The following is a 47579-nucleotide window of genomic DNA, read 5'->3' on the forward strand; positions in this document are numbered from 1 at the left end:
CGGCAGGACTCCGGGGACGGCCACGGTGGCGCAGCCCGCCGCCTCCGCCGCCGCGACGCCGTTCGGGGAGTCCTCCAGAACCACGCAGCGGCCCGGGACGGCGCCGAGGCGCGCGGCGGCGGTCAGGTACGGCTCGGGGTCGGGCTTGGTCCGCGTCACCTCGTCGCCGGCGACGCTCAGCGCGAAGTGCTCGCGGCCGACGGCGTCCAGCACCGGCTCGATCAGCCGCCGGTGGCTGGAGGACACCAGCGCCGCCGGAACTCCGGCGGCGCGGATCTCGGCGAGCAGTTCCTTGGCGCCCGGCATCATCGGGACGCAGGCGGTGAGCCGCCCGGCCATGCCGTCCAGCATCCGCCGCCCGACCTCGGCGGGGTCGGCGGCGGCGCCGGTCAACTCCAGCATGTAGGCGACGGCGACATCGAGGGACCCGCCGACGAGCCGTTCCTGGTGGGCGGCGCTCCACTCGCCGCCGAGCCACGCCATGACCTCCGACTCGACCTCCAGCCAGATGCGCTCGGAGTCGATGAGCAGGCCGTCCATGTCGAAGAGCACGGCCTGCGGGCCGCCACGGGGCACGGTGCCCACGGTGGGGATGGGGCTGGGGGTGGGGGTGGGGGTGCTCATGTAACCCCACCATAACCGTGAGATCGCGAGCCGCTCACGGCTGCCGGGATGGCGGGACACGGCCGGCGGCGGTCCTCTTGGACGGGGTGTGCAAAGAGACGGTGACGGATGGGTCACCGGACCGATACCGTGCCCCCAGAGACTACCAACGGGTAAGGAACGGCATGAGCGCGTACCGCATCATCCTCGTCGGCACCGACGGCTCGGACTCCTCGTTCCGCGCGGTGGACCGTGCCGCGCAGCTGGCCGCCGCGACCGGCGCCACCCTGCTGCTGGCCTCCGCCTACAGCCCCATGCCCGCGCGCGAACGCGCCAGCGCCGCGGACCGGCTCGGGGACCTGGCCTACAAGGTGCAGGGGTCGACGCCCGCCGACGACGCGCTGCGGGCGGCGCGGGAGCGGGCGGTGGCGGCCGGCGCCACCGACATCGACCAGGTCGCGGCGGAGGGCGACGCCGTCGACGTCATCGCCGGGCTGGCCAAGGAGCGCGGCGCGGATCTGGTCGTGATCGGCAACCGGGGGCTCAACAGCCTCGCCGGGCGCCTCCTCGGGTCCGTCCCGGCCAACCTGTCGCACCGGTCCCCCTGCGACGTGCTGATCGTGCACACCACCGACGGGAAGTGACCTGGTCGTGACCCACCGTCCCCCGGTCCCCGCCCGAACGACGAACCCCGTTCGGCGTTCCGCCGCGGGCGTACAGCGCGGGGGTCTGGCCCGCGGAGGGGTGGGGTAGGTCACTGTCAGGACGTAGGCTGACAGCCACCGATCATGAGCGGGGCCCTCGACCCGGGAATGACGGCCCCCGTCGGTGACGCTGTACCTGAGCGTCGGAAGGAGGCAGCGCGTGATCGAGCTCGAAAGCGTGCCGGAACTCGTCGATCCGGTGCTCGTGGCCGCCTTTGAGGGGTGGAACGACGCCGGTGAGGCCGCCAGCGGGGTGATCGCACATCTGGAGTCGGCCTGGGACGCGGTGCCGATCGCCGAGCTCGATCCGGACGACTACTACGACTTCCAGGTCACCCGCCCGATCGTGGAGATGACCGACGGGGAGACCCGCGGCATCACCTGGCCGACGACGCGCGTGTCGTGGGCGCGGCTGCCGTCCGGCAAGGACGTCGTCCTGCTGCACGGGATCGAGCCGAACATGCGGTGGCGGTCGTTCTGCCGGGAGCTGGTCGGGCTGATGCTGGAGCTGAACATCCGCAACGTGGTGCTGCTGGGCGCGCTGCTGGCCGACGCGCCGCACACCCGCCCGGTGCCGGTGACCGGGGCCGCGTCGGAGGCCGGGCTGGTCAGCACCCTGCACCTGGAGCCGGCGCGGTACGAGGGGCCGACCGGCATCCTCGGGGTGCTGCAGGACGCGTGCGCCAAGGCCGACCTCGACACGGTGTCGCTGTGGGCGGCGGTCCCCCATTACGTCGCCCAGCCGCCGTCCCCGAAGGCGACGCTCGCGCTGCTGCGCCGCGTCGAGGACCTGCTGGACGTCACCGTCCCGCTGGGAGAGCTGCCCGAGGAGGCGCGGGCCTGGGAGCACGGCGTCAACGAGCTCGCCGAGGAGGACTCCGAGGTCGCCGAGTACGTCCGGACGCTGGAGGAGCAGAAGGACGCGACGGAGCTGCCCGAGGCGAGCGGCGACGCCATCGCCCGCGAGTTCGAACGCTATCTGCGCCGCCGCGACCCGGGCCGCGGGCAGACCTGACGGCTAGACTTGATCGCGTTTCGTCTCCGGTGATGGCCCGCGCACGCCGCAAAGTGCGCCGATCATGATGTCTGCTCCTCTGGAGGGCGGTGGCGCCCCGAGCCGGTGAGCGCCCGGTCCGCGGGTCCGGCGATCAGGGTCCGGCCCCCGCGTGAACTGCGCCACCAGCGCCGCCGGCGTGCCCATTCCTGCTGGGACCATCTCGTCGCCGCGCTTTTGTGGCCGATGCACGGCGCCAATCTCGGGACGCTGCTGCGCACGTGCGACGCCGTCGGCGCCTGCATGGCGGTCCCCCGGTTCTCGTGGGTGCCGCAGGCCCTGGAACGCGGTAACACGCTGCGCCGTCCCGCCTGCGTCCACTGGGTGAACGACCCGCTCGGCTGGCTGGCGCGCCAGCGGGACGGCGGGACCCGGGTCGTCGGCGTGGAACTGGCGGACGAGGCTGTACGGCTCGCCGACCTGCCCGCGGCACGCGTGCGGACGGTCGCCGTGCTGGGCCATGAGCAGACCGGCATCCCGGCGGAGGCGCTCGACCTGCTCGACCTCGCCGTCGAGATTCCCATGGTCGGCGGCGGCGCCAGCCTGAACGTCGCGGTCGCCGGGTCGCTGGTCCTCTACAAGCTGGCGGGCCTGCTGTAGCGGCGGCCGGTCAGAGGGCGACGCCGAGGAGGGCGTCGGTGAGGGCCCTGACCCGCGCCGGGGCCTGCTCGTCGGCGCCGCCCGCGGCGGCCCAGGCGTCGATGGCCGCGAGGGCCGCCGGGGTGTCCAGGTCGCCGGCCAGGCGGCCGCGGACGGCGGCGGCCAGCGGGGCGGCGGGCGGCCCGGACGGGCGGGCGGCGGCGGCGCGCCAGCGGGCGAGGCGGCCGGCCGCCTCGTCCAGCGAGTCCTGCGTCCACTCCCAGTCGGAGCGGTAGTGGTGGGCCAGCAGCGCCAGCCGGATCGCCATCGGGTCGGCGCCGGCCTTCCGCAGCTTCGACACGAACACGAGGTTGCCGCGCGACTTCGACATCTTCTCGCCGTGCAGGCCGACCATGCCCGCGTGGACGTAGGCGCGGGCGTGCGGGCGCTCGCCGGTGGCGACCTGCGCGTGCGAGGCGCTCATCTCGTGGTGCGGGAACGCCAGGTCCGAGCCGCCGCCCTCGACGTCGAAGGCCATGCCGAGGTACTCGATGGAGATCGCCGAGCACTCCACGTGCCAGCCGGGGCGGCCCGCGCCGAACGGGGAGTCCCAGCCGGGCTCGCCGGGGCGCTGCGCCAGCCACAGCAGGGGGTCCAGGGGGTCGTGTTTGCCGGGCCGGCCGGGGTCGCCGCCGCGCTCGGCGAACAGCGGCGCCATCTCGTCCCTGCCCAGCCGGCTGACCTGCCCGAAGGACGGGTCGGACGCGACCGGGAAGTAGACGTCGCCGCCCAGTTCGTAGGCGGCGTCGCGGCCGCGCAGCTTCTCGATCATCTCCACGACCAGCGGGATCGCCTCGACGGCGCCGATGTACTGGTCGGGCGGCAGGACCCGCAGCGCGGTCATGTCCTCGCGGAACAGCTGGATCTCCCGGTCGGCGAGCTCGCGCCAGTCCTGGCCGGTGTCGCGGGCGCGCTCCAGCAGCGGGTCGTCGACGTCGGTGGCGTTCTGCACGTAGTGGACGCGGTGGCCGAGGTCGCGCCACACGCGGTTGACGAGGTCGAACGCCAGGTAGGTGTTGGCGTGGCCGAGGTGGGTCGCGTCATAGGGGGTGATGCCGCACACGTACATGCGGGCGGTGGCGCCGGGGGCGGTGGGACGCACCGTGCCCGTCCCGCTGTCGTGGAGGCGCAGCGGCCGGTCGGCGGCGGGCAGGCCCGCATCGGGCAGGCTGGGGACTTCGGGGGCGGGCCACGATCGCATACCGAAAGCTTATCCATGCCCAGCTTGCGGCTTTACTCCGAGATCATGGCAACCGTCCCGCGCTGCCCGGCGGGCGCGGTCGGTGAGGCGGACGAGCGGGTCCGGGCCCGGCTCTTTCCGCCCGGTTCTTTCCGAGGGCGTACCGCCGTTCTACCGGACCCGGCTCCATGCGTCGCCCTCGCCCGGCGCGGCGGAGAAGTCGTAGCGGACGCCGCCGCTGCCGAGCGCGATGAGGCTCACCGAGGTCGTGCCCCACACCCGCCCGTCGCCGAGGTCCAGCAGCGGAAGCAGCGCCCGGTGGTCGGCGCGGGGCAGCCCGTCCCCGTTCAGCAGCGGCAGCCAGGCGCCCCACGCCCGCTCCACCGGCTCGTCCGGGCCGGGCTCGGGCCGCGGCACGGCGGCGAACCGCGGCCGGAAGTACGCCAGCCGCGCCGCCATGTAGGCGTCCTCGGTCTCCCCCTCCTGCTGCCCCTCGCCTTCGAGCCCGCTGTTGACGATCATGTGCAGGCCCGCCCGCAGCTCGCGTTCGGTGAGCGTCTCCCCGTCCCAGCTCCACAGCCGCACCCGGTCGGGTTCCGCGCCGACGAGGTGGAACGGGTCGAAGACCGCGAGATCCAGCGCGCCGAGCTTGCCGTCGGCCGCCACCCGCAGCGGCAGTTCCCCGCGCGACGCCCGCGCCGCCTCCGGCGCCATCCGGCCGCGTCCGTTCAGCACCACCGCGACCCGCGGCGCGTCCGGTTCCACCGCCAGCCACGTTCCGCCCGCCCGCAGGTCGCGCCCTCCGACGAGAGTGGGCCGCTCCGGCCAGTGCCGCCCCGGCCCCGTCCACTCCCGCGCCACGAACTCGTCCCGCACCCCCACCACGACCACGGGCACCGGGGAGGAGGGCTCAACACTGATGATCGCCGTGCACATGCCCCAATTGCAGCACTCCGCCTCGTTCGCCCGGCGGCTGGGGGCGGGCTAGAGCGGCGGCCAGGGGATGGCCGGCCAGTCCTCCGGGGGGTAGGGGTGGATGCGGTGTTTGAGCATCAGTTCCACGCGGCGGCGGGTGGCCTCGACCTCGTCGGGGGTGAGGAGTTCGGCGAGGCGGGTGCCGAGGGCGCCGCCGCGCAGGCCGGCGGCCACCCGGTCGAGTGCCTCCAGGGCCTCGGGGGTGAGGGGTTTGCCGCGCCACTGCCACAGGACGGTGCGGAGCTTGTACTCGGCGGAGAAGCAGACGCCGTGGTCGCAGCCGTAGACATGGCCGTCGCCGGGCGGCAGCAGGTGGCCGATCTTGCGGTCGGCGTTGTTGATGACGGCGTCGAAGACGGCCATCCGGCGGACGGCCTCGTCGTCGGAGCGGGACAGGGCGACGAGGTCGATGTCGGGGTCGGGTTCGACCCACAGCTGGACCATGCCGGGGCCGTAGGGGCCGTCGCGGTGCACGGTGGGCGGGACGGTGCCCCAGCCCATCGTCTTGGAGACCTCGTAGGCGGCGACCTCACGCTCGGCGAGGGTGCCGTCGGGGAAGTCCCACAGGGGACGTTCGCCGGCGACGGGCTTGTAGACGCAGTTGGCGGCCCCGCCGTCGTGTTCGATCGAGCAGTACAGGGTGGCGTTGGACGCCTGGACGAGGCGGCCCTCCACGCCGAGGCGCCCGGCGGACAGCAGCCGCTCGGCGGCGGCGACGTCGCGAGGGGACACCGGGCGGCCGGGCGTGGCCCGGCCGGTGCCGCCGGCGGGTGCCCGGTCCCGGGAGGACTGCGTCATGCGTTCATTCTCCCGGCGTCGCCGCCCGTGATCCAGCACGGCGGATCTTTTTCGTCCGCGCCGGGGCGGGTGGCGCGGCGGCACCCGCGCGGCCGGACGGGAAGGGTTCGGGGATCATGTCAGCCGAGGTATCCGTTCTGGCGGGGGCAGACATGGCCGTCGGTGTCGAGCGGCAGGCCGCACAGCGGGCACGGCGGGCGCCCGGCGGCGACGACCTTCAGGGCGCGCTCGGCGAACGCGCGGGCCTGCGCGGCACTGATCCGGACGCGCAGCACCGCGATGGCGGGATCGTCCTCGCCGACCTCGGGCTCCTCGTCGGACTCGGTGACCTCCTGCGCCTCGATGACGACCTGCTCGTCGTCGGGGTCCCACGCGAGCGCCATCGTGCCGACCTTGAACTCCTCCTCCACCGGCTGGTCCAGGGGGGCGTCGTCCTGCAGTTCGGAGGGGGTGACGGCGGGTACCGGGGCCTCCCCGCCGCTGCGCCGCAGCACCTCGTCCAGCAGTTCCTCCAGGCGCTCGGCCAGCAGCGTCACCTGGAACTTCTCCAGGCCGACGCTGGTGACGCGGCGACCGGAGCGGGCCTGCAGGTAGAAGGCGCGGTCGCCGGGCCGCCCGACGGCGCCGGCAACGAAACGCTCCGGCAGGTCGTAGGAGATGACGGGCATGACTCCGACCCTACGCGCCGCCGCCCACGGGCGCGTCCCCCGACGCGAATCCCTCTTTCCCGGAACCTTCCCGCGGCGGCCGGGGAACCAGGGCGGCGACGTCGCCTCCGGTGTCGTTGAGCCGGACGACGAACGGGCGTGTTTCGGTGTAGCGGATCACGGTGAGGGACGCCGGGTCGGCCTGGATCCGCTGGAACTGGTCCAGGTGGAGGCCGAGCGCGTCGGCGACGATGGACTTGATGATGTCGCCGTGGCTGCACACCGCGTACAGGGCGTCGGGGCCGTGGTCGGCGGCGACGCGTTCGTTCCAGTCGCGGACGGCGGTGACGGCGCGGTGCTGCGCGGCGGCGAGGGCCTCACCGTCCTCGCCGGGGAACCGGGCGGCGCTCGGATGCGCCTGGACGACCCGCCACAGCGGCTCCTCGGCGAGTTCCTTGAGGGGGCGGCCCGTCCAGTCGCCGTAGCGGACCTCGCCGAACCGCTCGTCCGTCTCGATCTTCTCGATGGGCGGGGCGTGCCCGGCGGCGAGCGCCTCGGCGGTCTCGGCGCAGCGTTCGAGGGGGCTGGACACGACGGCGGCGAGCGGCAGCGGCGCCAGCCGGGCGGCGAGGGCGGCGACCTGGGCGCGGCCGCGGTCGTCGAGGCGCACCCCGGGCGTCCAGCCGGCCAGCACCGGGCCGGTCATCGCGGTCAGTCCATGCCTTACCAGGAGAAGGGTCGTCACGGCGGCCACTCTAGGAGATGCTCGGCATAAGGGCGGCGGACGGCACGGTTGCGGGAGGATACGTGCTGTGATCGTGGACAAGGCCATCTACGCGGGCGGGACGCGCCGCGACATCGACGGTGACATCAGCGACGCGTTCGACCTCGCCCGCCAGGACGGCGACTGCTTCCTGTGGATCGGCCTGTTCGAACCCGACGAGGCGGAGTTCGAGCTGGTCAAGGACGAGCTGAACCTGCATCCCCTCGCCGCCGAGGACGCCGTGTCCGCGCACCAGCGGCCCAAGATGGAGCGCTACGACGACACCCTGTTCGTGGTGCTGAAGACGCTCTCCTACATCGACAGGACGTCCGACATCGAGGTCGGCGAGATCATGATCTTCCTCGGCCGGGACTTCGTCATCACCGTCCGGCACGGTGCCGGCAACCCGCTCGGTCCCGTCCGCAGGCGGCTGGAGGAGTCGCCGGAGCTGATCAAGCACGGCGCGACCGCCGTCCTGTACGCGGTGTGCGACGAGGTCGTCGACCGGTACGGGCTCGTCGCCCACGAGGTGGAGGTCGACATCATCGGGCTGGAGAAGGCCGTGTTCGATCCGGGCGCGCGGGACGTCACCGCCGACATCTACTCCCTCAAGCGGGAGGTGCTGGAGTTCCGCGGCGCCGAGGACCCGCTCGTCCCGGTGCTGCAGGAGATCGCCAAGGGCCGGGTCGCCGAGTGCGGCTCGACCCGCGAGTACTTCCGCGACGTCCTGGACCACCTGCTGCGCGTGGACGAGCAGGTCGACGCGCACAACGAGCTGCTCAACAGCGTGCTGACCGCGCATCTGGCGCTGCTCGGCAAGCAGCAGAACGAGGACATGCGCAAGATCTCCGCGTGGGCCGCGATCATCGCGGTGCCGACCGCGATCGCCGGGATCTACGGCATGAACTTCGAGCACATGCCCGAACTGCACTCGATCCTCGGATATCCGCTGGTCCTGGCGGTGATGGCCGTCGCCTGCGTGCTGCTGTTCCGCAGGCTCCGCAAGAGCGGCTGGCTGTGAGCCGGGCGCCGGGCGCCCCTCTCGGCGATCATGCTTCAGCGCCGGAGGGCACATTCAGGGCACTCGGGGCACCGGCCGCCTCCGCGGCCTTCATGAAGTCGTCCACCGCGCGGCGCCCCCGGTCGGCGACGTCGGGGATGAAGTGCCCGTACTTGCGCAGGGTGAAGCCGGGGTCCTCATGCCCGAGCCACAGTGCCAGTTTCAGAACGTCCACCAGAGCGGCGAGCTGCACCGAGGCGTAGGTGTGCCGCAGGACGTGCATCCCGTTCTCGGGGGTGGCCTCGGCCCCGGCGGCGTCGCGCGCCTCGTGCCAGATGTACCCGAAGCCCTGCCGGTGGTAGGGCAGGCCGGACCTGCGCACGAACAGCAGCTCGACGGTGAGGGTCCTGCGGTTGTCGGTGGCCTCCCACGGCAGGGTCACCTTCACCGGAGGGCTGGCCTCGATCTGCTGGGACAGCCGCTGCGACAGGGAGTCCGACAGCGGCGCCTCGCGCTCCTTGTTGCCCTTGGGCGGGGCGAACACCAGGCCGGAGGGCCGGCCGTCCCCCTCCTTCATCCACTTCACCTGGCGCCGGACGCGGATCTTGCGGTCGCGGCCGAGGAACTGGATGTCCTCCTTGGCGATCCCGAAGATCTCCCCCTGCCTCAGCCCGGCGCCGACGCCGAGGTCCGCCATGCCCCCGATGCCGCGCTCGGCGAGCTGCTCGCGCGCGGCGGTCACCATGGGCGCCGTCCAGGGGACGATGGTCCGCCTGGGCGGGGTGGGAAGCCGGATCGACTTGGCCCGGACCGGGTTGCGCGTGGCCACCCCGTTGTCGATCGCGGCGATGAAGATGCTCGACAGGATGTCGACGATCTGCCCGATGTAGGTCGGGCTGAGCCCTTTGCGCTCCAGGGACTTGACCCACTGCTGGATCGAGCTGGGCCGCTTGGCCAGGCTCGACATCGGCACGCCCGCGATACGGGAGTCCTCACCCCAGATGTGAGCGAGGCGCCGGTCGTAGTTGTCCAGGCTGGAAGCGTTGGCCGCGATGCCCGAGCGCCATTCCCTGGCGAACTCGACCAGCGTTTTCTTGCCGAGTTTCGGGTCGGTGTAGTCGTCGGTGTTCAGCTCGTTCTCGATCTTGGCGTCGAGGGCCTCGGCGTAGACGTCGGGGTCGGACTCGTCGCGCTTGCCGCCCTTCTTCGGCCGGTTGAGCTTGCACTGCTTGCCGGCCTCGTCGCGCCAGCGGACCTGCCAGCGGTCGCCCTTGCCGTGCTCGGCGCTGGGATAGGGCTCGGCGGCGGTGCCGCACCTGCGGCACGCCTTGACCGGCTCGCCGGTCTTCGGATCGGTGCGGGGCCTGCGGGTGTGCCATCGGTCGTAGACGGACACGACGAGTCCTCCTGGCGTGCCGGGCGCGGCCCGGGGAGATGTGACGGGCCGGACGGCCCGAAGAGGGGCGGCTCCGCCCGCGGTCCGGGTCAGCCGGAGCGGCGGCGCGTGCGCAGTTCGTCGTCGAGGATGTCGGCGACGGTGTGGGCGATCCGTTGCTGGCGGTGGCCGATCTGCTCCTGGCGGCGGCGCAGGTTCTCGACGTCGGCGGCCAGATCGCCGGCGCGGCGGACGTGCCGCTCCAGGCATGCGTCGATGGAGTCCAGGCGCGCGAGGATCTCCCGCTCCATGGCCGTGGTGATCTCGGCCCGGGTCTCGTCGGCGTGCGCGGTGTGCGCCAGCTCCCGCAGCGCCATGCGGGCGGCGCCGAGGTATCCGGCGTAGCAGCCGGCCAGGCCGGCGGCGATGAGGCCGGCCAGGCCGAGCGTCCACAGGTGGATCACGCCCACGGCCAGGGAGCTCAGCAGCGATCCGATGCCGAGGACGGTGAGGGTGGCCGCACAGGCCGAGGCCATGGTGCGGCGCATCCCCATCACCGCGAGCGGGTCGTCTCCGTACACGATGTCCTGATCCACATTGATCGTCACCGCGAGACCCCTTTCGCAAAACAGATTTCCGGGGGGGGGCTCTCGTTGAGTCTTTTGGGAGCGCGTGGTGTGTGAGACCTCCGCGAGTCCCCGGTTCAGTTGTGCCGCGCCCGTTTCGGACATTCGGACGGGGTCCCCAGATTGTGCGTCCGATTGTCCGAGAATCTCAATACCTGAGGTTAAGTTTCAATGACCGGATGTGTTTACACAGGTCAGAGCGCCATGTTGGCCGGGGTAGGACACCATGATCTGTAAATTTAGGGCCGCCCGCAAATGATTGACGCCAACCATATTCAGCCGGTATCTCTTTCCCCCCACGATTCGAGGATCGTGCGCAGTGCCGGGCCGCGCTCGGGGTCTCGCTTCCACTGCTCGTAAAGGCGATCCATGCGCGCGAACTCGTCCTCCTCCTCGGCGGCTTCGTCGCCGGCCCGCTCGGCCGCCAGCAGGCGCAACTCCCGGGCGGCGTCGCCGCGGCCGACGCTCTCCAGTTGTTCGGGGGTTACACCGACCGCGTCGGCGATGCGGGCGACCGTATCGGCGGGACCGCGCACGGGGGCGTAGGCGCCGGCGCCGACGCTCTGGTAGCCGTGCACGATCGCACGGAGCCGGTTCTCGCTGATCGAGGCCAGGGCGGCGGCCTGACGCTGTGACATGCGGGAGCGCTTGAGGGCTGCCGCGATCAGGGCACCCTCGGGGCGCTGTTCTGGTCGCTCATCCATGGCCCACATCGTCGCACACCGTCGCACCCCGGAGGGGATGGCATCCGGGTTAGCTGCATCTTTCTGAAAACTTGTGCGATGTTGTGCGACGTATATTGACCGTCGCAATACATCGCACTAGTGTTGTCTTCATGCAGCACCCCACCCGCAAGCGGCCGAAGGATCCCCTCGACCACGAACCCGCGGCCGTCGAGTACGCCCGCCGGCAGGCCGGCCTCTCCAAGCAGCAGCTCGCCGACATGTGCGGAGTGAGCCGGAGTCTGATCAGTGAGATCGAACTCGGGACCCGCAACGCCACACCCGCGATGATCCGCAAGTTGGCGGTCGCACTGAACTGCCCGCGCGTCATCTTGGAGCGCAAGCACGCCCCGGCGGGCGACAGCGAGGTGGCCTGATGTCCCCCACGCCCAAGCGGCAGCCCATGGTCCGGTGCCCGCACTGCAACGCCCCCAACGACCCGGCGCGCGGCAGCAAGTTCTGCCGCAATTGCAACCTGCCGCTGGACGGGTGATCGCGATGGCCGCCCGCGCCGACTCCCCCGCCGCCCTGCCCGCGCTCGCCACCCCCGCCGAGGTGGCCGCCTACATCCGCAAGTCGCCCAAGACGCTCGCCAACTGGAGGAGCCGCGGCCTCGGCCCGCGCTGGCGCAAGGCCGGCCACTCCGTGCTCTACCGCCGCGCCGACGTCGAGCGGTGGCTCGACCAGACCTGAGCAGCAGAAGGCCCGGCCGCTGCTACCCGACCGGGCCGAGGTGCTGGAGAGGACCTCCCGCACTTCTGATCGTAAACGAGAGGACCCCCATGGACCTGGTCCTGGAAACGAAGACGCAGCAGGACGAGACCGTCCACGTTGGGCCGGCGATGTTGACCCCGGCCATCGACGAGGACTACTGGCTCTACCGCGTGAAGGTGAGCGAGCGCCAAGCGGTCGTCGGCTTCCCGAAGTTCATGACGATCGGCATCGGCTTCGCGGCCGAGGAGGACTGGAACACCAACCTCCCCTACACGTGCGGCACGGAGGAGATCTACGAGCACATCGCCCACAACAAGGGTGACGACTCGATCTCCCGCGAGGACTGCCTGACCGCGATCCGGATGATCCAGGACGCGGCGGCCGAGGCGAAGGGCAGCCGCTCGTGAGCGCGGCCACCGCCCTGCCGTCCGAGATCTTCGCCGGGGTGACACGCCGCATCACCGAGGCGCACGAGACCTGGGACTCCCCGCACCGCTTCGTCACGCTGCACTGGGACGGCGAGCGGCTCGACTTCGGCACGGTCGCGCTGATCACGGCCGACGTCCACCCGGGCAACTACCCCAACCTCATGCTCAAGACCGCCCGCGAGGCGATGACCGGCGACCGCGCCTCCACCCTGTGCGGCTACGCCCTCCAGATCGAGGGCCACAGCGTCGTCGAACCCGGCCCGGAGGCGAGCGCCCAGGAGTGGGCGCGCTTCCAGGCCGACCGCATCGGCCGCCGCTTCCACACCCGGCCCGACGCCGTCGAGTCCGCGCTGACCTACTGCGCCGACATCCACGGGCGCGTCTGGGGAGCGATCAAGCGGCGCGGCGTGGACGGCATCGACGAGGTCTTCTACGCACCGGGTGAGCGCGCCTCGCACGGCCAGATGGTGGACGCCCTGCTGTCCGTCGCGATCGTCACCCGCACCACGGTGCACGGCCTGTCCACGATCAACCCGTTCGGAGGCCGGTCATGAGGACCTGGTTCAACCGCGTCTGGGGCCTGCGCGTCGGCTGGCTCGACATCGACCCGGTCGCCCACCTCGGCGACGCCGACGAGACCCCCGCCCCGCCCGCCGCCTCCGCGCCGATGATGAGCGGCGACCACGAGTCCGACCCGGACGGCCCGCCCATCGAGACGGCCGAGGACGAGCCCGCGGTGATCGAGCGGCTGGACGTGCCGCCGGAGCGGCGGCCGTGGGACACCGCCCGGCCCACCATCCCGCCGACCGGGGCCTCCGAGCCGCCGCACCAGCCGCACTGCAGCGGCCGGCACGCGATCGAGGAGGGGCTGGCGCGCTGCGAGTGGTGCGAGGTCCTGACCGATGTGATCACGCTCGTGCGCCGCCTGGAGCGCGAGGTCGCCGAACTGCGTGCCGAGGGGTCCGAATCATGAGCGCCCCCAAGCTGCCGCCCGCCGTCGCCGCAAAGGTCCGAGAGGGGCACACCCTCGAAGACGACCCGACGCACGGCCTGTCGTCCGTCCGCCGCTGGACGTGCACGACGTGCGGTGACTCCGTCCTGGACTCCGGCCCCGTCATCTACGGCGGTGTCACCGAGCGGACCTGCGAGGAGTCCCGCGAGTTCTGGGCGAGGCGGTCATGACCGAGCACCTCGACGCCTTCGAGCGCGACCAGCTCCGCCACGCCGAGCGCACCATCCGCCGGGACCTGAAGGCGTTCGTCCGGTGCGGCGAGGCGCTGCTGACCATCCGCGACAGCCGGCTCCACCGGGAGACGCACGCGACCTTCGAGGACTACTGCCGCGATCGCTGGCAGATCTCCAAGACCCACGCGAACCGGCTCGTGCAGGCCGCCGCCGTCATGCGCGAGCTGCCCGCCGAGTCCGCGCCGACCTCCGAGCGGCAGGCCCGCGAGCTGGCACCGCTGCTGACCTCCCCCGGCGTGATGCGCCGGGCGTGGGCGACCGTCGTGCACCGCACCGGTGGCAAGCCGACCGCGAGGGACGTGCGCGACGTCGTGCGCGAGACCATCCCCCAGACCCCCGCCTCCCCGGACGCGAGCGCAGACGCGCCGGGAGCGGCGGGTGCGGGTGCCCCGGCCGGCCTCTTGCGAGGGGGGTCGGCCGGGGACACCCGGTCCACCGAGCCGCCCGCGAGTCACCGCGCGGGCGCAGGAGGCGGACCCGCCGCCGGGCCGCTGGGGGGCGCCCCCGGCCGCCGGTCCGCCCCGGGTGCCCCGGACACGTCACCCCTTGCACCGTCCGGGGCACCCGCCGATCCCCTGTCCGACCCGCAGCCGGCCAGCCCCTCCGGGGGGCCGGAGTCCGGCGGGCAGGCCGCACCCTCCGCTCGCTCCCAGGCGGAGGGCGCGGACGGCGCCCCACCCTCGGCTGGCCCCGTGGCCGAGGGCGGGGACGCCTTCACCGAACCGGTCCTGACCGCCTCCGAGACCCACGCCGCGCTCACCGATGAGACGTGCCCGCTGTACCTGCCGGACTTCGGGTGCCGCCTGGCACTGGTGCACCTGGAGGACGGCGCGGCCATGGACCGCGCGGTCGTCGCCGCCTACCGGCAGTCGCTGGCGGGGGACGCGCTATGAGCGCCGCCCACGCGGTCGGGTGGATCGCCTTCGCGGTCGGGCTGCCCGTCTACTACTTCGTCACCGTCGCCGTCCTGCGCGGATCGGCCGAGGCGTTGCGTCGCGCCTTCGGGTACGGCGCCGCGTCCAACTGGATCGGCTTCGTGGCCGGCGTCCTGGACGGCGACCGGGCGTCGATCATCTGCGGCCTGCTGGCCGTGTGGTTCACCTGGGAATGGTGGCGCCGCCGCCGGGGCGGCCGGGGCCGCGAGGTCCTGCGCGAGCTGGGAGCCAAGTCCCGCGCCCGGATCGAGGCCATGGTCCGGCAGATGTCCCCCTCTCCGATCCCGTCGCCCGCTGGAGGCTGACCATGCGCACACAAGATGAGATCGTCGCCCGCCTCACAACGCTCAGCGTCGGCGAGGACGTGCTCGGCTTCCGCAGGGGGGTGCTGATCGCCGCGCTCAACTTCGAGCACGCCCGCCCGTTCCTCAAGTCGGACGTCACCCCCGAGAAGTGGGACGAGATCCGCGTCCGCCCGGACGACATCGAGGACCGCGCCCGCGACTACTACGCCTTCGCCCTGACCAAGATTGAGGGCCACCGGGGCATCTCGGCGTCCCGTTCGGTGGACAAGCTCGGCGAGTACGCCTGGCTGCTCGGGCGGGACGACGTGGTGGACGCGATGGCCGCCGCGGACTTCGCCCAGTACGGCGCGCCAATAGTCAAGGCGTTCGCCGACGGGTTCGGCGAGACCTGGCCGGACGAGCCGTGGGCGGTGCGGATGGCCAAGGGCCTGCCGTGCGAGCCCGACTGCGACATGGGGTGCGGGCAGTGAGCGCGCTCACCGATGCCGAGCTGCGGGCGCTGGCCAAGCTCGACGCCGCCCTCCCCTCCGACCACATCACGCGGCAGGGCGGGGTCATGCTCGCCGACCTGCTGCGCACCGCCGCCCCCGAGGTGGACGACGTCAACCTCGGCCGGATCGCCCTGGAGCTGATGCGCCACTTCAAGGGCGGGCGCGACACCGCCGTGAAGGCCGCCGAGGCGATCGGCATCCCCGACCACGCCACCCGCGCCGCCGCGCTGGAGGTCGGCATCCGGCAGCTCGCGTGCACGGCCCTGACTCTGACCGAACTTGAGTGGAAGGACCCGCTGTGATCATCACCATGGCCGACCGGGACCGCGTCCCGGTCTCCCTGCGCCGCCGCATCGAGGACCTCGCGCAGCGCTGGCCGCACGGAATGCACGTCCGTCACGTGAACGGATGGACCGGCAAGGTCGTGTGCGACGTGCCCGGCAACGTCCACGGGGGGCTGACCGGCGGCCCCGACGCGCACTGCCTCACCGGGTCCCGGTCGAGCGACGCCGCCGTCTGCGTCGAGGCCGTGATCGGCGGCTACCCGTGCACGGCGTGGTACCGGCCCGCCGTGCTCGTCCCCGCCGGGAAGGGCGGGCCCCGCCCCGCGCCCAAGCCGATCCCGAAGCCGGCCCCGGCCGCCCGCGAGCGCAAGCGCCAGTGGAGGGCGGCATGAGGTCGGTCGTCTTCACCTGGCGCACGCTGCCGCCGGTCGGCCGCTTCGTCGCCGTCGCCGCGCCCGCCGCGTGTCTGGCCGGGCTGGTCGCCCTGGCGATCGGGGGCCGGTCGTGAGCGCCCGCATCCTGGCCATGTCCGAGGTCGCCGCGATCCTCGCCGTGGACCCGCTGGTGGTCCGCACGATGGTCGCCGGGCGGGAGCTGCCCGCCCTGGCGGTCGTCGCCGGGGACGCCCTGATCAGCGAGGGCGCCCTGCGCGAGTTCATCGGGCACTCCTGGGTGGACAAGCCGTGGGAGGGCCTGCGATGAGGCTCCTCTCCCGCCGCCTGGCCCGCTGGGGGGCGCGCCGCCTGGCCGCCGTCCTGGCCGGGCGCGCCCTGACCTGCGCCGTGTACGGCGACTGCGGGCGCGGCCACCGGATCACCGCCGACACGATCGAGCGGGGCGGGCGGCTCGCCGTCGAGAGCGTCGCCGCCGTGTGGTGCGAGGCGATGCTCGATGGCCTGCCGCGCTCGACCCGCAAGAACGGCACCTTCCGGCCGGTCGTGATGGACGGCGGCCGGGTGCTCGACCCCGAGCAGGTGCCGCCGCCCCTGCTGTGGGCGATGCGGCTGGTGGCCGCGCACGCGGCCCGCGACCGGGTGATGTGCGCCGCGCTGATCGGCGCCGTCCCCGACTCCGAGGTCGAGCAGCACCTGAAGGTGCTGCTGCACGTCGCCGCACAGTCCGTCGCCACCCGGTCCGAGGAGGCGGTCCTGTGAACCTCACCGACCGCGCCGCCGTCCGGCTGCTGGGCATGGCGGGCCGCGTCCCGCCCCCGGCCGACCGGGTCGCCCGCGCCGACCACCTCACCTCCATGGCCGACGCCCGCGCCGCACTCGCCCTGGCGCGCGGCGTCCCCGTCCGGCACGTCGACCCGGCGTCCGGCGCCGACCAGTCCCCGCGCGCCTACCGGCGGGCCCGCGCCTCCTGGGTCGCGCACCTGCTCGGGGGCGGCTCGATCGAGACCGTCGCCGGCGCCCTGGACGGCTGGCTGGAGCGCGCCCCGCACATCGTGGCCGCCGTGGAGGCGGCATTGGAGGAGGTCGAGACATCATGACCCACCGCAAGCTGACGCAGGCCGAGTTGCTCGCCGAGGCGCGGGCCCGGTTCGGCGACGACCCGATGGACTGGAAGTTCACCTGCCCGCGCTGCGGGGACGTCGCCTCCGGCCGGGACTTCCGCGAGGCGCTCGCCGCGCACCCCCGCAAGAACCGCGACGGCAGCGACACGATCGCCTCCGACGTGATCGGCCAGGAGTGCATCGGCCGGACGCTCGGTGCGCTCAAGGGCCCGGCGACCGACGGCGGCAAGGGCCAGGCCGAGCGCGGCTGCGACTGGGCCGCCTACGGCTTCATCCCCGGCCCGTGGGAGATCGTCCTGCCCGACGGCCGGAGCGTGCACGGCTTCCCGCTGGCGGAGGCACGGTCATGAGGATCTACCTGTCCGGGCCGATGCGGTCCGAGCCCGACATGGGCCGCACCGCGTTCGCCCGCGCCGCCGCCGCGCTGCGCGGCCAGGGCCACGTGGTGTACGCGCCCACCGAGGAGGACGGCGGCGACGCTCGCGAGGGCGACGCTGTCCGGCTCGCATTCGCCGAGGGCATGGACCGGCTGTGCTGCCACGCCGACGGCGTCGTGGTTCTGCCGGGCTGGCGTTCCTCGCGCGGCGCGCGTGCCGAGGTCTCGACCGCACTCGCACTGGATATCCCCGTCTGGCCGCTGACGAAGTTCCTGCTGGGCGGCGAGGACGCGCCCAGGATCGCCAGTTCCGATCGGATGCTCGGCCTGTTCTTCAAGGACCCCGAATGAGCGCCTGCCCCCGCCCCGACAAGGACGTCTTCCCGTCCCGCGCGGTCGCCGCCGCGGTGATCACCAAGATGCCGCGCCACAAGCGGGTCGGGCTCATGCCCTACCGGTGCCGGTGCGGCCAGATCCACATCGTCCGCCGCCCCCTCGTCGCCTGGAGAAGTGAGCCCTGATGAACGAGATCGAGATGACACAGGAGATCGCCGACCACGCCCAGTGGCTGGCGTCGGCCGCGATGGTCGCCTACATGGGCGACGCCGAGGACACCGCCGTGAAGGCCGTCCAGCGGATCGGCGACGAGTGCGGGCCCGAGGGCGTCGAGCTGGCCATGCGCGGCTGGATCGACACGATGGCCGATCGGCTCGGCATCAAGCCCGGCGGCCGGGCGGTCGCGATCAAGTTCCAGGGCCTGGCCGACGACGGCGAGCCGGACGCGTCCGCCGTGTTCGCCGATGCGGTCGAACGTCCGGAGGTGGTGTGGGCCGGGCGCCTCATGGCCGCCCGCGTCGCCATGGACCAGGACACCTACCTCGCCCTGCTGGACGCTCTGCCGGACGACCCGGCCGAGGTGGGGGCGCACGTTGGCGCTGTTCTGGAGATGTGCTCGCTCACCATGGCCAGCGCCGGGGTGACGCCGTGAGCACGCAGGAAATGGCCGCGATGGTAGGCGACTGCTACTGGGGCGGGCTGATCAGCCCGGTCGAGGCGGTGGACGTCCTGTCCGACGCCGCGCACATCGAGCGGGGCGAGGCGGCGCGGCTGCTGCTGGACGTCCCCGCGCCGCCCCGCCGGGACGACCCGCGCGGGGACGGCTGGCGGTGGGCGCCGTGAGCGTCATCGCCTGGACCTGCAAGCGGTGCGCGCACCATGCCGAGGACCTGTCGGTGGAGGAGTTCGTCGCGCTCGACAACGAGCACGCCTGCAAGCCCGAGGACGAGCTGCGCCGCGCCGCCGCCTACTGCCGCCGCCGCTCCGGTGAGGCGACGCCGCTGCTCGGCACGGTCGCCGACTGGCTGGAGCACGTCGCCGCGACCTGGGCCTTCCACCGAGGGCCGACGCGCAATCTCACCCTCGCGATCGCCCGCGCCACCCCCTGGGAGGAGCCGTGACCGGCCGGAAGATCGGCGCCGCCGTGGAGGTGCTGCCGCATGACGCCGGTCGGGAGGAGTGGCTGGCCGCGCGCGTCCCGCTCGTCACCGCCTCCGACATCGGCGTCGTCCTCGGGATCAGCCCGTTCGGGAGTCCCTTCAATCTCTTCTGGGTGAAGCGGGGCGCGATCCCCGAGGACTACGACAACGAGCGGCTGTCGCTCGGGCGGCACCTGGAGCCCTGGGTCGCCGACCGCTTCGCCGAGATGCATCCCGAGTACCACGTCGAGCGCGCCGGGCTGGTCGTCAGCACCGAGCGGCCCTACCAGGGATCGACGCCCGACCGGGTGCTGTACGAATACGGCGATCCGATCGATGACGAGCGCATCGAGGTCGCCGGAGACCCGGCCGCCGCGCTGGAGATCAAGACCAGCGCGACCTTCGAGGAGTGGGGCCCGGACGGCTCGGACGAGATCCCGCCCTACATCCGCGCGCAGGCGCTCTGGCAGCTCGACACGATGGGCCTGGACTGGGTCGCGGTCGCGTGCCTGTTCCTGCTGACGCAGAAGATCCGCGTCTACCGGATCGAGCGGGACGAGACCGACATCGCCCTCATGCGCGAGCGGGCGGCGCAGTTCCTCGACGACGTCGCGGCCGAGCGGGTGCCCGACATCGACCACACCGAGGCGACCGCGCAGGCCCTGTCGCTGCTGTACCCGCTCGGCGGTGACGGCGAGGCCGAGATCGACGCCGACCTGGCCGCCGACTACCGCGCGGCGAAGGCGGACCTGGACGACGCCCGCGACCACTACGACCTGCTGAGCAACCGGGTCCGCGCCGCCATGGGCGAGGCCGACGCCAAGTACGCCGTCAGCGGCGGCGCGAAGATCGCCGTCCGGTCGGTGTACGAGCAGTCCGGCTGCGACATGGACCGGCTCCGCGCCCGCCATCCCGGCGCCTACGCCGACTGCCGCACCGTCCACCAGGTCGACAAGATCACCCCTTCCAAGATCAAGAAGGACGCGGCATGACCGAGACCACCGCCGGCCGCCTCGCGCTCGCCGCCGAGCAGCTGGCCCTGACCTCCGAACGGCTCGGCGGCATCACCGCCGACGACGCGCCCGCCGTCGCCGCCTACCTGCGCGCTCTGGCCGAGCACGGGCACCTGCTGTGCGCCAGGGCCCTGAACGCCATCGAGACCACGGCGCCGGGCCATCCCACCCGCAGCGCCTCGCACGGCCTCGACCTGCAGGGAGCCCTCATGCACTCCTCCTGCCTGCTCGACGCCGTCATCCACTTCGCGTTCGAGGCCGAGGCGTCCACGAACGCCATGACCGAAGGAGAGACCGCCCCATGAGCACCGTCACCCAGGCCGTGGAGAAGGCGGGCGAGGGACCCGTCAAGATCATGTGGTCGCGTCGCGCCCACTTCGACGCGGTCGCGCCCGCGCACGTGGACGTCGAGGCGTTCCTCGGCACGGCCGCCGCCGCCCTGTACACCAACGACCGGCTGATGGAGGCGGCGACCGCCTCGCCGGACTCGCTGATCACGGCGATGCTGGAGTGCGCCGCGCTCGGGCACCTGCCCGGCACCCCCGACTACTACCTGACGCCCCGCAGGGCCAAGGGCCGCTGGCGCATCCTCGGCATCGAGGGCTACCGGGGCGTGATCGAGCGGATGTACCGCTCGGGCGGCGTCGCCTCCGTCCACGTCCGCGAGGTCTGCGCGCACGACGTCTTCCGGTACGTCGAGGGCCAGGACGACCGGCCCTACCACGAGGTCGGCGGGCGGGGCCAGACCGGCGCCGACTTCTTCGGCGAGCGCGGCAACCGCGAGCGCGGCGAGATGGTCGGCGTCTACGCCTACGCCCGCCTGACCACCGGGGCGTGGTCGCGCGTCGTCCTGCTGGACCGCAACGACGTCATGGCCGCCAAGGCGTCCAGCGACGGCTCCGACGGCGAGTACTCCCCGTGGCAGCGCCTGGACGCCGGTCCCGAGCACCCCGAGCTGCGCGGCCGGTCGATGTGGTGGAAGACCGCGGCCAAGCGGCTGGAGCCGTGGGTGCCCACCTCCGCGGAGTACCGGCGGGAGATGCTGCGCGCCTCCGCCAAGGCGGCCGAGCTGCGCCGCCCGCCCGCGCCGATGCCGCCCGCCGAGGACGTCCAGGACGCCGAGCTGGTGGACGACCCCGCCGAGCAGGGCGCCCCGGCCGGCCCGACCCACTACTCCCCCGAAGAGATCGAGGAGATGTCGTGAACGGCCCGCAGAACTACCGCGAGGCCGAGCGGCTCTGCCGCGGTGGCCGTACCGACGAGGCCCTCGTGCACGCCGTCCTGGCCCTGGCCGCCGCGACCGCGCAGTCCCTCGGCCCCCGTGCCGACCTGCACGCCGAGTGGGCCGGGGCGATCGGCCTGGCCGCCTGGCGCGACCCGGAGGCCGAGGACGGCCCGCCGCCCTGGCCCGCCCACAGCTGCGACCCGTCCGACCCGCGCACCCGCGCGGCCTGCGCGGGATGCGCCCGCGACGGGCGGGCCCGCCGGGAGGCGCCGTGATCGGCCGCGCCACGCCCATGCAGCTGACCGGCGGCGAGGTCATCATCCGCCACCCCGTCACCGGGCGGGCGGGCCGCTGGCCCGTCGCCGGCCCCGCCGTCCGCTACGGCGGCACAGCCGAGATCCCCACCGGCCGCACCTGGCTGTGCGCCGCCGCCGAACAGGAGCTGACCATCTCCACCACGCACCGCCAGGACGTAGTCGCCGGGCTCCGGCAGCTGGCCGACTGGCTGGAGACCCACCCCGAGGTCCCCGTCTCCGCAGACCAGACGATCTCCTACTGGGTGCCGTCCGGGACGCCGCGGCCGGACGCCCGCGCCGAGGTCGACCGGGTCGCCGCGATCCTCGGCGTCACCTCCGGGCCGCGCGCCTGGCCGCGCTCGACCACGCACGTCGCCCGCCGCCGGTTCGCCGGGGTCGTCTTCGAGGCCGCCGCCTACGGCGTCTACCCGGAGCGCGGCTGATGGCCCGGCGCCTGGACCCGTGCGGCACGACGGGCGCGTACCAGCGGCACATCAAGGCCCGCGAGAAGCCCTGCCAGGCGTGCCGCGAGGCCCGCAACGCCTACGAACGCGACTACCGCAAGATCGCACGCCGGCGGCACAGCGAGACCTCCAAGGCGCGGCACCGCGCCCGCGGGCGCGCCCTCACCCGCCTCGCCCGCGCCTACGCCCCCGCATTCCGGGCCCTCTTCGCCGAGGAGCTGGCGAAGCAGGACACGACCAGACAGGAGGAGGACTGATGTCCCGCCCGCCCGCACCGTGCGGCACCCACTCGGCCTACACGCGGCACGTGCGCCTGAGCGAGCCGGTGGACGAGGCGTGCCGCGTCGCCCACAACACCTACCAGCGCGACTACAGCGCCACGCTGCCCGCCGCGGTCCGGCTCCGCTACGCGCTCCGCAAGGACGCCCGCCGCCACGCGCTCATCCGCCTCGGCGAGGCGCACCCGGACCGGCTGGCCGAGCTGATGGCCGAGCTGGCCACCGGCGGCCAGAGGGGATGGCAGGTCAGGCCCGCCGCCCGCCGCCGCCTGGCCACCGAACACCCCGCCGAATTCGCCCGCCTGCACGCCCAGGAGCGGGCCGAGAGAGGACTGAAATGACCACCGAGATCCCCGCCCCGCAGGCCCCCGAATCGCTGCGCGCGGCGATGGCCGAGTGGGGCCGCCACCACGGCGGCATCACCGCGATCGACGCCGAGCTGACCCGCCTGGACGGCGTCATGGCCGACCTGCAGCGCCAGCTCGCCGACGCCACCACCCGGCACGCCGAGCTGGGCCGCCACCGCCACGAGGCCGAGCGCGAGGCCGCCTTCGCCCGGTCCATGGTCGAGCACGGCTGCCAGCTCGCCGGGATCGCGATGCCCGAGCAGCCGCCCGCCCCGTCCTCGTTCCCCGCGGCGCCCGCCCTGCCGCCGGCCGCCCTGGTCAACCGGATCGGCGAGCCGGGCCCACTGCCGACCGGTCCCGAAGACGCCGAGGCGCAGGCGAAGGCCGAGGCATTCCACAAGCTGCAGTCTCTCGGCCGGGCTACCGGACGGGCCGCGTCCGAGACCCTCACCGACCCGGCCGCCCTGGACGCCGGGCCGCAGGACGCCGGGGGTGATCAGCCCGACCCGGGCTTTCAACCCGGCGACCCCGACTCCGACTCCGACTCGCGTCGTCGCCGGGGAGGTCGTCGCAATGGCTGAGCGCGCACCCGGCTGGGGCGTGGTGCTGGCGTGCGTCGCGATCGCGTGCTGGCTGGCCGTGTGCGCTCTGGCGTCCGCCGCCGTCTCGGCGCCCTGCCGGTCCGTCCGTCGCCGCCCCCGCTACGTGGGGGCGCACGGCAAGGGGCGAGTGATCGCGTGAGGTTCCTCGCGATGCTCGCGCTCGCCGCCATCGCGACCCCGATCGAGTCGTGGGCGCTGATGCTCGCGGTCGGCGTGGTCCACGGCGAATGGCTGCCGATGATGCCGACGCTCGGATTCTTCGGCGCGCTCCGGATCAACCTCGCCGTCTCCCTACTCGCCCTCGTCCTCGGCGTGGCATGGGCGGTCGGCCGAGCCATCGAGGAGGACTGATGTCCTACGAATCCCGCACCTACGACAACGGGCATGGCGATCCCGTCGTCGTCCTGGTCGTCACCGGGCAACATGACGTCAGCCGGTTCGCGAACTGGATGAACGGCCGCGTCCCCACCGTCGAGATCATGCAGGCCGGGGAGAAGATCCTCCGGCAGGTGAAGCGGCACAACGGCGGGCGGGCCGCACTCGCCCTCCTCAAAGAGCACGGCGGCCCCGACTTCACCGCGACGCCGGAGGAGACGGTGAAGCTCATCCGGCTGGCCATCTCCGACCCCGGCGCGTTCGTCAAGCGCCGTCGGTTCAACGACGACGATTACGAGACCCTCCCGGCCTGGTGCACCCGCGCCGTGCTGGCCGCGCTGTACGGCGAGGAGGTGCCTTCCTGATGGCCATGACCATCGGCGAAGCGCAGGCCGTCATGCAGGTGCTCCGCTGGATCACCGGCAACTGGGACAAACCCGACTGGCGCATCCCGTCGCCGGAGCAGGCCCGCACCGACGCGATGTGGCTCGCCGACCGAGCGAGCAAGGTCCTCGGCGCCGGGCTCAACGCCGGCGACGTCGCCGAGCACTGGCCGGACATGCCGCCAGCCGAGCACGTGGCACATCTCAAGGAGCGCGTCGCCGAACTGGGCCACCTCGACGCTGGCATCAAGAGCATCACCACCGCCGACGGCACGATCGACATGGACCTGTCCCTGGCACACGACCTGATGCGCATCTTCGTCGCATCGTTCGTCGAGATCCTCGATGCGGCGGACGCCCCGAACTTCGTCGAGCTGATGTTCAAGCTCGCCGGGACGGACGACCGGTACACGGTCACGATCCGGCGGCCGCACGGCGAGACGCCCGGCGAGGTGCTCGGCCGGACGCGCCGGAACCTGGAGTTCGTCGAGCAGGCGATCGAGGCATGGCAGGACGGCGCCGACCCCGGCGACACGCTCCGCGCGATCCGCGATCAGCTCGCCGGCAAGACCCCGGGAGAAGGGGCGCCGTGAGCGCCGCAGTGAAGGCGATGTGCGGCCGGCTCGTGGCCGACCGGACCGCGTCCCTGCTCGCCACCCCGGAAGACCGCGCCCGCTTCGCCGCCTACCTGGACGAGCTGGAGTCCCGCCCGCTCGATCCCGCCATGCGCACCTACGTGGAACGTTCCCGGGCTCTGTTCGCCGGGCGGGAGGCGGGCGTGACGCCCGCCGGAAGGAGGAGGTGGACGCGATGAGCACACCGCAGCAGATGGCCTCCGCGCACGTGCTCGCCCAGAAGGTCACCATCGTCAGCACCGAGCGGATCCACCCGCACCCGGCCAACATCCGTGAGGACCTCGGCGAGGACCTCGGCGACCTGGCCCGCTCCATCGCCAGCCAGGGCATCCTGCAGCCGCTGGTGGTCCAGCCCCACCCCGCCCGGCGGGGCGAGTACCGCATCCTGGCCGGGCATCGCCGGTTCGACGCCGCGCAGCTGGCCGGCCTGAACGTGGTCCCGGTGATCGTCCGGCACGGCGTGGACGACGCACAGGCGCTGCAGCTGATGCTGGTGGAGAACTGCCAGCGCCGCGAATTGAACGCGATGGAACGGGCCGAGGCACTCGGCGCGCTGATCAACCGCGGCATGACCCAGCAGCAGATCGCCGCCGAGACCGGCAAGTCGATCTCCTGGGTGAGCTACTACCTGTCGCTGCTGGACCTGGACGAGGGCTCCCGGGAGAAGGTCCGCTCCGGCGAGCTGGGGGTCACCCACGCGATCGACGCCGTGCGCCGCACCCGCGCGAAGGTCCGCAAGAAAAGCGGGGGCAGGGCCGACTTCACCTGGGAGCCGGACTACTTGACCCGCGCGCACCCGCTGGCCAAGCGCGCGAAGGGGCTGTGCGATGCCCGCGGGCACACGATGCGCCGCCGGATCGGGGACGTGGCGTGCGGGCAGTGCTGGGAGTCGGCGATCCGCATCGACGAGCGCACGGTCATCGAGACCGAGGAGCGGATGTGACCCCCGTGACCTTCACCGTCTTCGGCGCCCCGGCCGGGCAGGGCAACCTCAAGCGCGGTGGCGGTGGCAAACTCCGCCACGCCAACGGCATCGAACTGGAGGGGTGGCGGACCTTGGTGCGCGGGGCCGCCGCGCGAGCCACCGGCTACCACGGCCTGGTGGTGTTCGGGAAGCGGCGGACGTGCGTGCACTGCGGGACCGACCGCGCCGCGCACGGCCTGTTCCGCGGCGCCGTCGCGCTCGACGCCATCGTCGCGATCGCCCGGCCGCCGTCGGTCACCCGCCCCTACCCGACCAGCCGCCGGCATTCCGATTGGGACCACCATGCCCGCGCCCTTTGCGACGCCCTCACCGGGCTGATGTATCCGGACGACAGCCAGGTCGTCGACGGGCACGTTCGCCAGGTGTACGTGGGCGGCCCCGGCTGCCCGCTGCCCGAACCGGGAGCGCTCATCACCGTGTCGGAGGTGGGCGATGCCTGAGCCGTACTTCAAGGACGATCACGTCCAGCTCTACCTCGGCGACATGCGCGAGGTGCTGCCCGCGCTCGGCGTCACTGCCGACCTGATCGTGGCCGACCCGCCGTACACGGAAACCTCTCTGGAGTGGGACTGCTGGCCAGACGGCTGGCCCACGCTCGCGGCCACCGCGACCAGCAGCATGTGGTGCTTCGGATCGATGCGCATGTTCCTCGACCGGCGCGAGGAGTTCGTCGGCTGGAAGCTCAGCCAGGACGTCATCTGGCAGAAGCGCAACGCCACCGGACCCGACGCCGACCGGTTCCGCCGCATCCACGAGCACGCCCTGCACTGGTATCGCGGCGCATGGCGGGACGTCCACCATGAACCCCAGCGCATCACGACAGGGGTCATTCACCGGCGCCCGGTCACGCAGGGCCGCAAGGACATCTATCAGCGTGGCGAGTACCGCACGGGCTCATGGTCCGACGATGGCACCCGCCTCCGCACCTCGATCCTGCAGGCCCGTTCGATGCACCGAAACGGCGGCATTCACCCCACGCAGAAGCCGCTCGACCTCCTCGCGCCGCTGATCGAGTACGCGTGCCCGCCCGGCGGCCTGGTGATCGATCCCTTCGCAGGGTCGGCCTCGACGCTGGAGGCCGCGCGCCTCACCGGCCGCCGAGCGATCGGCATCGAGCGGCACGAGCCCTATATCGAGGCCGCCGCCCGGCGGCTCGCCCACACACCCATGGAGCTGTCATGACCCCCGCCGACGACGTCATCGCCCGCGCCGCTCGGGCGATCGCCCCGCACTTCCGCGAGCACGGGCTGCGGTGGCCGGCCTTCGACGGCAAGGCCGGCACGGTCTTCGTCCCCGGCGAGGCGGAGATCGCGCTGAGGCTCAAGGACATGGTCGCCCGGGTCGAGCCCGGCGGCCGGTTCGACTGCGGGCACCTGATCGTGGAGTGGCCGCTGGAGGACGTCGAGGACGACGGCGAGGAAGACGTGCTCGCCGTCCCCGGCGCGATCCGCATCCTGTTCCACCTGGCCGACATCGAGCCGGAGGAGCCGAAGGAATGACGGTCGACCACGCCGCCGAGGCGATCCGGCTGCGCGTGGATCAGCCGTGGCGCGAGCGGGCCGCCTGCCAGGGCCGGGGCCAGGTGATGGACCCGCCGATGGACCAGGTGCGGGCCGCCCGCGACCTCGGCATCGAGGCCCACCTGTGGCGCGACGCGAAAGAGATCTGCTGGACCTGCCCCGTGTACGCCGAATGCCGCACCTGGGTGATGGGCCTGCGCGGCGCCGACGACCTGACCGGCGTGTGCGGGGGGTTGACCGAGGAGGAGCGCCGCCGCGAGCGGCGCAGGCGCGGGCATCCGCGGAAGGAGACGAGTTGACCGAGATCATCCCCCGGGCGCTGTCGCCCGAGGAACTGACGACCTTCGCCCGGTGCGAGGGCGTCATCGAGCGCGGCCTGGCCACGTTCGTGGACGTCGGGACGGCGCTGCTGGAGATCCGCGACGGCCGGCTGTACCGGAGGGAGTTCGGCACCTTCGAGGACTATTGCCGGGAGCGGTGGGGGTTCAGCCGCCAGCGAGCGCACCAGCTCACCTCGGCAGCGGAGACGGTGACAACAATTGTTGACACCGGCCTGCCCGCCCCGGCCAACGAGGGCCAGGCGCGCGAACTCGGCAAGATCCCCGAGGGCGAGCGCGCCGAGGTGTGGCGGGAGACGATCGAGCGGACCGGCGGCAAGCCGACCGCCGCCGCGACCCGCACCACGGCCCGGATGCGGCAGACAGCCGCGCTGCTGATCGCGCGCGCCTACTCCCCCGCACGCGTCGCCCACTACCTCGGCGAGGTGACGCCGGCCCGCCCGGACGAGACGACGCCGGAGCTGCTGGAGGCGGCCGTGGCGTATCTGAACGCGCGCGGCATCACTTATCCGGGCGTCGCCGCGGCGGCCCAGGCGATCCGCGCCGAGCTGCCCGTGCCCGCCCCGGCGGGCGAGGAGCCCGCGGTCGAATCGGACGCCGAACCCGCGGAGGCCCGGCCGGAGCCGCCCGCGCCCGTCCAGCCCCCACTGCCGCCCGCCCCCGTCACCGAACCCGGCATCTGGTACGGCGGGCCGCCCGAGCCGCCGCCGCAGTCCCCGCCGCTGCCGGACCGGCAGGACGAGGCGGACGCCGTGGTGCACCGGATCGAGCGCGCGGCGGCGGCCGAGCCGCCCGAGCTGACACCGGGCATCGTCGAGCACATCGCCGCAGACCCGGCCTGGCAGGACAAGGCGTACATCACGGCGTTCTCCAAGGCGCTGACGCGCGGCCACGACGTCATGACGTTCGACCCCGCGCGCCTCGGCCGTATCGGCTCGGAGTCGCTGGCCGAAGAACTGGACTCCTATCTGGCCGGCGTCGAGAAGTTCATCGCGGCATTCCGCGCGGCCCGCTGCGGCCTGCGCGTCATCGAGGGGGGCCAGTGAGCAGGCGGTCGTGGTCAGAGGGCGACCAGCGCGAGTTCGAGGAGCTGCTCGACGCCGCGCTCGCCGAGGACGCCGTCGCCGCCCGGCGGGACGCCTTCCTCGCCGGGCTGGACGATGCCGTGCAGGCGCAGCGGTACTGGGCGCTGGACACTCTGCGGGAGATCCGCGAGGGCGGCGCCGACCGGATCCTGAAGCGGGAGCGCAGCTCCCGGCTGCCGCGCGTCCCGGTGTCGGGAGACGACGGGCAGATCGTCGGCAGCGTTCCCCGCGAGTTCGGCGTCAAGCGCCGCGACGATTCCGGCCGCGAGGTGCATCAGCGGACCCTGTTCGACCTGATGACCTGGGAGGAGTTGAGGGTCAAGCGGGCGGAGCTGCGCGCGCAGGCCAAGACCTACGACCTGGACGCCGAGGCCGTGGGTCGGCTGCTGTCGCTGGAGACGCAGGCGCCCGGCACGGCCACGCCCGCCGAGGCGTGCGCCCGGCTCGGCACGACCGTCGAGGCGTGGCTCGCCGAAGGGGCCGCCTGACCATGGCCCGGATCCGCTCGATCAAGCCCGGCTTCTTCGCCTCCGAGGACGTGTCGGCGCTGCCATTGCGTGCGCGCCTGACATGGATCGGCCTTTGGACGCATTGTGACGACAAGGGCCGCACCAAGGACAACGTGAAGCTGATCAAGGCAGCCGTGTGGCCGCTGGACGACGTGTCGCTGCGGGACATCGAGGACGACCTGACCACGCTGGCCGGCCACGGGCGCATTGTGCGCTACGAGGTGGCCGGCCAGCGCTATCTGGCGATCACCAACTGGGGTGACCACCAGAGGGTCAACAAGCCGACCCCGAGCAAGATCCCGCCGCCACCGCCTGTGGACAACACGGCCGATCCCGTGGACGACCGCCCCGCCGACACTCCCCCACCACTACGGGAGGACACCGGGAGCCCTCCCGCTGGGAAAGGAGAGGAAGGGAAGGGAAGGGAAAGGAGTCAGTCCGCGCGTGCGCGCGAGGCGCGGCGCTGGCTGCACGGCCGCTACGGACTGACTGACACCGAAGCCGCCTTCGTGCTCGACGAGATCCACACCCGCGCCCGGGACCCGATCGAGCACCTGATCCCCTACATGGACGGCATGGCCGAGGGCGACCTCGCCGACATCGTGGCCGCCGCCCTGGACCTGGAGGCCGCCCCGGCGCCGACCCCCGGCCACCCCGGCGACCGGCCGCCCTGGTGCGGCGAATGCGACGAGCGCACCCGCATCGCCGGCGAACCCGACGCGCCCCGCCGCTGCCCTGCCTGCCACCCCCTGCGAGGCGAGAACCCATGACCACCTACCTCGAACGCGGCCGGCCCGTCCGGGTCGTGACCCGCCACCGCCCGCCGTCCAAGGCGTGCCCGCCCGCGCCGTGCCCGCCGTGGCTGCACTGGCGGATCCCGCCGCGCGGCGCACCCCGCAACGTGCTGATCGAGCGCGAGGACGGCCGGCCGGTCGTCCGGCCGTTCCGCGGGCTGAGGACGCCGCGATGACCCGCACCATCTGGCACTACACCTGCGACCACGGCGCGCCCGGCATCCGCTCCGGCGGCGTCGTCGTCCCGAACCACCACCCGCTGCTGGGCGTCGAGTTGTCCTGGTTCACCGACCTGGAACGTTCCCACCGCCACGAGGCGGGGCTGACCTCGGCCCGCATCGCCTGCGACCGCATGGCGCACCGCTTCGCCGTCGCCGACCCGGCCGGGCTGATCTGGTGGCCACGCGCCGCCCGCGTCCTGGCCGTTCCCCGGGCGGTCCGCGACGAGCTGGAGGAGGGGCGGCTGCTCGCGCACTGGTGGGTCGCCTTCGGACCGGTCGAGGTGATCACGTGACCGTCGTCGCGATCGCCGCCTTCGTCGTCTACGTGGCCAGCTCCCTGGCGTGGGCCACCGAGTTCCGGAGGCAGCCGTGAACGGGGCCGAAGTGATGCGCGCCGGCCTCGACGGCATGCGCGCCGACGTCGCGGGTGCCCCCGTCTGCCTGGTGGATCAGGGACGCGGCGAGCCGTGCATGGCCGAGGCCACCGTCGTCCTGGAAGCCGGGTGTGTACACGAGCACGTGTTCACCGAACGGATGTGCGAGCCCTGTGCGGCGAGCGTCGAGGCCGGGAAGGCAACGTGCTTCTCGTGCGAGGAGTCCGACGGCCACGCCTGCACGCTGATGGGGCGGAGGCGGCCATGAGCATCCGCGCGATCCACTCCGGCTACTACGACGGGCGCCCGCGCGCCGGCCAGGTCCGCCGCCTCCACGTCATCCGGGAGGACGGCCCCAAGCCGGGCGAGAACGCCATGTGCGGCCAGGGTGTGTGGCCGACGACGAACGCCACGCCCGTCGTCCTTGACTCGATGCCGCCCCGGCCGCCGGACGGGCTGGAGTGGTGCCCGCACTGCCTCGGGCGTCTCGCCGAGCGGCTCGGCGCACTGCCGTGGCTCGGCGAGCAACTCGCCCGATGGGTCAGGGAGGGAACCCCGTGAACTTCGACGACGACGCGCTGCTTGCCGCGGTCGACCTGGTGGGCCGCACCGGCGCGACCAACTTCCAGATCGGCTACCTGCACGACGGGGTGCCCGCCGACCAGGCCGGCTGGTATGCGCACGCGCAGTACCGGGGTGCCCGCATCACCGCCGAGGACCACAGGCATCCGGTCGAGGCGGCCGAGGCGCTCGCGCGGCGCCTGCTGGACGGCGCGAAGTGCGCGCACTGCGGTGGCCTGGTCGCCCTGTCGGACGACGGCGCCATGGCCTACAACACCCGCCTGGTGGACGGCACCAGGTGGACGGTCGAGCAGGCCACCGCCGCCGGACTGTGCCACTGGAGGCGGGTCGGTCCTCGATGGGAGCGCGGCTGCGAGCAGCGCAACCCGTCCCGCTCGTCGAAGGTGCCGCGTCGGCAGCCCAAGCGGACCACCCGGAAGGGACGGCGGTCATGAGCATCCTCACGCCCCCCGATCTCGACGGCTGGACGGCCCGCCCGTCCGGGCTACTCGTGCGGGACGAGGCCGCGCCGCACCCACAGCCCAAGCCGGTCGCAATCGACTGCTTCGCCGGCGCCGGCGGGTTCTCGCTCGGCTTCAAGCAGGCCGGCTGGCATGTCGCGGCCGCCGTCGAATGGGACCTCACCGCCGCCGCCACCTACCTGTGCAACCTCGGCGGCCCGGACACGATCGTCCACGTCAACGAGCCCGACCGGATCAAGAACTGGGATGCCCTGCAGGGCGACGACCAGCGCCGCTGGGTCCGGGCCGGGGCCTCTGCGGGGTTCGGTCGCGCGGGGTCCGGCTGGATCGCCACCTCCGATCACCGTAAATGCCGAGCGCTCGACACCCACGCCGACCTCACCACGGGCTATTGCGTCTCGTGCCACTGGACGCCGGATCGGTGCGGCTGCGCGGTCTGCGTCGACGCCGAACCCTGTGAGCACTTCTGGGTCGCCGACGTCCAGTGCCTGACCGGCGGAGAGATTCTCGACGCGCTCGACATGCGGCCCGGCGAGGTCGGCGCCGTGATCGGCGGCCCGCCCTGCCAGGGGTTCTCCATGGCAGGGCGGCGCGACGTGATGGACCCCCGCAACTCGCTCGTGTTCGACTTCGCCCGGCTGATCCTGGAGATCAGACCGCAGACGATGGTGATGGAGAACGTCGTCGGGATCCAGAACATGGTCACGCCGGAGGGCGTCCCGGTGGTCGATATGTTCTGCCGGATCCTCGCCGACGGCGACTACGCCCCGTACGAGGCGCTGAAGCGGTCGATGGAGGGTATGCCCGGCGCCCGCGCTGCCGTCCGCGCGCCGGCGACGAAGGCGAAGCCCGCCGCCCGCGAGGACCCGGACGAGCGGCAGCTCGGGTTCGACTTCGAGGTGACGCCATGACCGACAAACCCGAGGTCGACCGGCACCACGAGCGGGCGGTCGCCGCCGTCGCGCACCTGCTGCGCGGACGCCTGCTGCCCGGTATGGACGCCGACCACATCGCCCGCCAGGCGCTCGATCTGCTGCACGGCGACCACGACTACCGGCGGGTGCCGCGATCCCCCCGCATCCCCGACCAGGGCCGCAAGGACCCGCGGACCGCGATCCGCGGCGCCGAGGAGGCCCGCAAGCTGCTCGCCGAACGGCGGCGGGCCAGAGAGCAAGGAGATCACGATGGTTGACCCGTCCTGGCGGAGGGCCCGCGCGTGCGGGGCGTCCAACACCTGCGTCGAGGTCCGCGAACGCATCGCCAACGCCATCGAGGCCGAACTTGAAGCCGACGGAGACGGATCGTCCTGGGACGGCGGCATGTCCAACGCCGCCCGCATCGCACGAGGGGAGAACTGGTGACCGGGGACCGCACGCCCGGCCTGCGCATCGTGCCCATGCGGTTCACCGACGCCTGCGGGTTCGTCGCCATGTGGCACCGCCACCACGGCGCGCCCGTCGGCTGCAAGTTCTGCGTCGGCGTGGCCGACGACGCGAACGTCCTGCGCGGTGTCGCGATCGTCGGCCGTCCCGTCGCGCGTTTCCTCGACAACGGCCTCACTCTGGAGGTCACCCGCACCGCGGCCGACGGCACTCCGAACGTGAACTCCATGCTGTACGGCGCGGCCTGGCGTGCCGCGAAGGCCCTCGGCTACCGCCGCCTGATCACCTACACCCAGCACGGCGAGACCGGCGCCAGCCTCCGCGCAGCTGCATGGCGCGTCGTCGCCGAACGGCCCGCCCGCCCCGGCTGGACCTGCCCGTCCCGACCCCGCGCTGCAACCGGCACCGAAGGAATCCCCCGCACCCTCTGGGAGGCATCGTGACCCTGCCCGACGACTGGATCTGCCCGAGCCGCGAGCGCTGCCTGTGCGGCTCCATCTGCGAGGCGCGCGAGGCCATGGACCCGCCCGAGCCGATCTTCTTCCCTGGAGAGGCGTACGCGGAGGATGCGGGCGATGCCTGACCGCACGCCCGGCCTGCGCGAGCGGCTCGCCGAAGCGCTCAACGAGTGGACGCTCAACGCGGCGGGCGCGTCGCGCACGTCCCCGCCGGTCCACCCGCGCACCCTGGAGAACCTTTACGCGAACTCCCTCGCCCGCGCCGATGCCGTCCTGCCCGTCGTCGAGGCCGAGACCGCCGCACTCCGCCAGCGCGCCGAGAAGGCCGAACGGCAGCGGGACGAAGCCGACCGGCGGCACCTGGGCCTGGTGCAGGGCCTGCAGATCGAGCTGCGCGCCGCGGTCAAGGCGCTCGGTGAGGCCGAGCGCGAACGGGACGCGGCCAAGGCCGACGCGGAGCACCTCGACGAACTCCTGATCACCGAACGAGCGATCACCCGCCAGCACCAGCTACGCGGCGATCACGCCGTGGCCGCCGTCGGGCGGGTGCGGGAGGCCATCCGCGACCTCACGTGGGAGCACGCCATGGTGCCGGTCCGCCACATCCGCGCCGCCCTCGCCCGGCCGGAGGGGACATGAGCGGCTGTCCCCGGACCGGCACCGACCGCGCGTTCCGCCGGCTGGCGCGCCTCGGCGCCGACCCTGCCGCCACCCTGGACGACCCGCCGGACGTCACGGCCGAGCTGCCCCCGGTGCCCGAGGAAGCGCCACGGCACGGCCGGCACCGCGCCCCCGCCCGCCTCACCCGCGACCGCGTCGCGTTCGGGATCACCGCCGCGGCGCTGGCCGCCACGGCCGCCCTGGGGGCGGTGATGCTCGCCGGGGGCGGAGACGACCGGCGGCCGGGCGTGACGAGCGTGCCGGCGCCCACGGCGGGCGAGCCGGAGGAGGCGCCGTCGTCCGTGCACCCCTCCCGCATCCTGCCGCCGCCCGCCCCGGCCAAGTCACGCAAGCCGAAGCGGACGCCGAGCAAGAGCCCCACGCCCACTCCGGCGCGGACGGTGACCGTGACGCCGACGCCACAACGCAGCCACTCCCCCGCCCTGCCGTCCCCGTCGCCGACCCTGACGCGGAGCGAGAACCCGCCCCCGCCACCGCCGCCGTGCACCGACGGCGAGGACCCCGGCATGCCGCCGACCTGCACACCGACCGAGGAGGCCGAATGATCTGCCCGTCCTGCCGCAACCGGCGCCACGAGGAGTGCCGTGGCGGCACGTGGTGCTGCTGCCGGCATCGGCCGGGCCGCGCCGTCGAGCGTCCCGCCTCGGCGGCGGCCGCAGGCGCCGAGCGGCCCGCCGAGGACGCCCGACCGGCCGGTGCCCCGTGACCGGCTGCATGTTCTGCGACCGCGCCGCACAGCGGATCATCGGCGAGTCGGCGGCGTGGTACGTCCGGCTGGACAACTTCCCGGCCAATCCCGGGCATGTGCAGCTGGTCACCAAGCGGCACGTGGTCTCAGTGTTCGATCTGTACGGGGACGAGGAGGCCGAACTGCACGGCGTGCGCCTCTATGCCCGCGACCTGGTCGTGGCGCGGCTCGGTCGCGCGCCGGACGGCTGGACGATCGGGATCAATGAGGGCAAGGCCGCCGGCCGCAGCATCGATCATGTGCACGAGCATCTGATCCCCCGCTACGTCGGGGACGTCCCGGATCCGCGGGGCGGGATCCGGCAGTGCGCGCCGCACTGGGATCCGGACGCGTGGGCCCTCGGATGAGCGGAGCCCGATGACACCCACGGGTGTCATCGGGCAGGCAGCCAAAGCATGAGTGACATGCCGAAATAGGCCCGATTTTGTAGTGTTAGATGCCACACGAGGGGGTATTATTTGTAGTACGAGAAACTACTAGGTCAGGCGGGGATCATGACCGGTCAGACGTGGATCACCGGGACGGCGCTGGAGGGCGCCATCGCAGCCGAGCGGCCCGTGACGATCACCTACGAGGCCGCGTCCGGCGACCGCACGACCCGCACGATCGAGCCGTACGAGATCGCCGTGTCGGCGCGCGGCGACCTGTTCTGCCGGGCGATGGACCGCCGGAGCGGCGCCCCGCGCAGCTTCCGGCTCGACCGGATCGTGTTGCTGAGCGTCCGCGACGGCGAGTTCACGCTCGACCGGCACGCCCCTCACGTCGGTGTGGCCGACCTGATGCCGGAGATCCTCGTCCGCTACCACGGGTCGCGCGGCAGCCAGCACGGCGTCATGCGGCTGCTGGGCATCTGCGGGTGCGTCCGGTGCGCCTCCTATGGCGTCCGGTACCGGCTCGCCGAGGTCGGCAGGCATGAGGCGGCCGTGTGGTGCGTGCGCCCCACCTCGCTCACGCCGCTGGACGGCGAGACGGCCGAGACGGCCGAGGACGCCGAGGACGCCGCGCTCGCCCGCATCCGCGCCGAGATCGCGCTCGTCCCCGAGTACGACCACCGGGGCGACGCCGCCTACTGGTCGCCCGACGCCTGACCGCCCCTGCCGATCCGAAGGAGGATCACATGTCCACCGACGTCAACGCCCAGTTCAACGACCAGCGCGCCGCCGAGTTCGCGGACACCGGGGCCGTCCGGCAGGCGGACGGCACCTGGCGCGGCACCGGATGGGACGAAGGCGAGGTCCTCGGCCGCGACGGGCTGGACACCTCGACCGGCCGCGCCGCCCTGTACACCTCCACGCCCGCCTGGCACGGCCTCGGCGAGGTGGTCCCCGGCGGGATCACCGACATCGACACCGTGCTCGACCTCGGCGGGATCTCCTTCGGGGTGGACAAGCGCGCCGTCCGCTACGTCCACGACGGCGACCAGCGGATCATGGGCGGCCGGTTCGTCACCGTCCGCGACGACACCGGCGCGGCTCTCGGCGTCGTGTCCGGCAAGTACCAGGTGATCGGCAACCGGCAGATCTTCACGTTCCTGGAGGACCTGACCGCCACCTCGGGCGTGGTGTGGGAGTCGGCCGGGGCGCTGCGCGGCGGCCGGAAGGTGTTCGTCACCATGCGCGTCCCCGAGACCGTGACGATCGACCGGGGCGGGCTGGACGACGAGGTCGTCCTGTTCATCGCGATGATCAACTCCCACGACGGGCGGTCGCTGTCGGAGGCCGTCGTGACGCCGTGGCGGATCGTGTGCGGCAATACCGAGCGGTTCGCCGTCCGGGACGCCCGCGCCCGGTGGGGCATCCGGCACACCTCCGGCGCGCTGGATCGGCTGGAGGAGGCCCGCCGCACCCTCGGCCTGACCGTCCGCTACGCCGACGCGTGGGCGGCCGAGGAGACCGCGCTCGTGCGCACCGACCTCGCCGTGGCCGAGTTCCACCGGGTGATCGCGGACCTGTGGCCGGTCGACGACGACGCCCCCGTCCGCACCGTCAACGCCGCCGAACGCCGCGTCGAGACCCTCGACGCGATGTTCCGCGCCGAGACGCAGCGCGCCGGGCGCACCGCCTACGCCGCCGAGAAGGCGATCACCGACTACCTCGACCACGTCGCACCCCGGCGCCCCGGCAAGACCATGACCGAGGAGATCGCCCGCGCGACCGCCGTCCTGGAGGGCACCGACGACGAGACCAAGTCGCGCGCCCACCGGCGGCTGCTGGCCCTGACCCGCCGCCCCTGACCCGCTGACCGCACCGACCGCCGGGGCGCGGGCCACTCCCCGCCCGTGCCCGCGCCCCGGCCCCCTTCCCTCAAGGAGATCGCCATGAGCGCCACCGGCCCCGCCGCCGAGCTGGCCGCCCTGCACGCCCGCGCCGTCCGCTGGCAGGCCGGGCGCGCCGGTCTCGCCGCCCGCGAGGAGGCCGGAGACGTCCCGCACCCCTCACAGTGGGAGGCCGGCGACGACGAGGCGGCCGAGATCGCCCGCGGGCTTGCCGCGCTCGATCTCGCCGCCCTCGTGACCGCGCCCCGCCGCCCCGCCCACCCCGGGGAACGTCCCTCGATTTTGTAGTTCCGGCGTTGACAAATCCGGGACGGAGAGGGACACTATTTGTAGTAGTAGGAACTACAAAGCAGGTGATCGGAATGGCCAACCGCCAAGGACGGGACAGCGAGATCGTCGAGCTGATCAGCGAGGAGATCGCACGGACCGCCGGTGCGCTCGCCGACATGCTCGGACTGCCCGAGGACGCCGCGCTCGACCTCGCCTTCGACATGGTCATGGACGTCCTCGCCGCCGAGGCGCCCCACGTGCTGTGCGCCTACCGTCGCGGCCTCATCGCCGAACACCCCGAGATCGTCGCCCACCTGAACTGACCCCGCCCGCCGGGCGGGGAGGCCGCCACCCCTCCCCGCCCGGCCCCTCCCGGAAGGACCGGCGATGCCCGCCCGCCCCGCCAAGACCCCGGCCCCTCGGCCCGCCGCCCGCCGCGCCGCCATCGCCGCCGCCGTCGCGATCACCGGCACCGCGATCGCCGCCGCCGCGCTGATCTGGCCGTCCTCGCCGCCCGCCGGTCCCGCCGCCGCGCCCACCGCGACCAGCGCGTCCCCCGTCCCCACCTCGCCCATGCCGCCCTTGCTCTCCCCGCCCGCCGACCCCACCGACCCGGCGCCGCCCCTCCCGCCCGCCGCACCGGAACCGGCGCCCGCCGTGCCGTCCGCATCCGCGCCGCCCGTGCCCGCGCCGGTCCCGCCGCCTGCGGACCTCCCCGCACCCGCGCCGCCCGCCGCACCCCCGGCCGCCGACGGGCTGCGCCCCCCGCCCGCGCCGCCCGCGCCGCCCGCGCCGCCCGCGACGGTGTGCCCGGCCATGGCACCACCGCCGCCGCCCTCCCCCACGCCCACCGCTACGCCCACCCCGACCTCCCCCACGCCCACGCCCACGACCTCGCCCACGCCAACCGCCTCCCCGACCTCCCCCACGCCCACGACCTCGCCCACCCGTCTCACGCCCCGCCCCGTCCCCACCGATACCACGCCGACCCCCGGCTGCCGGGGATCCTCATGACCGCATTCAGCGCCCCGGCCCGCGACCTCGCCGACGTCGTGCTGCGCGTCGCTCGGTTCGCCCCCACCGAACTGAACGGCCGCCCGCCCGTCTGCAAGGGCGTCCTGCTCACGACCGTCCGGCGCGGCGGCGTGGAAGTCCTCGCCACCGACACGGGCGCCACCGGCCACGGGCGCGTCCTGGCCACCGTGACCGAGCCCGGCCGCGTCCTGGTCGACGCGACACACCTGGCCCGCATCGCCCGCCACCTGCCCGCCCCGCACGTCCGCATCGCCACCGACGGCACGACGGCCGTCATCACCTGCGGCCCCGCCACCTGGCGGCTGCTCACCATGCCCGACGAGGACTACCCCGCCGACCTCCCGCCCGCCGCCGACCTGCGCGCGGTCAGGCCGATCCCGATGGACGGGCACCAGCTCGCCCTCACGCGGGGTGAGGCGTTCGCCCGCCGCATCCGTCCCCGCCGCGCCGCCCGCCCGCCCCGCGCCACCGGCCTGTACGCCCCGTCCGGGCTGGACGTCGGCGCGCAGATCACCTGGACCCGCAAGACCGAGGACGGCCCGCAGACCGTCACCGGCCAGGTCTGGTCGGCCGCGCCCGGCACTCACGCGGTGTGGGCCCTCGCCGAAGGCGAGCCCGCCCCCGCCTACGTCCGGCCGGAGTACGCCCCCCGCCGGGGCGGACGCCCCGACCTGACCCGGCTCACCGAATGCCCGCCGCCCCCCGCCGCCCCGATGAGAGGAACCCCATGAAACCGTCCGACCCGCGCGCCCTGTCCGACCCGCGCGCCCTGTCCGACCCGCGCGCCCTGTCCGCCGGCCCGCCCCTGCTCGCCGTGCGCGACTTCCCCGTGGTCGCCCGCAACGCCCACATCACCGAAACCGACCGGACCCTCGTGACCTCCGGCCGCCTGATCCGCATCACGGTCGGCCGCCGCGCCTACTACCGCCTCGCCGACGTCATCACCGTCGCGCCCGGCGCCTACCCGCTGATCAGCGACCGCCGGCCCGACCTCGCCGGCCGGGCGCACACCGTCACCGTGGAGCGGATCGACCCCGCCACGGCCCGCGCATGGGCCCCGATCCACCACCCGGCCGAGTTGCTCGGCGCACTCGCGATCGTCGAGCGCGGCCACGGGCGCCTGACCAAGGTGTGCGCGGTCGAGCCCGACCTGGAGGACGGCGACATCGAGACCGCCGCCCGCTCCTACGCCGACGGCTACGGCGCGACCTACGTCCCGGCGGGAGGCCGCCGTGCCTGACGTCGACACCCTCAAGGCCGCGCCCAAGGCCACGGTGGTCGAGCCGGGCGCACAGATCGGCGTGTCCGTCGCCGTCCACAAGGACCTGCACACGTGGCTCCGCGACCTGGAGGCCGCCGGGACCCTGATCGGGTTCGGCTGGGAGATCCGCGGCCAGGACGCGCCGGACGACTGGCCGGGCTGGCCCATCGAGCAGGACGGAGACCGCACCGATGGCTGAGCAGATCCACGGGCACGCGCTGCCCGCCCTGGACGTTGAGGACGTCCTCGCCGACCCGGCGGGGGCGTGCCCCAACTGCATCCGGATCGTGATCGAGCGGCTCCGCGCCACCCTGGCCGAGGACCCGGACCGGGCCCAGCTCCTGCACGAGCTGGACGTCCAGCGCGCCGCCATGGCCACGATGCTCGCCGACGAGCGGCAGATGGCCGCCGCGCACACGCAGACCCGCGCCGCGCTCGACGCCGCCCGCGAGCAGGTGGCGCACGTCCGCGCCCAGCTGCTCACCGAGGAGGCGCGCATGCTCGACGCCCGCGCGCACGTCAACCCGCGCGCCAAGCGCAGCCTGGACGCCGCGGCCCGCAGGCTCCGCAAGCTCGCCACCGACCTGGACGGAGAGAACCGTGCCTGACCCGATGACCCCCGAGCGGCCACGGTGCGGAACGCCGTGCCTGAAGCACGCCCACGCCTGCGACCGCAGCCCCCGTCACATCGGCTTCCACCGCGACGTCCAGCAGGCGGGCGAGCACACCTGTGAGTGGGACACGCCGACCCCGAAGGACTTCCCCGCGGTGATGGCCGCGCTGCGGAGCGCCCGCGCCGAGCTGGCCGAAGCGAACTTCATGATCGGCCGCCAGACGGCTGCGCTCGCCAAGGCTCAGAAGGCCGATGCCGAGCAGGGTCACCTCGCCGGGCTGGTGAAGCGCGTCCGTAGCTACGCCAAGGACGGCTGCCTCGGCTCTAAGAGCACCATCTACAACCGCGTCGGACAGGACCTCCTGACGATCGTCGGCGACGGGACGGAGGCCGGGTCATGAGCACGCCCCTGGCCGCCTACATGGACGCCGTCACCGACGCCCTGATGGCCGCCGACGTCGGTGTGCGCGACCACTATGCCGACGAGCACGGCCCGCAGATCGGCATCGACCTCGACCCCGTCTCGGCCGTCCGGCAGCCGACGATGCTGTGGACGCCGGCGGCCGGGTGGCGGATCGCGATGCTGTGCCGGGGCGACGTCCGCCGCGCCACGCTCCGCTGGCTCGCCGCCGGGCCCGTGCCCTATCCGGCCGAGGTCGTCGCCGCCGCCGCCCGCTGGCTCGCCGACCCCGGCGCCCTCACCGGCGTCGCGCCGGTGTACGACACGGTGCCGCACCTGATCGAGCGGGCGCTCGCCGAGGCCGCACGATGACCGCACCCGCACCCCTGCCCGACACGGCACCGCCGGGCAGGGGCGACGACGACGTCGAGCACCTGTACTGCTGCGACCCGGACCGGTCACTGTGCGGGCTGGACATCTCCGGCCACGAGGACCACACGGACGAGCCCGAAAGCGAGGAGGTGTGCCCGTGGTGCAAGGCGCTCGAAGCACTCGGGCTGCCATGCGGGCCCGACTGCAAGGACGAGGCGTGAGCAAGGTCGACTCCCTCGGCGACGTGGCGAGCTTGGAGATCCACGCCCGCCCGCCCATCCTGGAAAGGATCCCGCCATGATCCCGCCGGCCCCCGCGCGCCGGCGGCCCGCCCCGCTACCCTTTGTAGGATCACCGCCTACAAGGACAGGGCCGCCCGTGACCAGCCGACCGCCTGGGGATCCCAAGAAGGACTGGTGGACGATGGACGACATCGCCGCCTACTGGAAGGTCAAGCCGAAGACGATCCGCACCTACCGCACCCGCGACCGCGGCGAGCTGCCGGCGGAGGACGGCAAGTTCGGCGCCACCCCCGTGTGGAAGCCCAAGACCGTCATCGGCTTCAAGCGGCCCAGCGCGCAGACGGGACGTGGCCGGCCCGCCCGCTCCGAGGAGGCTCCCGCCGAAGGAAGGGACGGCGAGTGAGCGGCTGGCTCGACGTCGCGAAGTTCGCTCCCTGACGCTCTTGACCTCCCGCCCCGACCGGGGCCGTGCCGACTCCCACCAACCGCCCCCCGCACCATCGGAGGCGACCGTGAAGGACCACCGTCCTTGACCGCCATCGTCGGCCTGGCGACCGCCGGGGCCGTACACCTGGGTGGCGACTCCGCCGGCGTCGCCGGCTACTCCCTGACCGTCCGCGCCGATGCCAAGGTCTTCGCGACCGGCCCCTACGTCATGGGCTTCACCTCCAGCTTCCGCATGGGGCAGCTGCTGCGCTGGTCCCTGAAACCGCCCGAGCCGGACACCTCCGACCTGGAGCGGTTCATGGCGACGGCGTTCGTGGACGCCGTCCGGGCGACGCTGCGCGACGGCGGGTGGCTCCGCAAGGACCACGATCAGGAGGAGGGCGGGACGTTCCTGGTGGGCGTCCGCGGCCGGCTGTTCTGCGTGCAGGACGACTTCCAGGTGGCCGAGGCCGCCGACGGGTACGCCGCGGTGGGATGCGGTGCGGGCATCGCCCTCGGCGCCCTGTACGCCACGGCGCGGGCGCGCAGGACGCCCCACGCCCGCCTCGGCCTCGCGCTGGAGGCCGCCGAGCGGTTCTCGGCGGGAGTCCGCGGACCGTTCGCCTACGTCACCGGGGAGGCCGCGTGAAGGACCTGACCGCTCGGCTTCGGTGGCGGCGCTCGTACGCGGCCTACGCGCGCGGGATGTACGTGGGGCGGTTCCGCATGTCCCGGCGGGTCGCCCGGCGGCAGCGCAAGGTTGGATGGATCCTCCTCGAAGTCGACCCGATGGGGGGACGTCCGTGACCGCGTGCCCGGGACCGTGCAACTCCCGCCCGGCGCGGATGGCCCTCGACCACAACGAGGCCCTCGACGCCTGGCGTGAAGCCCTGGCCCGCTGGGAGAACGCCCGGCAGCAGGCACTCGACGCCGAGGCCGCCACCGGGACCGACAACGTGACTCGCGCCATGCTGCGACGCCTGGACGAGCTCCGCCCACGGCGCCCGCTCCCGCCCGAGGTCGGCTTCACGACGGGAGATCCGGTGTTCTGCGGTCGCTGCCGGACGGCGATCCGGCGTGCGCTCACCGACCTCGACGACCTCGCCGCCCTGCTGGAGTCATGGTCGGACGGGCACCGCGGCGCGTCGTCCGGGGAGCGGACCTCCTCGCGCCGCACGACCGCCGGGTCACCGTCCCCCATCGCCGACACGCTCGACGAGATGTACCAGATGCTCGCCCGCGTGGAGTCGGACTGGCGCGACGCCCACGAGCACCTCCCGCCCCGCCCGCACCGCGCGGGACCGGAGGCGCGGCCCCGCACGATCGCGTGGCTGCTCGGGCAGCTGGACGCGATCCTCGCCCACCCCGGCAGTGTGCGGTTCGGGAAGGGCGTCCTGGCGTGGCAGCGCCGCCTGCAGGAGGCCGCCAAGTCCGATCCGGTCGTCCGCCGGCGCCCCGCCGTCCCGTGCCCGCGCTGCGACCGCCGCGCCCTCCGCACGCGCGACGACGGCTACACCCAGTGCGGCAAGTGCGGACGCCTCCTCGATGAGGAGGAGTACGACGAGCTCGCCGAGGCCGCCGAGGTCCGGCTGGCCGTAGAGCAGCAGGAGGTATCATGACCGGACCGTTCGGCATCGAGATCATCGAACTGGACTCCATGCCGGAGGGTGAGGCCCTCATCGTCTCGCCACCGCTCCTTCAGCGCGACGATGAAGACCCCCGCCTCTACCGACTGAACCCGCGGCGGATGGCCAAGATCGTTGGCATCGCAGGGGAGGCCGAGGCGTCATGAAGTGCCGCCACTGCAACGTGGACATCGTCGCCGACGCCGAGGGCGACTGGCTGCACCTCCCCACCATGGCGGACCGGCCGTGCGACGATCCGGAGCGGCCGGCCGAGACCGACGAGGCCGTCCTGGCGTGGCTGAGCGAGGTCGCCGAGCGGTGGACGCCCGGCGGTGTGCGCTGGCCGCGTCCGGCACCCGAGGGCGTGCGGGAGCTGTGGCTGGAGTGCCCGCTGTGCTACGCCTGCGACGGCGCCGACCTCAACGTCCCGCACGAGGGCCACCCGTACTCGATCCGGTTCCGCGCCGTCCTTCAGGACGGCACCGCCCTCACCGTCACCCGCGACCTCACCGGCCGCAGTCTGGAGGCATCGTGAGCGAGCCGATCGAGTACGGCGTGAAGCGCCTCGGTGTGGCCCTGCCGGTGTCCCGCGAGCTGCTGATCGAGCACGGCGTGATGGAGCCCACGGACGCCGAGCGCGCCGAGCTGGAGCGGCTGAAGGCGCAAGTCCGGCGACGCGAGCAGGCCCACGCCCGTGCCCAGCTCAACGCCCGCAGGCGACTCGCCGCGATCGCCGATCCGCTCGCCCGCGCCGTCCTCGATCTGCACGCCGAGAACGAACGCGGCGAATGCACGGGGGACGACATGGAGGGCTACGAAGCCGAGTACCCCGCATGGCCGTGCCGGACGGTCAAGGCCGTCGCGGCACACTACGGCATCCCACTGTAGGCGGCGTGAGCAAGCTCAGATTCCCCGAGTGGTTCATCGGCAGCCCGCTCCACGGCCAGGACAGATTGACCGTGCGCCCGACCGTCCGCACAAACGAGATCCGGACGGTCGACTTCAGCGCGGCCGACCTGCTCGACGAGTCGACGACCATAACCGAGTACAGCTACCACCGGACGCGGTTCGCGATCGGCAGGTAGGTGTTGACGCTGTGGATCGTGGACGGGATGGGCGCCCTCAATGCCAGCGAACGCCTCGCCGAAATCCTGCTCGCCCCACACCTGATAGAGGTACCGTGAGCGACCCTTCACTCAGCCGCTCACCGGCACAGTTGCCCCAGGCGCTCACTAAGCCATAGGCATATGGACCCTCACCGGCCGGACTGGGGCCAGATGAGGCTGCCACTCCTTTACGGTCGGCCCCGACGCCAATGAAAGCAGGGCAACAGAGACAGAGGTAACCACCACTTTCGTGACTGGTCTGGCGTCATCAAACTTGCGCCTGCCGATGAGTACGGTCGCGATCAGCAAATACCCAAGTGCCACAAGCATCCGCAGGGGTTCCCCAGGAAGGCCGTCAACACGGTTGCCCCAACGTTCGGCAACCCCCTCCTCCCCGTCTGTGTCAGCACGCCGTGCTACCACATCCATCAGTCGCCTGCTGTGCGCTGTGCACCATGTAAGGGTCTGAGCGACCGCACAGCCAGTCAAGAAGATAATGATCAACTTTTTGGTCATCCGATATCTTTGCCCACCCGGTTCTGTTTGCGAGTACCGCGAGATCCTTTGCTAGCCCGAGGGCCATTCTCTGGGAACCAGCGCGGGTTTGTCTCCCGATCACGCAAACTAGGAGATGTGAGACTCGACCCTGCCGACGAGCTGTCGGAGCTGCTCGATCTGGACGAGGCCGCGCGCGTCGCGGACGTGTCCCGCCGCACCCTCGACCGCTGGGAGCAGGCACGCGTCCTATGCAAGCTCGACTCCCGGCGCCGCACCCTCGTGCGCTGCCAGGAAGAGCTACTGTCGGACATCCCCCGCCTCGTGCACTTCGCGCAGGTGACCCTCCGGGACATGGCGCGGCCCTACCTGGATCAGGAGACGCCGTAACGGCTCTCCTATTCGGCGGGCTTCCCACCCCGGCCCCGCAGCGGCCACGGGCGGCCCAGCACCGTGACCGCCCGTTCCATGCCCGTCTCCCGTTGGTACCCGACCCACAACCCGCCGACCGCGAGACCCGTGCCCCCAAGCAGCAGCACCACCGCCGGATACCGCACCACCCGCCGCAGCGAATCGCACCCCTCTGAAGCCGCGGTCAGCGACCCTCCCGGCAGGCCGAGACCACGTTGATCCCGCTCCATCGCATGCCGGAAATCCGAGACCTCGGCCTCGGAGGTCCCTCTGACCGCCGACCCACACCCCACGCCGTGACTCCGCAGCGGCGCGCACCCGACCGCAATCCCGCCGGCAAACATTGCCAGCCCGACGATCAGCAGCATCCGTCTCATAGCGGGAAGTGTGACAGGCCGCCCGGTGCGCATAGGCGGGCTGGCCGATAACGGGCATTCGGGAGCGGGTCGCCGCACCCATGCGGGCCTACGACCTGCGACAAGTCACCATCCTCCACCAGCGGGCAAGAGCTCCCCGCCGATCCCGCCCCCACCTCGGCCAAGAGCGGCCGTGAGGGCGTGCAATCCTTAACGTACATAGGTACAGTTACACCTATGGGTATCGAGCGGATCACCCGGTCGCTGCTCGTAGTCCTCGGGGTGCTCATCGGCGCCCACAAGGAGGACGTCGAGCTGCACGGCTGGGCGATCATCAAAAAGACGGGCCTTAGAGGCCCCACCGTGTACCGCGTCCTGGACCGCCTCGAAGACGCCGAGTGGCTGACCTCCCGATGGGAGGACGACCCCGAACCCGGCCGCCCCCGCCGCCGCCTCTACCGGCTCACCCCGCACGGCTGCGCCGCCGGCACCGCCCTCCTGAGCCAGCGGCGCAGCCAGCACTTCATCCTCGGGTGGCAGGGCGCCCAGTGAACTGGACCGCCCTCATCGTCCCCGTGGTGATCGGGCTCGCGATCAACGAGTACGCCGACTTCGCGCCATGGATCGCACGCAAGATCGTCAGGCGCGCCGCCCGCCGGATGTACGCCGGCAAAGCCGAACGTGCGGAGATCCGCGCCGAGGAGTGGGCCGCCGTCATCAACGAGCGTCCCGGCAAGCTGTTCAAGCTGGGGACGGCATTGGGATACTGCCTGGCCGCCCAACTGGCGACCGTTCGCCGAAGCCGCTATGCCGGGGCGATTAAGCGACTGGCCATCCGGCACCTGATCGTCTTCCCGATCCTCGCCCCTCAGACGCTCCAGGAGATCTTGGCCGGACGAATCGGCAAAATAAAAGCTCATATCGTAACTCTGGCGATCCTCGGCATTCCTGCCGTGATCAGCTTCTATCTCGCGTTTAGGCTGCATTCCAACCGCGAGCCGCTTACCTTGACCACGCTCGTCGCCCTTACGCTGGCCACCCTCCCCGTGAGCGTTGCACTTGCCATGACCTCCATCCGGCTGTACGTCCGCGGCGCGATCACCGTCGCCTTGATCGTCCTCGTACGCGGGGGCAGGGAAGAACGACGAAAGGCACTCCTCGGCGCACGGATACGCTCAGTGCGGCGCATGCTGAAACTGCCGCCGTATGAAGCGGGCGTGACGCCTCGAATAGCTCGGCTTACCGTCCATCTCGATCAGTCCGAGCACCGCGGCCCGGACAGTTGAACAAGGTGATCGTCTCACGCCTCCAGATCACACACACTGGAGGCGTGAGACTCGACCCGGACGACGAGCTGTCGGAGCTCGTGCCGCTCGACGATGCCCCCGCCCTCGCATGCGTGTCCCGCCGCACCCTGAACCGCTGGATTGCCGCCAAGCGCCTGACCGTGATCGAGGTCCGCGGCTACACCGGCCGGTACGTCCGCGAGGACGAACTGCTCGACGTCGAACACGAGCGACGCAAGGCGCGCAGGCAGGGACGCCCCGGCGCCCGCGTCAACGCCGCTTGACACCTTGACCTAGCGTGTCCCAAACTGATCTCAGCGTGGTGATCTGTCGATAGGGCCTGGCCGTCCGGCCGGGCCTTTCGCATGTGCGGGGAGGTGCCCATGCCCGCCCGCACCGCCGGCCGCAAGGGGCGCCCCTGGCGCCGCGCCCGCGCCCAGGCCCTCGCCGAGGGCGCCGGAATCTGCTGGATCTGCGGGCACGGCGACGCCCGCTACGCCGACCACAAGATCCCCCTCGCGCAGTGGATCGCGATGGGCGGCGACCCGAACGACCCGGCCAACCTCGCGCCCGCGCACGGGGCGAACAACCGGTGCGCCAGGTGCGGCCAGTGCTGCAACGAGCGCAAGGGCGACCGCCCCTACCGGCCACTTGCGGCCGGATCGCGGGACTGGTAGCCCCCGCCGGGCACTCCGCGTCCTACCCTCGCGGTATGGACTCGCAGGAGTACCAGAGGGGACTGGCGGCGCTCATCGCGTCCGCGATCGACTACGCGGACGCCCCGGACGCCGCCAC

General features: G+C 72.9%; 96 protein-coding genes (2 of these 96 running past the window's edge). 86 read left to right on the top strand and 10 right to left on the bottom strand.

Going from position 1 to position 47579, the window contains the following annotated elements:
• Positions 1–624, bottom strand: partial view of an HAD family hydrolase gene (locus ACQP1N_RS18160; protein WP_433225398.1) — the 5' portion only. It extends 81 nt beyond the left edge of the window; only the first 624 of its 705 coding nucleotides appear in the window; the start codon lies at positions 622–624; the stop codon falls past the left edge of the window.
• A gap of 164 nt (positions 625–788) precedes the next feature.
• On the opposite strand from ACQP1N_RS18160, the gene ACQP1N_RS18165 reads away from it, so the two are divergent.
• The 3 genes from ACQP1N_RS18165 to ACQP1N_RS18175 all read left to right on the top strand — a co-directional run bounded on the left by ACQP1N_RS18165 (position 789) and on the right by ACQP1N_RS18175 (position 2961).
• Positions 789–1247, top strand: a complete 459-nt coding sequence (locus tag ACQP1N_RS18165; protein ID WP_067805026.1) for a universal stress protein — start codon at positions 789–791, stop codon at positions 1245–1247.
• Positions 1248–1467: 220 nt separating this feature from the next.
• Positions 1468–2322 carry a PAC2 family protein gene (locus tag ACQP1N_RS18170; RefSeq protein ID WP_067805029.1) on the top strand — a complete coding sequence of 285 codons (855 nt, stop codon included), beginning with the start codon at positions 1468–1470 and terminating at the stop codon, positions 2320–2322.
• A 105-nt stretch (positions 2323–2427) separates the two neighbouring features.
• Positions 2428–2961, top strand: coding sequence for a TrmH family RNA methyltransferase (locus ACQP1N_RS18175; RefSeq protein ID WP_433225400.1), 534 nt, complete (start codon positions 2428–2430; stop codon positions 2959–2961).
• A 10-nt stretch (positions 2962–2971) separates the two neighbouring features.
• On the opposite strand, the gene mshC is transcribed toward ACQP1N_RS18175, so the two are convergent.
• The 5 genes from mshC to ACQP1N_RS18200 form a co-directional block, all read right to left on the bottom strand.
• A complete protein-coding gene (gene mshC / locus ACQP1N_RS18180) occupies positions 2972–4201 on the bottom strand; it encodes a cysteine--1-D-myo-inosityl 2-amino-2-deoxy-alpha-D-glucopyranoside ligase (RefSeq protein WP_433225402.1) in 1230 nt (409 codons plus the stop codon).
• 150 nt (positions 4202–4351) lie between these two features.
• On the bottom strand, positions 4352–5116 hold the full coding sequence (locus ACQP1N_RS18185; protein ID WP_433225404.1) for an NRDE family protein: 765 nt from the start codon (positions 5114–5116) through the stop codon (positions 4352–4354).
• Between the two features lie 48 nt (positions 5117–5164).
• Positions 5165–5953, bottom strand: coding sequence for an SCO1664 family protein (locus tag ACQP1N_RS18190; protein ID WP_084263492.1), 789 nt, complete (start codon positions 5951–5953; stop codon positions 5165–5167).
• Positions 5954–6072: 119 nt separating this feature from the next.
• Positions 6073–6621, bottom strand: coding sequence for a DUF3090 domain-containing protein (locus tag ACQP1N_RS18195; RefSeq protein ID WP_067807444.1), 549 nt, complete (start codon positions 6619–6621; stop codon positions 6073–6075).
• Positions 6622–6631: 10 nt separating this feature from the next.
• Complete coding sequence (locus ACQP1N_RS18200) at positions 6632–7345, bottom strand: MSMEG_4193 family putative phosphomutase (RefSeq protein ID WP_067807459.1); 714 nt, start codon at positions 7343–7345, stop codon at positions 6632–6634.
• Between the two features lie 67 nt (positions 7346–7412).
• Between ACQP1N_RS18200 and ACQP1N_RS18205 the strand changes: the two genes are divergently transcribed.
• Entirely contained in the window at positions 7413–8384 is a 972-nt protein-coding gene (locus tag ACQP1N_RS18205) for a magnesium and cobalt transport protein CorA (RefSeq protein ID WP_067807447.1), read from the top strand.
• A gap of 28 nt (positions 8385–8412) precedes the next feature.
• Here the strand turns inward: ACQP1N_RS18205 and ACQP1N_RS18210 are convergent, their stop codons facing one another.
• The 3 genes from ACQP1N_RS18210 to ACQP1N_RS18220 form a co-directional block, all read right to left on the bottom strand.
• Positions 8413–9759, bottom strand: coding sequence for a tyrosine-type recombinase/integrase (locus tag ACQP1N_RS18210; RefSeq protein WP_433225407.1), 1347 nt, complete (start codon positions 9757–9759; stop codon positions 8413–8415).
• Positions 9760–9848: 89 nt separating this feature from the next.
• Positions 9849–10346: a hypothetical protein gene (locus tag ACQP1N_RS18215; protein ID WP_433225409.1), complete on the bottom strand. Its 498-nt coding sequence runs from the start codon at positions 10344–10346 to the stop codon at positions 9849–9851.
• A gap of 293 nt (positions 10347–10639) precedes the next feature.
• Positions 10640–11068, bottom strand: a complete 429-nt coding sequence (locus tag ACQP1N_RS18220) for a helix-turn-helix domain-containing protein (protein ID WP_433225411.1) — start codon at positions 11066–11068, stop codon at positions 10640–10642.
• Between the two features lie 131 nt (positions 11069–11199).
• Here ACQP1N_RS18220 and ACQP1N_RS18225 point away from each other — a divergent pair, with 131 nt between their 5' ends.
• The 77 genes from ACQP1N_RS18225 to ACQP1N_RS18605 all read left to right on the top strand — a co-directional run bounded on the left by ACQP1N_RS18225 (position 11200) and on the right by ACQP1N_RS18605 (position 45121).
• Positions 11200–11463, top strand: coding sequence for a helix-turn-helix domain-containing protein (locus tag ACQP1N_RS18225; protein ID WP_433225413.1), 264 nt, complete (start codon positions 11200–11202; stop codon positions 11461–11463).
• Positions 11463–11579, top strand: coding sequence for a DUF7577 domain-containing protein (locus ACQP1N_RS18230; RefSeq protein WP_433225415.1), 117 nt, complete (start codon positions 11463–11465; stop codon positions 11577–11579). Before ACQP1N_RS18225 ends, ACQP1N_RS18230 begins: the two co-directional genes overlap by 1 nt.
• 5 nt (positions 11580–11584) lie before the next feature.
• Positions 11585–11779: a helix-turn-helix transcriptional regulator gene (locus ACQP1N_RS18235; RefSeq protein ID WP_433225417.1), complete on the top strand. Its 195-nt coding sequence runs from the start codon at positions 11585–11587 to the stop codon at positions 11777–11779.
• A gap of 89 nt (positions 11780–11868) precedes the next feature.
• Positions 11869–12207, top strand: a complete 339-nt coding sequence (locus ACQP1N_RS18240) for a hypothetical protein (RefSeq protein WP_433225419.1) — start codon at positions 11869–11871, stop codon at positions 12205–12207.
• The gene (locus tag ACQP1N_RS18245; protein ID WP_433225421.1) at positions 12204–12782 is read left to right on the top strand and encodes a hypothetical protein; all 579 of its coding nucleotides are present in this window, start codon (positions 12204–12206) and stop codon (positions 12780–12782) included. Before ACQP1N_RS18240 ends, ACQP1N_RS18245 begins: the two co-directional genes overlap by 4 nt.
• On the top strand, positions 12779–13201 hold the full coding sequence (locus ACQP1N_RS18250; protein WP_433225423.1) for a hypothetical protein: 423 nt from the start codon (positions 12779–12781) through the stop codon (positions 13199–13201). The genes ACQP1N_RS18245 and ACQP1N_RS18250 overlap by 4 nt, the downstream gene beginning before the upstream one ends.
• On the top strand, positions 13198–13410 hold the full coding sequence (locus tag ACQP1N_RS18255; protein ID WP_433225425.1) for a hypothetical protein: 213 nt from the start codon (positions 13198–13200) through the stop codon (positions 13408–13410). The genes ACQP1N_RS18250 and ACQP1N_RS18255 overlap by 4 nt, the downstream gene beginning before the upstream one ends.
• Complete coding sequence (locus tag ACQP1N_RS18260; RefSeq protein WP_433225427.1) at positions 13407–14366, top strand: hypothetical protein; 960 nt, start codon at positions 13407–13409, stop codon at positions 14364–14366. Before ACQP1N_RS18255 ends, ACQP1N_RS18260 begins: the two co-directional genes overlap by 4 nt.
• Positions 14363–14713 (top strand): hypothetical protein, encoded by a 351-nt coding sequence (locus tag ACQP1N_RS18265; RefSeq protein WP_433225429.1) that lies wholly within the window; start codon positions 14363–14365, stop codon positions 14711–14713. The genes ACQP1N_RS18260 and ACQP1N_RS18265 overlap by 4 nt, the downstream gene beginning before the upstream one ends.
• Positions 14714–14715: 2 nt before the next feature.
• Entirely contained in the window at positions 14716–15183 is a 468-nt protein-coding gene (locus ACQP1N_RS18270) for a hypothetical protein (RefSeq protein ID WP_433225431.1), read from the top strand.
• Positions 15180–15506 (top strand): hypothetical protein, encoded by a 327-nt coding sequence (locus tag ACQP1N_RS18275; protein ID WP_433225433.1) that lies wholly within the window; start codon positions 15180–15182, stop codon positions 15504–15506. The genes ACQP1N_RS18270 and ACQP1N_RS18275 overlap by 4 nt, the downstream gene beginning before the upstream one ends.
• The gene (locus ACQP1N_RS18280; RefSeq protein ID WP_433225435.1) at positions 15503–15880 is read left to right on the top strand and encodes a hypothetical protein; all 378 of its coding nucleotides are present in this window, start codon (positions 15503–15505) and stop codon (positions 15878–15880) included. The genes ACQP1N_RS18275 and ACQP1N_RS18280 overlap by 4 nt, the downstream gene beginning before the upstream one ends.
• Before the next feature lie 112 nt (positions 15881–15992).
• Positions 15993–16190, top strand: coding sequence for a hypothetical protein (locus ACQP1N_RS18285; protein ID WP_433225437.1), 198 nt, complete (start codon positions 15993–15995; stop codon positions 16188–16190).
• Positions 16187–16642 carry a hypothetical protein gene (locus ACQP1N_RS18290; RefSeq protein WP_433225439.1) on the top strand — a complete coding sequence of 152 codons (456 nt, stop codon included), beginning with the start codon at positions 16187–16189 and terminating at the stop codon, positions 16640–16642. Before ACQP1N_RS18285 ends, ACQP1N_RS18290 begins: the two co-directional genes overlap by 4 nt.
• Entirely contained in the window at positions 16639–16980 is a 342-nt protein-coding gene (locus ACQP1N_RS18295) for a hypothetical protein (protein WP_433225441.1), read from the top strand. Before ACQP1N_RS18290 ends, ACQP1N_RS18295 begins: the two co-directional genes overlap by 4 nt.
• Positions 16977–17354 carry a VVA0879 family protein gene (locus tag ACQP1N_RS18300; protein WP_433225443.1) on the top strand — a complete coding sequence of 126 codons (378 nt, stop codon included), beginning with the start codon at positions 16977–16979 and terminating at the stop codon, positions 17352–17354. The genes ACQP1N_RS18295 and ACQP1N_RS18300 overlap by 4 nt, the downstream gene beginning before the upstream one ends.
• Positions 17351–17731 carry a DUF4406 domain-containing protein gene (locus ACQP1N_RS18305; protein WP_433225444.1) on the top strand — a complete coding sequence of 127 codons (381 nt, stop codon included), beginning with the start codon at positions 17351–17353 and terminating at the stop codon, positions 17729–17731. The genes ACQP1N_RS18300 and ACQP1N_RS18305 overlap by 4 nt, the downstream gene beginning before the upstream one ends.
• Positions 17728–17901, top strand: coding sequence for a hypothetical protein (locus tag ACQP1N_RS18310; RefSeq protein WP_433225446.1), 174 nt, complete (start codon positions 17728–17730; stop codon positions 17899–17901). Before ACQP1N_RS18305 ends, ACQP1N_RS18310 begins: the two co-directional genes overlap by 4 nt.
• Positions 17901–18368, top strand: coding sequence for a hypothetical protein (locus tag ACQP1N_RS18315; protein ID WP_433225448.1), 468 nt, complete (start codon positions 17901–17903; stop codon positions 18366–18368). Before ACQP1N_RS18310 ends, ACQP1N_RS18315 begins: the two co-directional genes overlap by 1 nt.
• The gene (locus tag ACQP1N_RS18320) at positions 18365–18559 is read left to right on the top strand and encodes a hypothetical protein (protein WP_433225450.1); all 195 of its coding nucleotides are present in this window, start codon (positions 18365–18367) and stop codon (positions 18557–18559) included. The genes ACQP1N_RS18315 and ACQP1N_RS18320 overlap by 4 nt, the downstream gene beginning before the upstream one ends.
• Positions 18556–18837: a hypothetical protein gene (locus ACQP1N_RS18325; protein WP_433225452.1), complete on the top strand. Its 282-nt coding sequence runs from the start codon at positions 18556–18558 to the stop codon at positions 18835–18837. Before ACQP1N_RS18320 ends, ACQP1N_RS18325 begins: the two co-directional genes overlap by 4 nt.
• Positions 18834–19847, top strand: a complete 1014-nt coding sequence (locus ACQP1N_RS18330) for a YqaJ viral recombinase family protein (protein ID WP_433225454.1) — start codon at positions 18834–18836, stop codon at positions 19845–19847. The genes ACQP1N_RS18325 and ACQP1N_RS18330 overlap by 4 nt, the downstream gene beginning before the upstream one ends.
• The gene (locus ACQP1N_RS18335) at positions 19844–20173 is read left to right on the top strand and encodes a hypothetical protein (protein ID WP_433225456.1); all 330 of its coding nucleotides are present in this window, start codon (positions 19844–19846) and stop codon (positions 20171–20173) included. The genes ACQP1N_RS18330 and ACQP1N_RS18335 overlap by 4 nt, the downstream gene beginning before the upstream one ends.
• The gene (locus tag ACQP1N_RS18340) at positions 20170–21072 is read left to right on the top strand and encodes a recombinase RecT (protein ID WP_433225458.1); all 903 of its coding nucleotides are present in this window, start codon (positions 20170–20172) and stop codon (positions 21070–21072) included. The genes ACQP1N_RS18335 and ACQP1N_RS18340 overlap by 4 nt, the downstream gene beginning before the upstream one ends.
• The gene (locus ACQP1N_RS18345; RefSeq protein ID WP_433225460.1) at positions 21069–21368 is read left to right on the top strand and encodes a hypothetical protein; all 300 of its coding nucleotides are present in this window, start codon (positions 21069–21071) and stop codon (positions 21366–21368) included. Before ACQP1N_RS18340 ends, ACQP1N_RS18345 begins: the two co-directional genes overlap by 4 nt.
• Positions 21365–21832 carry a hypothetical protein gene (locus tag ACQP1N_RS18350; protein ID WP_433225462.1) on the top strand — a complete coding sequence of 156 codons (468 nt, stop codon included), beginning with the start codon at positions 21365–21367 and terminating at the stop codon, positions 21830–21832. Before ACQP1N_RS18345 ends, ACQP1N_RS18350 begins: the two co-directional genes overlap by 4 nt.
• Positions 21832–22110, top strand: a complete 279-nt coding sequence (locus tag ACQP1N_RS18355) for a hypothetical protein (protein WP_433225464.1) — start codon at positions 21832–21834, stop codon at positions 22108–22110. Before ACQP1N_RS18350 ends, ACQP1N_RS18355 begins: the two co-directional genes overlap by 1 nt.
• Entirely contained in the window at positions 22110–22472 is a 363-nt protein-coding gene (locus ACQP1N_RS18360) for a hypothetical protein (RefSeq protein WP_433225466.1), read from the top strand. Before ACQP1N_RS18355 ends, ACQP1N_RS18360 begins: the two co-directional genes overlap by 1 nt.
• Positions 22469–23059, top strand: a complete 591-nt coding sequence (locus ACQP1N_RS18365) for a hypothetical protein (protein ID WP_433225468.1) — start codon at positions 22469–22471, stop codon at positions 23057–23059. The genes ACQP1N_RS18360 and ACQP1N_RS18365 overlap by 4 nt, the downstream gene beginning before the upstream one ends.
• Positions 23052–23219, top strand: a complete 168-nt coding sequence (locus tag ACQP1N_RS18370; RefSeq protein ID WP_433225470.1) for a hypothetical protein — start codon at positions 23052–23054, stop codon at positions 23217–23219. Before ACQP1N_RS18365 ends, ACQP1N_RS18370 begins: the two co-directional genes overlap by 8 nt.
• On the top strand, positions 23216–23431 hold the full coding sequence (locus tag ACQP1N_RS18375) for a hypothetical protein (protein ID WP_433225472.1): 216 nt from the start codon (positions 23216–23218) through the stop codon (positions 23429–23431). The genes ACQP1N_RS18370 and ACQP1N_RS18375 overlap by 4 nt, the downstream gene beginning before the upstream one ends.
• The gene (locus ACQP1N_RS18380) at positions 23431–23820 is read left to right on the top strand and encodes a hypothetical protein (protein WP_433225474.1); all 390 of its coding nucleotides are present in this window, start codon (positions 23431–23433) and stop codon (positions 23818–23820) included. Before ACQP1N_RS18375 ends, ACQP1N_RS18380 begins: the two co-directional genes overlap by 1 nt.
• Positions 23820–24431, top strand: a complete 612-nt coding sequence (locus ACQP1N_RS18385; RefSeq protein ID WP_433225476.1) for a hypothetical protein — start codon at positions 23820–23822, stop codon at positions 24429–24431. The genes ACQP1N_RS18380 and ACQP1N_RS18385 overlap by 1 nt, the downstream gene beginning before the upstream one ends.
• On the top strand, positions 24428–24652 hold the full coding sequence (locus ACQP1N_RS18390; protein WP_433225478.1) for a hypothetical protein: 225 nt from the start codon (positions 24428–24430) through the stop codon (positions 24650–24652). Before ACQP1N_RS18385 ends, ACQP1N_RS18390 begins: the two co-directional genes overlap by 4 nt.
• The gene (locus ACQP1N_RS18395; RefSeq protein WP_433225480.1) at positions 24649–25416 is read left to right on the top strand and encodes a ParB/RepB/Spo0J family partition protein; all 768 of its coding nucleotides are present in this window, start codon (positions 24649–24651) and stop codon (positions 25414–25416) included. The genes ACQP1N_RS18390 and ACQP1N_RS18395 overlap by 4 nt, the downstream gene beginning before the upstream one ends.
• Positions 25413–25898, top strand: a complete 486-nt coding sequence (locus ACQP1N_RS18400) for a RusA family crossover junction endodeoxyribonuclease (protein ID WP_433225482.1) — start codon at positions 25413–25415, stop codon at positions 25896–25898. The genes ACQP1N_RS18395 and ACQP1N_RS18400 overlap by 4 nt, the downstream gene beginning before the upstream one ends.
• Positions 25891–26640, top strand: a complete 750-nt coding sequence (locus ACQP1N_RS18405; RefSeq protein WP_433225484.1) for a DNA-methyltransferase — start codon at positions 25891–25893, stop codon at positions 26638–26640. The genes ACQP1N_RS18400 and ACQP1N_RS18405 overlap by 8 nt, the downstream gene beginning before the upstream one ends.
• Positions 26637–26957 (top strand): hypothetical protein, encoded by a 321-nt coding sequence (locus ACQP1N_RS18410; RefSeq protein WP_433225486.1) that lies wholly within the window; start codon positions 26637–26639, stop codon positions 26955–26957. Before ACQP1N_RS18405 ends, ACQP1N_RS18410 begins: the two co-directional genes overlap by 4 nt.
• Positions 26954–27277, top strand: coding sequence for a WhiB family transcriptional regulator (locus ACQP1N_RS18415; RefSeq protein ID WP_433225488.1), 324 nt, complete (start codon positions 26954–26956; stop codon positions 27275–27277). The genes ACQP1N_RS18410 and ACQP1N_RS18415 overlap by 4 nt, the downstream gene beginning before the upstream one ends.
• Positions 27274–28362 carry a hypothetical protein gene (locus ACQP1N_RS18420; RefSeq protein WP_433225490.1) on the top strand — a complete coding sequence of 363 codons (1089 nt, stop codon included), beginning with the start codon at positions 27274–27276 and terminating at the stop codon, positions 28360–28362. Before ACQP1N_RS18415 ends, ACQP1N_RS18420 begins: the two co-directional genes overlap by 4 nt.
• On the top strand, positions 28359–28889 hold the full coding sequence (locus ACQP1N_RS18425) for a hypothetical protein (protein WP_433225492.1): 531 nt from the start codon (positions 28359–28361) through the stop codon (positions 28887–28889). The genes ACQP1N_RS18420 and ACQP1N_RS18425 overlap by 4 nt, the downstream gene beginning before the upstream one ends.
• Entirely contained in the window at positions 28865–29680 is an 816-nt protein-coding gene (locus tag ACQP1N_RS18430; RefSeq protein WP_433225494.1) for a hypothetical protein, read from the top strand. The genes ACQP1N_RS18425 and ACQP1N_RS18430 overlap by 25 nt, the downstream gene beginning before the upstream one ends.
• Positions 29677–29880, top strand: a complete 204-nt coding sequence (locus ACQP1N_RS18435; RefSeq protein WP_433225495.1) for a hypothetical protein — start codon at positions 29677–29679, stop codon at positions 29878–29880. Before ACQP1N_RS18430 ends, ACQP1N_RS18435 begins: the two co-directional genes overlap by 4 nt.
• A complete protein-coding gene (locus ACQP1N_RS18440; RefSeq protein WP_433225496.1) occupies positions 29877–30218 on the top strand; it encodes a hypothetical protein in 342 nt (113 codons plus the stop codon). Before ACQP1N_RS18435 ends, ACQP1N_RS18440 begins: the two co-directional genes overlap by 4 nt.
• A gap of 76 nt (positions 30219–30294) precedes the next feature.
• On the top strand, positions 30295–30567 hold the full coding sequence (locus ACQP1N_RS18445; protein WP_433225497.1) for a hypothetical protein: 273 nt from the start codon (positions 30295–30297) through the stop codon (positions 30565–30567).
• Positions 30564–30860 (top strand): hypothetical protein, encoded by a 297-nt coding sequence (locus tag ACQP1N_RS18450; protein ID WP_433225499.1) that lies wholly within the window; start codon positions 30564–30566, stop codon positions 30858–30860. Before ACQP1N_RS18445 ends, ACQP1N_RS18450 begins: the two co-directional genes overlap by 4 nt.
• On the top strand, positions 30857–31315 hold the full coding sequence (locus ACQP1N_RS18455; protein ID WP_433225501.1) for a hypothetical protein: 459 nt from the start codon (positions 30857–30859) through the stop codon (positions 31313–31315). Before ACQP1N_RS18450 ends, ACQP1N_RS18455 begins: the two co-directional genes overlap by 4 nt.
• Positions 31312–32253, top strand: a complete 942-nt coding sequence (locus ACQP1N_RS18460) for a DNA cytosine methyltransferase (RefSeq protein ID WP_433225503.1) — start codon at positions 31312–31314, stop codon at positions 32251–32253. The genes ACQP1N_RS18455 and ACQP1N_RS18460 overlap by 4 nt, the downstream gene beginning before the upstream one ends.
• Complete coding sequence (locus tag ACQP1N_RS18465) at positions 32250–32534, top strand: hypothetical protein (protein WP_433225505.1); 285 nt, start codon at positions 32250–32252, stop codon at positions 32532–32534. Before ACQP1N_RS18460 ends, ACQP1N_RS18465 begins: the two co-directional genes overlap by 4 nt.
• Positions 32527–32703, top strand: coding sequence for a hypothetical protein (locus ACQP1N_RS18470; protein ID WP_433225507.1), 177 nt, complete (start codon positions 32527–32529; stop codon positions 32701–32703). Before ACQP1N_RS18465 ends, ACQP1N_RS18470 begins: the two co-directional genes overlap by 8 nt.
• Positions 32700–33167, top strand: a complete 468-nt coding sequence (locus ACQP1N_RS18475; RefSeq protein WP_433225509.1) for an XF1762 family protein — start codon at positions 32700–32702, stop codon at positions 33165–33167. The genes ACQP1N_RS18470 and ACQP1N_RS18475 overlap by 4 nt, the downstream gene beginning before the upstream one ends.
• Positions 33164–33307, top strand: coding sequence for a hypothetical protein (locus ACQP1N_RS18480; protein WP_433225511.1), 144 nt, complete (start codon positions 33164–33166; stop codon positions 33305–33307). The genes ACQP1N_RS18475 and ACQP1N_RS18480 overlap by 4 nt, the downstream gene beginning before the upstream one ends.
• Complete coding sequence (locus tag ACQP1N_RS18485) at positions 33300–33821, top strand: hypothetical protein (protein ID WP_433225513.1); 522 nt, start codon at positions 33300–33302, stop codon at positions 33819–33821. The genes ACQP1N_RS18480 and ACQP1N_RS18485 overlap by 8 nt, the downstream gene beginning before the upstream one ends.
• Positions 33818–34408: a hypothetical protein gene (locus tag ACQP1N_RS18490; RefSeq protein ID WP_433225515.1), complete on the top strand. Its 591-nt coding sequence runs from the start codon at positions 33818–33820 to the stop codon at positions 34406–34408. The genes ACQP1N_RS18485 and ACQP1N_RS18490 overlap by 4 nt, the downstream gene beginning before the upstream one ends.
• Positions 34405–34569, top strand: a complete 165-nt coding sequence (locus ACQP1N_RS18495; protein WP_433225517.1) for a hypothetical protein — start codon at positions 34405–34407, stop codon at positions 34567–34569. The genes ACQP1N_RS18490 and ACQP1N_RS18495 overlap by 4 nt, the downstream gene beginning before the upstream one ends.
• Positions 34566–34958: an HIT family protein gene (locus ACQP1N_RS18500; protein ID WP_433225519.1), complete on the top strand. Its 393-nt coding sequence runs from the start codon at positions 34566–34568 to the stop codon at positions 34956–34958. Before ACQP1N_RS18495 ends, ACQP1N_RS18500 begins: the two co-directional genes overlap by 4 nt.
• Before the next feature lie 147 nt (positions 34959–35105).
• On the top strand, positions 35106–35699 hold the full coding sequence (locus tag ACQP1N_RS18505; protein ID WP_433225520.1) for a WYL domain-containing protein: 594 nt from the start codon (positions 35106–35108) through the stop codon (positions 35697–35699).
• Positions 35700–35728: 29 nt separating this feature from the next.
• Entirely contained in the window at positions 35729–36844 is a 1116-nt protein-coding gene (locus ACQP1N_RS18510; RefSeq protein ID WP_433225522.1) for a DUF932 domain-containing protein, read from the top strand.
• Positions 36845–36928: 84 nt separating this feature from the next.
• The gene (locus ACQP1N_RS18515; RefSeq protein WP_433225524.1) at positions 36929–37174 is read left to right on the top strand and encodes a hypothetical protein; all 246 of its coding nucleotides are present in this window, start codon (positions 36929–36931) and stop codon (positions 37172–37174) included.
• Positions 37175–37248: 74 nt separating this feature from the next.
• Complete coding sequence (locus ACQP1N_RS18520; RefSeq protein ID WP_433225526.1) at positions 37249–37479, top strand: hypothetical protein; 231 nt, start codon at positions 37249–37251, stop codon at positions 37477–37479.
• 64 nt (positions 37480–37543) lie between these two features.
• Positions 37544–38170 carry a hypothetical protein gene (locus ACQP1N_RS18525; RefSeq protein WP_433225528.1) on the top strand — a complete coding sequence of 209 codons (627 nt, stop codon included), beginning with the start codon at positions 37544–37546 and terminating at the stop codon, positions 38168–38170.
• The gene (locus tag ACQP1N_RS18530) at positions 38167–38922 is read left to right on the top strand and encodes a hypothetical protein (RefSeq protein WP_433225530.1); all 756 of its coding nucleotides are present in this window, start codon (positions 38167–38169) and stop codon (positions 38920–38922) included. The genes ACQP1N_RS18525 and ACQP1N_RS18530 overlap by 4 nt, the downstream gene beginning before the upstream one ends.
• Positions 38919–39431, top strand: coding sequence for a hypothetical protein (locus ACQP1N_RS18535; RefSeq protein WP_433225532.1), 513 nt, complete (start codon positions 38919–38921; stop codon positions 39429–39431). Before ACQP1N_RS18530 ends, ACQP1N_RS18535 begins: the two co-directional genes overlap by 4 nt.
• Positions 39424–39651, top strand: a complete 228-nt coding sequence (locus tag ACQP1N_RS18540) for a hypothetical protein (RefSeq protein ID WP_433225534.1) — start codon at positions 39424–39426, stop codon at positions 39649–39651. The genes ACQP1N_RS18535 and ACQP1N_RS18540 overlap by 8 nt, the downstream gene beginning before the upstream one ends.
• Positions 39644–40060, top strand: coding sequence for a hypothetical protein (locus ACQP1N_RS18545; RefSeq protein WP_433225536.1), 417 nt, complete (start codon positions 39644–39646; stop codon positions 40058–40060). Before ACQP1N_RS18540 ends, ACQP1N_RS18545 begins: the two co-directional genes overlap by 8 nt.
• Entirely contained in the window at positions 40053–40466 is a 414-nt protein-coding gene (locus tag ACQP1N_RS18550) for a hypothetical protein (RefSeq protein WP_433225538.1), read from the top strand. Before ACQP1N_RS18545 ends, ACQP1N_RS18550 begins: the two co-directional genes overlap by 8 nt.
• The gene (locus ACQP1N_RS18555) at positions 40463–40837 is read left to right on the top strand and encodes a DUF6292 family protein (protein WP_433225540.1); all 375 of its coding nucleotides are present in this window, start codon (positions 40463–40465) and stop codon (positions 40835–40837) included. The genes ACQP1N_RS18550 and ACQP1N_RS18555 overlap by 4 nt, the downstream gene beginning before the upstream one ends.
• Positions 40834–41058 carry a hypothetical protein gene (locus tag ACQP1N_RS18560; RefSeq protein ID WP_433225542.1) on the top strand — a complete coding sequence of 75 codons (225 nt, stop codon included), beginning with the start codon at positions 40834–40836 and terminating at the stop codon, positions 41056–41058. The genes ACQP1N_RS18555 and ACQP1N_RS18560 overlap by 4 nt, the downstream gene beginning before the upstream one ends.
• Before the next feature lie 157 nt (positions 41059–41215).
• Positions 41216–41482, top strand: a complete 267-nt coding sequence (locus ACQP1N_RS18565) for a hypothetical protein (protein ID WP_433225544.1) — start codon at positions 41216–41218, stop codon at positions 41480–41482.
• Positions 41483–41608: 126 nt separating this feature from the next.
• Positions 41609–42154, top strand: a complete 546-nt coding sequence (locus ACQP1N_RS18570; protein ID WP_433225546.1) for a hypothetical protein — start codon at positions 41609–41611, stop codon at positions 42152–42154.
• Positions 42151–42312 (top strand): hypothetical protein, encoded by a 162-nt coding sequence (locus ACQP1N_RS18575; RefSeq protein ID WP_433225548.1) that lies wholly within the window; start codon positions 42151–42153, stop codon positions 42310–42312. The genes ACQP1N_RS18570 and ACQP1N_RS18575 overlap by 4 nt, the downstream gene beginning before the upstream one ends.
• On the top strand, positions 42309–43124 hold the full coding sequence (locus ACQP1N_RS18580) for a hypothetical protein (protein ID WP_433225550.1): 816 nt from the start codon (positions 42309–42311) through the stop codon (positions 43122–43124). Before ACQP1N_RS18575 ends, ACQP1N_RS18580 begins: the two co-directional genes overlap by 4 nt.
• Entirely contained in the window at positions 43121–43297 is a 177-nt protein-coding gene (locus ACQP1N_RS18585; protein WP_433225552.1) for a hypothetical protein, read from the top strand. Before ACQP1N_RS18580 ends, ACQP1N_RS18585 begins: the two co-directional genes overlap by 4 nt.
• Positions 43294–43665 carry a hypothetical protein gene (locus tag ACQP1N_RS18590; protein ID WP_433225554.1) on the top strand — a complete coding sequence of 124 codons (372 nt, stop codon included), beginning with the start codon at positions 43294–43296 and terminating at the stop codon, positions 43663–43665. The genes ACQP1N_RS18585 and ACQP1N_RS18590 overlap by 4 nt, the downstream gene beginning before the upstream one ends.
• On the top strand, positions 43662–44018 hold the full coding sequence (locus ACQP1N_RS18595) for a hypothetical protein (RefSeq protein ID WP_433225556.1): 357 nt from the start codon (positions 43662–43664) through the stop codon (positions 44016–44018). Before ACQP1N_RS18590 ends, ACQP1N_RS18595 begins: the two co-directional genes overlap by 4 nt.
• Positions 44019–44023: 5 nt before the next feature.
• Positions 44024–44215: a hypothetical protein gene (locus tag ACQP1N_RS18600; RefSeq protein ID WP_433225558.1), complete on the top strand. Its 192-nt coding sequence runs from the start codon at positions 44024–44026 to the stop codon at positions 44213–44215.
• 654 nt (positions 44216–44869) lie between these two features.
• Entirely contained in the window at positions 44870–45121 is a 252-nt protein-coding gene (locus ACQP1N_RS18605) for a hypothetical protein (protein WP_433225559.1), read from the top strand.
• Between the two features lie 8 nt (positions 45122–45129).
• Here the strand turns inward: ACQP1N_RS18605 and ACQP1N_RS18610 are convergent, their stop codons facing one another.
• Entirely contained in the window at positions 45130–45510 is a 381-nt protein-coding gene (locus ACQP1N_RS18610; protein WP_433225561.1) for a hypothetical protein, read from the bottom strand.
• Between the two features lie 225 nt (positions 45511–45735).
• Between ACQP1N_RS18610 and ACQP1N_RS18615 the strand changes: the two genes are divergently transcribed.
• From ACQP1N_RS18615 to ACQP1N_RS18635, 5 genes are all read left to right on the top strand, one after another.
• A complete protein-coding gene (locus ACQP1N_RS18615; protein WP_433225563.1) occupies positions 45736–46050 on the top strand; it encodes a PadR family transcriptional regulator in 315 nt (104 codons plus the stop codon).
• The gene (locus tag ACQP1N_RS18620) at positions 46047–46784 is read left to right on the top strand and encodes a hypothetical protein (protein ID WP_433225565.1); all 738 of its coding nucleotides are present in this window, start codon (positions 46047–46049) and stop codon (positions 46782–46784) included. Before ACQP1N_RS18615 ends, ACQP1N_RS18620 begins: the two co-directional genes overlap by 4 nt.
• A gap of 44 nt (positions 46785–46828) precedes the next feature.
• Positions 46829–47068: a hypothetical protein gene (locus ACQP1N_RS18625; RefSeq protein WP_433225567.1), complete on the top strand. Its 240-nt coding sequence runs from the start codon at positions 46829–46831 to the stop codon at positions 47066–47068.
• A 99-nt stretch (positions 47069–47167) separates the two neighbouring features.
• A complete protein-coding gene (locus ACQP1N_RS18630) occupies positions 47168–47461 on the top strand; it encodes an HNH endonuclease (protein ID WP_433225569.1) in 294 nt (97 codons plus the stop codon).
• Between the two features lie 35 nt (positions 47462–47496).
• On the top strand, positions 47497–47579 hold the 5' end (the start) of the coding sequence (locus ACQP1N_RS18635; protein ID WP_433225571.1) for a hypothetical protein. The gene runs 298 nt beyond the window's last position; 83 of the gene's 381 nt are visible here — the first part of the coding sequence; the start codon lies at positions 47497–47499; the stop codon falls past the right edge of the window.

It is taken from the genome of Actinomadura formosensis (genome assembly GCF_050948385.1).
GTDB classification, from domain to species: Bacteria; Actinomycetota; Actinomycetes; order Streptosporangiales; family Streptosporangiaceae; genus Spirillospora; species Spirillospora formosensis.

Coding starts and splice junctions, on each gene's coding strand:
- ACQP1N_RS18165 (WP_067805026.1), top strand. CDS start 789: ATGAGCGCGTACCGCATCATCCTCGTCGGCACCGACGGCTCGGACTCC.
- mshC (WP_433225402.1), bottom strand. CDS start 4,201: ATGCGATCGTGGCCCGCCCCCGAAGTCCCCAGCCTGCCCGATGCGGGC.
- ACQP1N_RS18185 (WP_433225404.1), bottom strand. CDS start 5,116: ATGTGCACGGCGATCATCAGTGTTGAGCCCTCCTCCCCGGTGCCCGTG.
- ACQP1N_RS18190 (WP_084263492.1), bottom strand. CDS start 5,953: ATGACGCAGTCCTCCCGGGACCGGGCACCCGCCGGCGGCACCGGCCGG.
- ACQP1N_RS18195 (WP_067807444.1), bottom strand. CDS start 6,621: ATGCCCGTCATCTCCTACGACCTGCCGGAGCGTTTCGTTGCCGGCGCC.
- ACQP1N_RS18220 (WP_433225411.1), bottom strand. CDS start 11,068: ATGGATGAGCGACCAGAACAGCGCCCCGAGGGTGCCCTGATCGCGGCA.
- ACQP1N_RS18225 (WP_433225413.1), top strand. CDS start 11,200: ATGCAGCACCCCACCCGCAAGCGGCCGAAGGATCCCCTCGACCACGAA.
- ACQP1N_RS18230 (WP_433225415.1), top strand. CDS start 11,463: ATGTCCCCCACGCCCAAGCGGCAGCCCATGGTCCGGTGCCCGCACTGC.
- ACQP1N_RS18235 (WP_433225417.1), top strand. CDS start 11,585: ATGGCCGCCCGCGCCGACTCCCCCGCCGCCCTGCCCGCGCTCGCCACC.
- ACQP1N_RS18240 (WP_433225419.1), top strand. CDS start 11,869: ATGGACCTGGTCCTGGAAACGAAGACGCAGCAGGACGAGACCGTCCAC.
- ACQP1N_RS18250 (WP_433225423.1), top strand. CDS start 12,779: ATGAGGACCTGGTTCAACCGCGTCTGGGGCCTGCGCGTCGGCTGGCTC.
- ACQP1N_RS18255 (WP_433225425.1), top strand. CDS start 13,198: ATGAGCGCCCCCAAGCTGCCGCCCGCCGTCGCCGCAAAGGTCCGAGAG.
- ACQP1N_RS18260 (WP_433225427.1), top strand. CDS start 13,407: ATGACCGAGCACCTCGACGCCTTCGAGCGCGACCAGCTCCGCCACGCC.
- ACQP1N_RS18265 (WP_433225429.1), top strand. CDS start 14,363: ATGAGCGCCGCCCACGCGGTCGGGTGGATCGCCTTCGCGGTCGGGCTG.
- ACQP1N_RS18270 (WP_433225431.1), top strand. CDS start 14,716: ATGCGCACACAAGATGAGATCGTCGCCCGCCTCACAACGCTCAGCGTC.
- ACQP1N_RS18290 (WP_433225439.1), top strand. CDS start 16,187: ATGAGGCTCCTCTCCCGCCGCCTGGCCCGCTGGGGGGCGCGCCGCCTG.
- ACQP1N_RS18300 (WP_433225443.1), top strand. CDS start 16,977: ATGACCCACCGCAAGCTGACGCAGGCCGAGTTGCTCGCCGAGGCGCGG.
- ACQP1N_RS18305 (WP_433225444.1), top strand. CDS start 17,351: ATGAGGATCTACCTGTCCGGGCCGATGCGGTCCGAGCCCGACATGGGC.
- ACQP1N_RS18310 (WP_433225446.1), top strand. CDS start 17,728: ATGAGCGCCTGCCCCCGCCCCGACAAGGACGTCTTCCCGTCCCGCGCG.
- ACQP1N_RS18315 (WP_433225448.1), top strand. CDS start 17,901: ATGAACGAGATCGAGATGACACAGGAGATCGCCGACCACGCCCAGTGG.
- ACQP1N_RS18335 (WP_433225456.1), top strand. CDS start 19,844: ATGACCGAGACCACCGCCGGCCGCCTCGCGCTCGCCGCCGAGCAGCTG.
- ACQP1N_RS18340 (WP_433225458.1), top strand. CDS start 20,170: ATGAGCACCGTCACCCAGGCCGTGGAGAAGGCGGGCGAGGGACCCGTC.
- ACQP1N_RS18355 (WP_433225464.1), top strand. CDS start 21,832: ATGGCCCGGCGCCTGGACCCGTGCGGCACGACGGGCGCGTACCAGCGG.
- ACQP1N_RS18360 (WP_433225466.1), top strand. CDS start 22,110: ATGTCCCGCCCGCCCGCACCGTGCGGCACCCACTCGGCCTACACGCGG.
- ACQP1N_RS18365 (WP_433225468.1), top strand. CDS start 22,469: ATGACCACCGAGATCCCCGCCCCGCAGGCCCCCGAATCGCTGCGCGCG.
- ACQP1N_RS18370 (WP_433225470.1), top strand. CDS start 23,052: ATGGCTGAGCGCGCACCCGGCTGGGGCGTGGTGCTGGCGTGCGTCGCG.
- ACQP1N_RS18380 (WP_433225474.1), top strand. CDS start 23,431: ATGTCCTACGAATCCCGCACCTACGACAACGGGCATGGCGATCCCGTC.
- ACQP1N_RS18385 (WP_433225476.1), top strand. CDS start 23,820: ATGGCCATGACCATCGGCGAAGCGCAGGCCGTCATGCAGGTGCTCCGC.
- ACQP1N_RS18395 (WP_433225480.1), top strand. CDS start 24,649: ATGAGCACACCGCAGCAGATGGCCTCCGCGCACGTGCTCGCCCAGAAG.
- ACQP1N_RS18405 (WP_433225484.1), top strand. CDS start 25,891: ATGCCTGAGCCGTACTTCAAGGACGATCACGTCCAGCTCTACCTCGGC.
- ACQP1N_RS18410 (WP_433225486.1), top strand. CDS start 26,637: ATGACCCCCGCCGACGACGTCATCGCCCGCGCCGCTCGGGCGATCGCC.
- ACQP1N_RS18415 (WP_433225488.1), top strand. CDS start 26,954: ATGACGGTCGACCACGCCGCCGAGGCGATCCGGCTGCGCGTGGATCAG.
- ACQP1N_RS18435 (WP_433225495.1), top strand. CDS start 29,677: ATGACCACCTACCTCGAACGCGGCCGGCCCGTCCGGGTCGTGACCCGC.
- ACQP1N_RS18440 (WP_433225496.1), top strand. CDS start 29,877: ATGACCCGCACCATCTGGCACTACACCTGCGACCACGGCGCGCCCGGC.
- ACQP1N_RS18450 (WP_433225499.1), top strand. CDS start 30,564: ATGAGCATCCGCGCGATCCACTCCGGCTACTACGACGGGCGCCCGCGC.
- ACQP1N_RS18460 (WP_433225503.1), top strand. CDS start 31,312: ATGAGCATCCTCACGCCCCCCGATCTCGACGGCTGGACGGCCCGCCCG.
- ACQP1N_RS18465 (WP_433225505.1), top strand. CDS start 32,250: ATGACCGACAAACCCGAGGTCGACCGGCACCACGAGCGGGCGGTCGCC.
- ACQP1N_RS18470 (WP_433225507.1), top strand. CDS start 32,527: ATGGTTGACCCGTCCTGGCGGAGGGCCCGCGCGTGCGGGGCGTCCAAC.
- ACQP1N_RS18485 (WP_433225513.1), top strand. CDS start 33,300: ATGCCTGACCGCACGCCCGGCCTGCGCGAGCGGCTCGCCGAAGCGCTC.
- ACQP1N_RS18490 (WP_433225515.1), top strand. CDS start 33,818: ATGAGCGGCTGTCCCCGGACCGGCACCGACCGCGCGTTCCGCCGGCTG.
- ACQP1N_RS18495 (WP_433225517.1), top strand. CDS start 34,405: ATGATCTGCCCGTCCTGCCGCAACCGGCGCCACGAGGAGTGCCGTGGC.
- ACQP1N_RS18505 (WP_433225520.1), top strand. CDS start 35,106: ATGACCGGTCAGACGTGGATCACCGGGACGGCGCTGGAGGGCGCCATC.
- ACQP1N_RS18510 (WP_433225522.1), top strand. CDS start 35,729: ATGTCCACCGACGTCAACGCCCAGTTCAACGACCAGCGCGCCGCCGAG.
- ACQP1N_RS18515 (WP_433225524.1), top strand. CDS start 36,929: ATGAGCGCCACCGGCCCCGCCGCCGAGCTGGCCGCCCTGCACGCCCGC.
- ACQP1N_RS18520 (WP_433225526.1), top strand. CDS start 37,249: ATGGCCAACCGCCAAGGACGGGACAGCGAGATCGTCGAGCTGATCAGC.
- ACQP1N_RS18525 (WP_433225528.1), top strand. CDS start 37,544: ATGCCCGCCCGCCCCGCCAAGACCCCGGCCCCTCGGCCCGCCGCCCGC.
- ACQP1N_RS18530 (WP_433225530.1), top strand. CDS start 38,167: ATGACCGCATTCAGCGCCCCGGCCCGCGACCTCGCCGACGTCGTGCTG.
- ACQP1N_RS18535 (WP_433225532.1), top strand. CDS start 38,919: ATGAAACCGTCCGACCCGCGCGCCCTGTCCGACCCGCGCGCCCTGTCC.
- ACQP1N_RS18545 (WP_433225536.1), top strand. CDS start 39,644: ATGGCTGAGCAGATCCACGGGCACGCGCTGCCCGCCCTGGACGTTGAG.
- ACQP1N_RS18555 (WP_433225540.1), top strand. CDS start 40,463: ATGAGCACGCCCCTGGCCGCCTACATGGACGCCGTCACCGACGCCCTG.
- ACQP1N_RS18560 (WP_433225542.1), top strand. CDS start 40,834: ATGACCGCACCCGCACCCCTGCCCGACACGGCACCGCCGGGCAGGGGC.
- ACQP1N_RS18585 (WP_433225552.1), top strand. CDS start 43,121: ATGACCGGACCGTTCGGCATCGAGATCATCGAACTGGACTCCATGCCG.
- ACQP1N_RS18590 (WP_433225554.1), top strand. CDS start 43,294: ATGAAGTGCCGCCACTGCAACGTGGACATCGTCGCCGACGCCGAGGGC.
- ACQP1N_RS18610 (WP_433225561.1), bottom strand. CDS start 45,510: ATGCTGCTGATCGTCGGGCTGGCAATGTTTGCCGGCGGGATTGCGGTC.
- ACQP1N_RS18615 (WP_433225563.1), top strand. CDS start 45,736: ATGGGTATCGAGCGGATCACCCGGTCGCTGCTCGTAGTCCTCGGGGTG.
- ACQP1N_RS18630 (WP_433225569.1), top strand. CDS start 47,168: ATGCCCGCCCGCACCGCCGGCCGCAAGGGGCGCCCCTGGCGCCGCGCC.